We start from the raw sequence: 56,369 nt of genomic DNA on the forward strand, positions 1-56,369 counted from the left end.
GCAGTCGCTGTACGAAATTGCTCAGGCCCTGAATATTTCGGACGGGTTGCGGCTGGGCGAGGGCGAACTGCGCAGTGGCGGTTTCCGCCGCCCGTCGATCCTCGCGGACGCGTTCGAAGCCATCATCGGGGCCGTGTTCCTCGATGGCGGCTTCGAAGCCGCCCAAGGGGTCATCAAGCGCCTCTACATCCCGATTCTCGACCACATCGATCCGCGCACGCTCGGCAAGGACGCGAAGACGCTGCTGCAGGAATACCTGCAGGGGCACAAGATCGCGCTGCCGACCTACACGGTCGTCGCGACGCATGGTGCGGCGCACAATCAGCAATTCGAAGTCGAATGCACGGTGCCGAAGCTGGACGTGAAGGTGTCGGGCTCCGGTGCGAGCCGGCGCGCGGCCGAGCAGGCCGCAGCGAAGAAGGCGCTCGACGAGGTGATGGCGGCCGCACCGATGCTGACCACGAAGCCGAAGCGCTCGAAAAACGCGCGCGGGTCGAAGCATGTCGAACCCGAAATCGTGCCGGGCGTGAAGGGCGTGCAGGAAGCGCTCGACCTGCGCTCGCCGGAGCGGAAGGAACGTGCGGCGGCGCGCGAGGCCAAGGCGGCCGGTGCGGTGCCTGCGGCAACCGCTGCGACCGGCGCCGGCGTAGAGCCGGCTGCGGCGCCGATGGCCGCGATTCGAGCGGCGCATGTCGAGTCGGCTGCCGACAAGGGCGAACGGGCGACGAAGCCGGCGACCGACAAGGTTGCGGAAAAACCCGCGGAAGCCGCGCCGCGCGCAGCCGACAAACCGGCCGGCCACGCGGCCGATCCGGCATCGTCGTCCGCCGACAAGCCTTCCGCCGGCTCCGACCCCGCTTCGCGCGCGACCGTGCGTGCTCGCGATGCCGCGGCGCCCGATTCCGATACGCCGCCGGGCGGTGCGAGCCTTGCTGCCACGCAGGCGCGCGTGGCCGATGCCGACCACTGAATTGCCCATCGATCGCGCCGCGCGCCGCGCGGCCGTTTCCGAACCTGTCTCCCAAACGATATGAACACTCCCGCTCCTACCGGTTTCCGTTGCGGCATGATCGCGATCGTGGGCCGCCCGAACGTCGGCAAGTCGACGTTGATGAACGCACTCGTCGGCCAGAAGATCAGCATCACGTCGCGCAAGGCGCAGACGACCCGCCATCGCATCACCGGCATCAACACGTTCGACGACGCGCAGTTCGTGTTCGTCGACACGCCGGGTTTCCAGACCCGTCACAGCACCGCGCTGAACCGTTCGCTGAACCGCGCGGTCACGTCGACACTGACGTCGGTCGACGTGATCCTGTTCGTGATCGAAGCGGGCCGCTTCGGTCCCGACGACCAGAAGGTGCTCGACCTGATTCCGCCCGGCATGCCGACGCTGCTGATCGCGAACAAGATCGACCGCGTGGCCGACAAGGCGACGCTGTTCCCGTTCATGCAGCAGATGAGCGCGCTGCGCGAATTCACCGAACTCGTGCCGCTGTCGGCGCAGCGGCCGGAAGACATCAAGCGCCTGCTGGAGACGATCAAGCCGTACCTGCCGGAAGGCGAGCCGATCTACGGCGAGGACGAGCTGACCGATCGCAGCTCGCGCTTCCTCGCGGCCGAGATCCTGCGCGAGAAGGTGTTCCGCTGGACCGGCGACGAACTGCCGTACACGAGCACCGTCATCATCGACAAGTTCGAGGAGGAGGGGCGCCTGAAGCGCATCTTCGCGACGATCCTCGTCGAGCGCGATTCGCACAAGGCGATGGTGATCGGCAAGAAGGGCGAAAAGCTCAAGCAGATCAGCACCGAGGCGCGGATGGACATGGAGAAGCTGTTCGACGGCCCCGTGTACCTCGAGACCTTCGTGAAGGTGAAGAGCGGCTGGGCCGACAACGAGGCGGGGCTGCGCGCCTATGGGTACGAATGACGCGCTGACGTCGACTGAAGACGCGGTGACGGCCGGCGCGAACGACGCGCCGCTGCCGGCACCGCCTGAACCGCCGCGCAAGGCGCGGCGCGCGACGTCTCGCACGTCCGATTTCCGCGTCGCCGAGCAGCCGGCGTTCGTGCTGCACAGCTATCCGTACCGGGAAACGAGCCTGATCGTCGACGTGCTGACGCGCGATCATGGCCGGCTCGCGCTCGTCGCGAAGGGCGCGAAGCGCCCGCACTCCGCACTGCGCGGCGTGCTGCAGACATTCCAGCCGCTGCTGCTGTCCTGGTCGGGCAAATCCGAGGTGCGCACGCTGACGGGCGCCGAGTGGGTCGGCGGGATGCTGCCGCTCGTCGGCGACGGGCTGCTGTGCGGCTTCTACGCGAACGAGCTGCTCGTGAAGTTCTGCGCGCGCGAAGATCCCCAGCCGCCGCTGTTCAATCATTACGTGCTGACCCTCACGCGCCTCGCGCACGGCGAACCCGCGGTGCAGGTGCTGCGCTCGTTCGAGCGCGTGCTGCTGCGCGAGACCGGCTACGCGATGGCGCTGAACCGCACGGTCGCGCGCCGTGCGGTCGAACCCGAGCGCCGGTACGTGTTCGATCCCGAGCGCGGCGTGCGCAATGCGGACGACGATGTGCCGTCGCACTGGCCGGTCATCACCGGACAGACGTTGCTCGACATGGAGCAGGACGATTACCATCGAGCCCAGACGGTTGCGCAAAGCAAGACGCTGATGCGCTTCCTGCTGAACACCTATCTCGGCGGTACGCCGCTTGCCACGCGCCAGATCCTGATCGACCTGCAAAACCTATGAGCTTCTTCCTGACAACGCCCACCGCCATCGACCTCGGCGTGAATATCGACCACGTCGCGACGCTGCGCAATGCGCGCGGCACGGCCTATCCCGACCCGATCCGCGCGGCGCTCGCCGCCGAAGAGGCTGGTGCGGACGCGATCACGCTGCACCTGCGCGAGGATCGCCGCCACATCGTCGACGCGGACGTGCGCAAGCTGCGCCCGCTGCTGAAGACGCGCATGAATCTCGAATGCGCGGTGACGGCCGAGATGCTCGACATCGCGTGCGAAGTGCGTCCGCACGACGCGTGCCTCGTGCCCGAGAAGCGCGAGGAACTGACGACCGAAGGCGGCCTCGACGTCGCCGGCCACTTCGAGGCCGTGCGTGCGGCGTGCAAGCAGCTTGCCGACGTGGGCGCGCGCGTGTCGCTGTTCATCGACCCGGACGAAACGCAGATCCGCGCCGCGCACGAAGCGGGCGCGCCGGTGATCGAGCTGCATACGGGCCGCTACGCCGAGGCGCACGACGAAGCCGCGCAGCAGCGCGAATACGAGCGCATCGTCGCGGGCGTGCAGGCCGGCGCGAAGCTCGGCCTGAAGGTCAACGCGGGTCACGGCCTGCATTACACGAACGTGCAGCAGATCGCCGCGATCGATGGCATCGTCGAGCTGAACATCGGCCACGCAATCGTCGCACACGCGATCTTCGCGGGCTGGGACAACGCGGTGCGCGAGATGAAGGCGATCATGGTTGCCGCACGCGTCGCCGCGCTGCATGGCGGCGCGCGTTGAAGATGAAATTCCATCGCGCCGCGGGCGTCGTTTGCAACCCGGCCCCGCTGGGGCGTTCCGGCGCGTACTGACATGGCGATCTACGGTATCGGTACCGACATTGCCCAGGTGAGCCGCGTCGCGGCCGTGCTCGAACGCACGGGCGGCCGGTTTGCCGAGAAGGTGCTGGGCCCCGACGAGCTGCGCGTGTTCCATGCGCGTCGCGCACGTTCCGAGGCGCGCGGCATCGCGTTTCTCGCGACGCGCTTTTCCGCGAAGGAAGCGTTCTCGAAGGCGATCGGGCTCGGCATGCACTGGCCGATGACGTGGCGTGCATTGCAGACCCTCAACCACCCGAGCGGCGAGCCGTACGTGGTCGCGTCGGGCGAACTGGCCGATTGGCTTGCCGCACGCGGCATCACGGCGCGCGTGACGGTCAGCGACGAACGCGACTATGCGGTGTCGTTCGTGATCGCCGAGACGGACGCCGCGCCTGCACCTGTTTCCCGAACCTCCTCCTGACGGAATTTCCGATTCGATGAAAACGACTCCCGGCCCGGTCATGCTCGATGTCGTCGGCACGGCCCTGTCGCGCGACGATGCGCGGCGCCTCGCGCATCCGAACACCGGCGGCGTGATCCTGTTCGCGCGGCACTTCCAGAATCGTGCACAACTGACCGCGCTGACCGACTCGATCCGCGCGGTGCGCGAAGACGTCCTGATCGCCGTCGATCACGAAGGCGGGCGCGTGCAGCGTTTCCGCACCGACGGCTTCACGGTGCTGCCCGCGATGCGCCGCCTCGGCGAGCTGTGGGATCGCGACGTGCTGCTCGCGACGAAGGTCGCGACCGCCGTCGGCTACATCCTGGCCGCCGAGCTGCGCGCGTGCGGGATCGACATGAGCTTCACGCCCGTGCTCGATCTCGACTACGGGCACTCGAAAGTGATCGGCGATCGCGCGTTCCATCGCGACCCGCGCGTCGTCACGCTGCTCGCGAAGAGCCTGAACCACGGGTTGTCGCTTGCTGGCATGGCGAACTGCGGCAAGCATTTTCCGGGGCACGGCTTCGCGGAGGCCGATTCGCACGTCGCGCTGCCGACCGACGATCGCACGCTCGACGCGATCCTCAAGCAGGACGTCGCGCCGTACGACTGGCTCGGCTTGTCGCTGTCCGCGGTGATTCCCGCACACGTGATCTACACGCAGGTCGACCAGCGGCCGGCCGGTTTCTCGCGCGTGTGGCTGCAGGACATCCTGCGCGGCCGGCTCGGCTTCACGGGCGCGATCTTCAGCGACGACCTGTCGATGGAGGCCGCCCGCGAAGGCGGCACGCTCACGCAGGCGGCCGAAGCCGCGCTCGCCGCCGGTTGCGACATGGTGCTCGTCTGCAACCAGCCGGACGCAGCCGAGGTCGTGCTGAACGGGCTGAAGGCGCACGCATCGGCCGAGTCGGTGCGACGTCTCAAGCGGATGCGCGCGCGCGGCAAGGCGCTCAAGTGGGACAAGCTGATCGTGCAGCCCGAGTATCTGCAGGCGCAGGCGCTGTTGAGCAGCGCACTGGCGTAAGCGGGGAAGGGGCTGGCGCGGTACCGCGCCATTCCGGTCGCTGAAACAAAAAGCCGCGCTGTTGCGCGGCTTTTTACATGGGGTGCGGCAGGCGTGAACGGGACTGCGGCGGAAATCGGGCATGCCGGCGCGGCGACCTCATGGAGCAACTAACGATCAAATCCTGCCAGCGCCCGCATGCATCGCCGACCGCTCAGTTCACCTTCATCCGCTGCAGTTTGTTGTACAGCGTCTTGGGGCTGATGCCGAGCAGCGTCGCTGCGCGGTGGCGCGTGCCGCCGACCGCGTCGAGCGTCGCGCGGATCAGCAGATCCTCGACGTCGGCCAGCGGCGTGCCGACCTTGATCTGCACGCTGCTGCCGTTCAGCGCGGCGCCGGCGGCGAAGCTGGTCTCGCCGGCGCGCAGCGTCTCGATGAAGTCGCCCGATGCGTCGTACGCGAAGCGCACGCGCTCCTGCAGCTCACGCACGTTGCCGGGCCATTCGTAGGACACGCATTCGCGCACGAAGCCCGGCGCCGCGCGCTTGTCGGTCGTGTTGCGGCCGGTCGCGCGCGCTTCGCGGTTCAGTTCGTCGATCAGCGCGTCCGCGATCGCGAGTGCGTCGCCGTCGCGCTCGCGCAGCGGCGGCATCGTGACCGATGCCGCATCGAGGCGCAGCCACAGATCCTCGCGCAGCGTGCCGTTCGCGACCGCTTCGCGCGCCGGGCGGCGCGTGGTCGCGATCAGCCGGAAATCGCTCGTGATCGCGCTCGTGCCGCCGATCCGCATGAAGTTCTGCGAATCGAGCGCTTGCAGCAGCGCTTCCTGCAGCACGAGCGGCAGCGCGGTGATCTCGTCGAGGAACAGCGTGCCGCCACCGGCCTGCTCGAACAGGCCCGATTCGCGGCGCTCGGCGCCGTCGAACGCGCCGCGCTCATGGCCGAACAGCACGCTGTCGAGCGATGCGCCGTGCCGGCTGGCCTGCGTGATCGTCCGGCAGTCGAACGACACGAACGGCCCTTTGCGGCGGCGGCTCAGTTCATGCAGCGTGCGTGCGGCCAGCTTCTTGCCGGTGCCGGCTTCGCCCGCGAACAGCACGGCCGTTTCGGTGCGCGCGTTGTGCTCGATCATGTCGTACACGTGCTGCATCGCGTCGCTGCGGCCGACCAGTGCGCCGAAGCGGCCGAGATGGCGCAGCGATGCGCGCAGCGACTGCACTTCGTCGATCAGTTCGTACGGGCGGGGGATTCGCGCGAGCAGGCTGCGCAGGCGCGGAATGTTGATCGGCTTCAGCAGGTAGTCCCAAATACCGTGACGCAGGCCCTCGATTGCGCTTTCGACCGTCGCGTTGCCCGTCAGCACGATGACGGGCAGCGAGCCGTTCGGCTGTTGCTGCGGCAGGTGCTGGAGCAGGTCGAACCCGCTGCCGTCCGGCAGGTTCAGGTCGACGAGGACGACATCGGGAATCGAGCGGCCGAGCGCCGTGCGCGCTTCGGCGAGCGACGTGGCCGTGTCGACCGAGAAGCCGTCTGCGGCGAGCAGCGCGGTGAGGCCGGAGAGACTGTTGGGATCGTCTTCGACAATCAGGGCGTGTGGCATGGTGGACGCGGGTCGAGTCAAGAGAGGCGGGCTGTCGGCCATCGGGAGCCGCAGCCGCATGTCAGATTAAAAACTGATTTTATGCCCCGCCGAACGCGTAACGCGCATTATTTCTCCGGCGCTATAAAACAGTTACCGATGATACAAATTGAATATCTTTACCGGTGGATTTTGTGCTTGATATGGCACTGGTTTGCGGTCGCTGTTGGCGACAGGCAAACAAAAAGCGCCCCGAAGGGCGCTTTGTTCGACGCGGGAATCGCTGGCGATTACGCGCGGCTGCGGTATTCGTTCGTGCGCGTATCGATTTCGATCTTGTCGCCGGTGTTGCAGAAGAGCGGAACCTGCAGTTCGAAGCCCGTTGCGAGCTTCGCGTTCTTCAGCACCTTGCCCGACGACGTGTCGCCCTTGACGGCCGGCTCGGTGTAGGTGATCTCGCGAACGAGGATCGTCGGCAGTTCGACCGAGATCGCCTTCTCGTTGTAGAACACGACTTCGCATGCCATGCCGTCTTCGAGGTAGTTCAGCGCTTCGCCCATCATTTCGGCTTCGACTTCGAACTGGTTGTAGTCGGCGTCCATGAACACGTACATCGGGTCGGCGAAGTACGAGTACGTCACTTCCTTGCGGTCGAGCACGACGACGTCGAACTTGTCGTCGGCCTTGTAGACCGATTCCTGGCCTGCGTTGGTCAGCAGGTTCTTCATCTTCATCTTGACGACGGCGGCGTTACGGCCCGACTTGTTGTATTCCGTCTTCGAGATGACCCATGCGTCGCTGCCGATCTGCACGACGTTGCCTACGCGGAGTTCCTGTGCGGTCTTCATAAAAAAACTGTCCTGATCAAATCAAATAAATAGGTGCCTGAGCGTTGCGCAACAGCCGAGGTGCCAAGCGGTGCGTTCCGGTGGAAGCCAAAAGCGAGCGCTTGCATGGTCAGCCGTCGGATAACCGCTTATTTTAACTGAGATTTTGCGTATTCGGCCAGCTTTCCGGCGAGATCGCCGACGGCCGCGAGCGTATCGGCCCAGCGGGCCGCGTTGGCGGCCAATGCGGCCCGGTGTTGCAGGAAATCGGCCCAGTCGGGCGTGCCGGCGCCGTTCCACGCATGCCAGAAGCGCTCGAGCGCCGCGCGCGGCGCGTCGGCGAGGCCGGCAGACAGGTGCGCGAGCGCGGCGTCGAGCTTCGGCAGGTGCACATCGTCGGCCTGCGGGTAGATGTGCCACACGAACGGCTTGCGTGCCCACTGCGCACGGACGAACGAATCCTCGCCGCGTACGAAATTGATGTCGGCCACCCACAGCAGCGGGTCGTAGTCGGCCTGCGGAACGAACGCGAGCCCGTGAGCGACCAGGTTGCCGCTGCTCGCATGCGCGCCCGCGCCGAACGACTCGACCCCGAAAAAGCGCGCGACGGCGGGCGACACGCGGCCGGCCGGCACGAGCACGACGATCGGCGACGGGCCGTCGCGCCACTGCGCGAGCAGCGCGTCGACGGCCGGATTCTCGTACGCGAACAGGCTGACGACCGTCGTGCCGGGCGCAGGCGGCGCGCCGCCGGTCGCGCGCTGCCACCAAGCGGCGCGCGCGGCCGCGTCGGTTTCGAACGCGGTGCGGCGCGCATCGAGGTCGTGTTCCTTCAGGACGCCGCCCGTGCCGGCCGACAGGCCCGGGAAGAAGAATGTCTTCAGCAGCGGGTAGCGCGGATGCGGCGACGGCCGCAAATGGAAATCGGCGACCCAGTCCTCGGCGCTCAGGTATTCGAGGTTGATCCACACCGGGCGACGCGCACGGCGTGCCATCGCCGCCAGATACGCACCGGGCAGCTCGCATGCGAATGCCTCGATCACGACGTCGGCGATCTCGAGCGCGTCGCCGGCTTCCGCATGCCAGTGCTCGATCGCGATGCCGTCGACCGACTGCCGTCCCGCGTCGGGATCGACCCCCGGCAGCAGGCGCGCGAACGTGCGCAGGTCGTCGACGAACAGGCGAACCTGCCAGCCGTGCTCGTGTGCGAGCTGGCGCGCGACACGCCAGCACACGCCGATGTCGCCGAAATTGTCGATTACCGTGCAGAAGAGGTCGCAGGCGATCGGTTCGCCCGGCGCGAGCGGCGCAGCGGATTGGGGGGCAGCGGTGGTGCGTGGCATCGAAGCGGGCCGGTGAATGCTCTAAACTGGCGATTCTAATAGACCCGTCCCGCGTTACAAGGCGCCCGGATCACGCATGACAGCCCCAGAAGCCTCCGATACTCCGTTCGAACCGAAGAAGATCCTTGCGCAGTTGCCGCACATGCCGGGTGTCTATCGCTATTACGATACGGCAGGCGCCGTCCTCTACGTCGGCAAGGCGCGCGACCTGAAGAAGCGCGTGTCGAGCTATTTCACGAAGACACAACTGTCGCCGCGCATCGCGATGATGGTCACGCGCATCGCGCGCATCGAGACGACCGTCACGCGCTCGGAAGCCGAGGCGCTGCTGCTCGAGAACAATCTGATCAAGGCGCTCGCGCCGCGCTACAACATCCTGTTTCGCGACGACAAGTCGTATCCGTACCTGAAGCTCACCGCGCACCGTTTTCCGCGGATGGCCTACTACCGCGGCTCGGTCGACAAGCAGAACCAGTATTTCGGGCCGTTCCCGAGTGCGTGGGCCGTGCGCGAGAGCATCCAGATCCTGCAGCGCGTGTTCCAGTTGCGGACCTGCGAGGATTCGGTCTTCAACAACCGCACGCGGCCGTGCCTGCTGCACCAGATCGGACGCTGCACGGCGCCGTGCGTCGGTGCGATTTCCGACGAGGATTACGCGGTCGACGTGTCGAACGCCGCGCGTTTCCTGCTCGGCCGGCAGTCCGAAGTGATGAACGAGCTCGAGCAGAAGATGCACGCGTTCGCCGCCGAGCTCAAATTCGAGCAGGCGGCTGCGGTGCGCAACCAGATGAGCTCGCTTGCAACGGTGCTGCACCAGCAGGCGATCGAGGTCGGCGGCGACAGCGACGTCGACATCCTGGCGGTCGTCGCGCTGGGCGGGCGCGTGTGCGTGAACCTTGCGATGGTGCGCGGCGGCCGCCATCTCGGCGACAAGGCGTATTTCCCGACGCACGTCGAAAGCGCGCTGACGCTCGCCGAGGGCGGTCTCGGCGACGAGGCCGAGGTGGCGGAGGTTGCCGACGCGGCCGACGCGACCAACGGCGTACTGCCCGACCAGCCCGCGGAAGACGGCGGCAGCACGCGCGGCGACGCGGTGGCGTCGGTCGAGGCCGAAGTGCTCGATGCGTTCATCTCTCAGCACTATCTCGGCAACCGCGTGCCGCCGGTGCTTGTCGTGAGTCATGCGCCCGCGAGCCGCGACCTGCTCGAGCTGCTGTCCGAGCAGGCCGGCCACAAGGTGTCGCTGGTGCGGCAGCCGCAGGGGCAGCGGCGTGCGTGGCTGTCGATGGCCGAGCAGAACGCGCGGCTCGCGCTCGCGCGGCTGCTGTCCGAGCAGGGCTCGCAGCAGGCGCGTACGCGCGCGCTCGCGGAGACGCTCGGCTACGAAAGCGACGATCTCGCGACGCTGCGGATCGAATGCTTCGACATCAGCCATACGATGGGCGAGGCGACGCAGGCGTCGTGCGTCGTCTATCACCATCACAAGATGCAGTCGGGCGAGTATCGTCGCTACAACATCACGGGTATCACGCCGGGCGACGATTACGCGGCGATGCGGCAGGTGCTCACGCGCCGCTACGAGAAGATGGTCGAGCAGGCCGCGCAGGCGGCCGCCGCGGACGATGCGGCCGGTATCGACGGCGAGTCGACGCGCCAGGCCGAGGCGTCGAGCCTGCTGCCGAACATCGTGCTGATCGACGGCGGCAAGGGTCAGGTCGAAATCGCGCGCCAGGTGTTCACCGAGCTTGGGCTCGACACGTCGATGCTGGTCGGCGTCGCGAAAGGCGAGGGGCGCAAGGTGGGCCTCGAGACGCTCGTGTTCGCGGACGGCCGCACGCCGCTCGAACTCGGCAAGGAGAGCGCCGCGCTGATGCTCGTCGCGCAGATTCGCGACGAGGCGCACCGCTTCGCGATCACGGGCATGCGCGCGAAGCGGGCGAAGGCGCGCCAGACGTCGCGGCTCGAGGAACTCGAGGGCGTCGGCGCGAAGCGCCGGCAGCGGCTGCTCGCGCGCTTCGGCGGGTTGCGCGGCGTCGTTGCCGCGAGCGTCGAGGAACTCGCGAGCGTCGAGGGCATCTCGCACGCGCTCGCCGAGCAGATCTACAAGCAGCTTCACTGACGCGCCCGTGCGGCCGGCTGCCTTGCCCGCGTTTTCGCGTTCTTGTGGCAGGCCGGTCGACACGGCACAATTGCGAATCCTTTACTGTCCCGGATGCCATGCCGTTCAATTTCCCGATTTTCCTGACGTGGGTACGGATCGTGCTGATTCCGCTCGTCGTCGGCGTGTTCTATCTGCCGGACACGGTGATGGGCGGCGCGCACCGCAATCTCGCGGCGGCGGCGATCTTCATCCTCGCCGCGCTGACCGACTGGTTCGACGGGTTTCTCGCGCGCAAGTGGAACCAAACGTCGTCGTTCGGCGCGTTTCTCGATCCGGTGGCGGACAAGCTGATGGTGACGGCCGCGCTGCTGATCCTCGTGCAGATTTCGCGGGTCGACGCGGCGATCGCGCTCGTGATCGTCGGCCGCGAGATCGCGATCTCGGCGCTGCGCGAGTGGATGGCGCAGATCGGCGCGTCGAAGAGCGTCGCGGTGAACCAGCTCGGCAAGTTCAAGACCGCGTGCCAGATGGTCGCGATCCCGATGCTGCTGTTCTACGGGCCGCTGCCGCTCGGCGTCGCGACGATCGACACGCGCGTATGGGGCGAGTGGCTGATGTATCTCGCGGCGGTGCTGACGATCTGGTCGATGCTGTACTACATGAAGCTTGCGTGGCCGCAGATTCGCGAGCGCGGCGGCGCGTGACCCGCGCCACGCGTTCGGCGGCGCGGGTTTTTGGAAAAAGGGCTGGAAAAGCCCTTGACATACGAATGTGCCTTCGACATAATCTCGCTTCTCCGCTGCACGGCGAAGTAAGTGCGACGGGGAAGCAGTAGTGCAGCAATACGCGGGAGTAGCTCAGTTGGTAGAGCGCAACCTTGCCAAGGTTGAGGTCGCGAGTTCGAGACTCGTCTCCCGCTCCAGATTTTTCTGGCAGCGTGTTGGTCGGCAAAGCGCTGCACATGCAGGACAAATGCGGGAGTAGCTCAGTTGGTAGAGCGCAACCTTGCCAAGGTTGAGGTCGCGAGTTCGAGACTCGTCTCCCGCTCCAGGATTTTTCGGCAGCGTGTTGGTCGGCAAAGCGCTGCACATGCAGGACAATGCGGGAGTAGCTCAGTTGGTAGAGCGCAACCTTGCCAAGGTTGAGGTCGCGAGTTCGAGACTCGTCTCCCGCTCCAAGTAATGGGGAAGCCACGCTTCCCTTTTTATTTGATGGACTTACGGTCCTCGAATAAAAATCTGTCGCTTGCCTTCACGGCATCCGGACAGTCCGCTTTTGGCGCGATAGCAAAGCGGTTATGCAGCGGCCTGCAAAGCCGTTTAGGCCGGTTCGACTCCGGCTCGCGCCTCCAGGTAGTAAAAGAAAAGCCCCGCTTCGGCGGGGCTTTTCTTTTTCCGTCTCGCGTTCGACGGGTTTCGCATCGAGATGGTGTTCGATCATCGGCGGGGCCTGGTCCGTCGATTCACGTCAATCGAATCGGGTGACGCCTTGTCATGGATCGGACATAAGGTCACTTTGTTGCCCCGGTTTGCCGGCGGCTCCGACACCGTCACGCGAGGTTCGCCTTTCGATCAGTTTCGCTCTGCGCTTGCAAATGTGCCTGTCCGATTTAGTATGCGGAAACCACGCCCGGCGCGGGCGCACACTTATGCAGTGAGGAGACCCATGCACCCCCGGACGGCAGCCCCTTACTCCATTGTGGCAGTCGGCATCGTGATCGCCTGCGCGCTGATGGGCCTGTGCGTGCTGCAACTGTTCCAGAGCCGCCACGACGCACTGGAGCGCGCCAGCGAGACCTCGCGCAATCTCGGCCTGATTGCCGAGCGCGACATCGAGCGCAACTTCGAGCTCTACGACCTGTCCTTGCAGGCGTTGATCCATGGCCTGCAGCGGCCCGACGTGATGGCTGCTTCGCCGGCCCTGCGGCACGGCGTGCTGTTCGACAACTCGATGACCGCGCAATTTCTCGGTTCGCAACTGGTGCTCGATGCCGACGGCAACATCATTCTGGATTCGGCCAACGACGTTCCGCGCAAGGGCAATTTCGCCGATCGCAAGTACTTCACCGTTCACCGCGACAATCCAAACGTGGGGCTCTATGTCAGCGATCCGTTCGCGTCGCGCCTGCGCAGCGGCATGCTCAGCATTGCGCTGTCGCGGCGAATCTCGAACCCGGACGGCTCGTTTGCCGGCGTCGCGCTGATTGCGATCAACCTCGAATATTTCCACCAGCTGTTCGCGGGGCTGTCGCTGGGGCGGCATGGGTCGATGTCGCTGATCGGCAAGGATGGCGTCATGGTCATGCGCCAGCCATATGATGTCCGTACCATCGGCCGCGACATCAGCAAGGCGGCAACCTTTCGACGGTTCGGAGCCGCCCCGGAGGGCTCGTTCTCGGAAACGTCGTCGATCGACGGCGTGCGCCGTCTCTACTACTTCAAGCATCTACCGACGCTGCCGCTGATCATCATGGTTGCGGAAGCCGAGCAGGACATCTATGCGGCGTGGCGGCACCGCGCCGTGACGATCGGTGCGCTTGTGGTGACGTTCGGCGCCGCGTTTATTGCGCTGTCCGTCATGCTCGGCGCGCAACTGCGGCGCCGGATGCGTGCGGAGTCCGAGCTGGTGCTGCTAGCGCGCACCGACGGTCTCACCGGCCTGAACAATCGCCGCAGCTTTGGCGAAGTGCTGGACCGGGAATGGCGTCGCGCACGGCGGGCCAGTTCCATTTTCTCGCTGCTGTTCGTCGACGTTGACCGCTTCAAGGCCTACAACGACATCTATGGCCACCAGGCGGGCGACGACGCGTTGACCGCGGTCGCACGCTGCATCGGCGAAAACATCCGCCGGCCGGTAGATACCGCGGCCCGCTACGGCGGGGAGGAATTCGTGGTGTTGCTCCCCGATACCCCGCAGACGGGGGCAGCCCAGATTGCCGAGCGGATTCGCGCGGCAATCGACGAACTGGCACTCGAGCACGCCGGAAGCGAATACGGGCGCGTCACCGCCAGTATCGGACTGGCGAGTTGGGCGCCGGATCAGGAGGGTGAGCCGAGTGCCGTGATCAAGGCGGCCGACGAGGCGCTCTACTATGCAAAGGCAACCGGTCGGAACAAGGTCGCTACCTTCCAGCCCACGGCTTGATGGAAACCGGACTCGTCAGTGACCTATGGTTTGGTGGCTTCGATAACACAAAAGCCCCGCTTGGCCGTTGCGGATGCAACGGCCAAGCGGGCGATCAGCCATCCACCGGCTGCGCCGGCGTTTCGAGCTTCAACTGATAGAACGCCGCATCGAGCCAGCGGCCGAACTTGAATCCCGCCTCCGTGATCGTGCCCGAGTGCACGAATCCCAGTTTCGTATGCAGTGCGATGCTCCCGGCATTGGTCGCGTCGATACAGCCGACCAGCACGTGCACCTGCGCTTCGCGCGCGCGCCGGACCACTTCGCGCAGCAGCAGTTCGCCGAGCCCGCGGCCGCGCTGGTCGCGGTGCACGTAGACGCTGTGTTCCACCGTGTACTTGTACGCGGGGAACGCGCGGAACGTACCCCAGCTCGCGAAGCCAAGCAGCGTGCCCGATGCGTCCACTGCGCCGACGACCGGAAAACCGCCCGCGCGCTTCGTTGCAAACCACGTGACCATCGCTTCCGGCGGACGCGGCCGGTAGTCGTACAGCGCGGTCGAATTCACGATCGCGTCGTTCAGGATCTCGAGGATGGCCGCTGCGTGCTCGGCCTCGCTGCAATCGATCAGGCGCACGTCGTCGCGCTGTTTCGGGGAATTCATAACGGCTCCGGTTGGTTTTGAACGGGTTGCGCACACGGCGCGCGCATCACGCGCTCAGCGCGCCGGCCGCGGCCGCGTCGCAGATCACGACGACATAGCGCGCGGCATGCGACGACGGATTGCTGAAGATCAGCGGCCGATCGAGCCGCATGGCCAGGCAGTCGCCTTCGTGAAGTTCGTGAAGCTCGCTGCCGAACGTGACGTCGACGCGGCCGCTGATGATCCATATCTGCTGATGCAGCGCGCTTTCGCGTCCGCCGCTGTCGTACGCGACGCGCGCGCCGGGCGGGAAATCGACCTCGACGAGCTGGATCGGCGACGGCCAGCCGGGCGGGGACAGGTTGCGCCGCACATAGCCGGACGCCGGATCGCGCCATTCGGCCTGCTGCGCGCGCCGTGCCAGCGGCCGCGCGGGCGTGTCGTCCCGGTCGCCGCCGAACAGCCCGGCCAGCGACACGCCGAGACCTGCCGCGAGCTTGTCGAGCACGACGGCCGTCGGGCTGGCCGACGCGCGTTCGATGAGCGAGATCATCGAACGGCTGACGCCGGAGCGCGCGGCCAGCGCATCGAGCGTGTAGCCTCGAGCAGTACGCAGGTCGCGCACGCGCCGGGCGATGCGCTCGTTGATGCCGGTATCGTCGGCAGCGGTCGTCGCTGATTCTTGCATGATGGATTTATTCTCCAGCAAACTGGAATTCGGTGTCAACGACGCATTGGCAGCGGCCGACCGATGGCGCGTTGGCCTCCGAACGCCTTGCCCGGCAGTCACGCGCAGCGTAATATACGAATCGACTACGTTTCGTTTAATTGGGGATATATGGGCATCATCAAGATTTCCGAGCACATGCACGAACGGCTGCGCTCGACGAGCACGGCGTTGAGCCGGTCGATCAACGCACAGGCCGAACACTGGCTGCGTGTCGGGATGCTGGCGGAACTCAATCCGGCGCTGTCGTACGGCGACATCTGCCGGATGCTGATCGAGGCCGAAGCGCGGGGCGGCGATGTGGCTCCGGCAGAGCCGGTCGCGCATGGCATCGAGCAGGTGGCGTAATGGCGAAGCGCGAAATCCCGATCCGCGGCACCGCAGAAATCGCCAAGTCGCGCGAGGCCGCGAAGCTCGCGTCGCAAGTGCTGACGATGATCGCCGAGCATGTGAAGCCTGGCGTCTCCACCGATGAACTGGACGCGCGCTGCCGCGAATACATCGTCGACGTGCTCGGCGCGATACCGGCGAACATCGGCTACCACGGCTATCCGAAGACCCTGTGCGCGTCGGTCAACCATGTGGTCTGTCACGGCATTCCATCGTCACGCCCGATGCGTGACGGCGACATCGTGAACCTCGACATCGCGGTGATCAAGGATGGCTGGTACGGCGATACGAGCCGCATGTATTTCGTCGGCGAACCGGGCGAACTCGCGCGGCGTCTCGTCGCGGCAACCTACGAAGCGATGCACGCGGGTATCCGCGCGGTGCGTCCGGGCGCGACGCTGGGCGACGTCGGTTACGCGATCCAGCAGGTCGCGCATCGCGAAGGGTTCAGCGTGGTCCGCGAGTACTGCGGGCACGGCATCGGCGACGTCTATCACGACGAGCCGCAGGTGCTTCACTACGGCCGTCCGGGCACCGGCGTGCCGCTGCGGCCGGGGATGATCTTCACGATCGAGCCGATGCTCAACGCGGGCAAGCGCGACACGCGCGTGCTGCCGGACGGCTGGACGGTCGTCACGAAGGACCATTCGCTGTCCGCGCAATGGGAGCACATGGTCGTGGTGACGGAAACGGGCTTCGAGGTGCTGACCGACGATGCGAAGCCGCTGGCATTTACGGCGCTTTCCGGCACGCACGTGGCCTGACGCGTGCCGTGCGCCGCGTCCGGCGGCGCAGCGGCGCGGCGGCGCAAATGAACGGGCCCCGCAGCAGGGCCTGTTTCGTTCGAGGTCGCGCGGCACGATTCACCCGCGACTGCGGTTGCCTGTTGCGTGACGCGAGACCGCGGCTTAACCGCGCGTTTTCTGCCATGCGTGTTCGACGAACACGCGGCACAGCGCTTCCATCCCTTTGCGGTCTTCATCGTCGAAGCGTGCGGCGACCGGGCTGTCGACGTCCCACACGCCGATCAGCGTGCCGTCGCCGGCCACCAGCGGCACGACGATTTCCGATTCCGATGCCGCATCGCACGCGATATGGCCGGGGAAGTCATGCACGTCGCGCACGACCTGCGTCTCGCGCGTCTGCGCGGCCGTGCCGCACACGCCCTTGCCGAGCGCGATTCGCACGCACGCCGGCTTGCCCTGGAACGGCCCGACCACGAGTTCGGCCCCGTCGAAGAAGTAGAAGCCGGCCCAGTTGAGGCGGTCGAGCGAGTGGTAGACGAGCGCGGAGAAATTCGCCGCGTTCGCGGTCAGGTCGCGTTCGGACTCGACGAGCGCGCGTGCCTGCTCGACGAGCGTCGCATATTGATCGGCCTTGGAGGCGGTGGGGTCGTTGGACAGCGTGAACATGGCGGGAAAGCGATAGGGGTTGTGAACATGCGCGATGCGCAAAATGCGCGATGCGCGTCCCGCAGTCTACGGCACGCGCGTGCGGTCTGCAGCGTGCGGTTGCGTGTGACGCGGCGCGCTCAATCGGGCTCGAGCCCGGCAAACCGCTCCGCCAGAAAATCGAGCAGCGCCCGCACCGCGGGCAGCAGCCCGCGCCGCGACGCGAATACTGCGTGCACGATCTCGCGGCGCGGCGCCCAGTCCGGCAGCACGGTCGCCAGTTCGCCGCGCGCGACCTCGTCGCGCACCATCATCGTCGGCAATTGCACGACACCGACGCCCGCGACCGCCGCCGCGCGCAGCGCGAGCATGCCGCCCGTCACGAAGCGCGGCTGGTGATGGATTTCGGCCTGAGCGCCGTCGGGCCCGCGCAGCCGCCACACGTGCGCGGACTGCGGCACGCCGTGATCGAGGCTCGGCAGACGCGCGAGATCGGCGGGAACGGCCGGCACGCCATGTTCGCGCAGCAGCGCGGGGCTCGCGACGAGGCACTGGCCGCGCTCGGCCAGCACGCGCAGCGCGAGATCGCTGTCCTCGAGCGGCGGCGGGCGCACGCGGATCGCGACGTCGATCCCTTCGCCGACCACGTCGACGCGCCGGTTGGTCGCTTCCAGGTGGATCTCGACGCGCGGGCACTCGGCCATGAACGCGGCGATCATCGTGCCGACCAGGGAATCGAGCAGCACGATCGGGCAGCTGACGCGCACGATGCCGCGCGGCTCCTCGTGCAGCAGCGCGATCGCCTCGTCGGCCGCATCGGCCTCGACGAGCATCGCGCGGCAATGCGCGTAATAGGTCTGGCCGACGTCGGTAACCGTGAAGCGGCGCGTCGAGCGCTGGATCAGCCGCATCCCGAGCCGCGCCTCGAGCAGTGCGACGCGACGGCTCAGCTTCGATTTCGGCATGTCCAGCGCGCGCCCGGCCGGCGCGAAGCCGCCATGCTCGACGACCTGCACGAAGTAGTAGAGATCGTTCAGATCTCGTTCTTTATCGTTCATGAAATGGAACGCTGAGTGCGATTTTGGCAGTCTACCGGATCGATCGTTCCACCTCTATATTCATGCTCAGGATGCGAAACACGTGTTTCGCCGCAATTTGGAGAGGGCAATGAAGAAGATCCAGGGTGTGTACAGTGCACCGCGCGGCCATTGGGTCGGTGACGGTTTCCCGGTGCGTTCGATGTTCAGCTACCAGTCTCACGGCGCGCACCTGAGCCCGTTCCTGCTGCTCGACTACGCGGGCCCCGCGACGTTCGAGCCGACTTCGGCTCCGCGCGGTGTCGGCGAGCATCCGCATCGCGGGTTCGAAACGGTGACGATTGTCTATGACGGCGAAGTCGCGCACCGCGACTCGACCGGCGCGGGCGGCGTGATCGGCCCGGGCGACGTGCAGTGGATGACGGCCGCGAGCGGGATCCTGCACGAGGAATTCCACTCGGAGGCATTCACGAAGCGTGGCGGCCCGCTCGAGATGGTGCAGCTGTGGGTGAACCTGCCCGCCGCGGACAAGATGGGCGCACCCGGCTACCAGACGCTGCTGAACGCGGACATCCCCGTGGTCGAATTGCCGGACGGCGCGGGGCGTGCGCGGATCATCGCGGGCGAGCTCGACGGGCGGCGCGGCCCGGCCCGCACGCACACGCCGATCGACGTGTGGGACGTGCGGCTCGTGGCAGGCGGCCATGCGCGGTTCCCGGTCGCCGACGGGCGCACGCTCGCGGTGGTCGTGCTGAGCGGCACGGTGCAGGTGAACGGCGAGACGGTCGCCCGCGAAGCGCAGTTCGTGCAACTGGGTCGCGACGGCCGCGACGTCGAGATCGAAGCGAACGGCGACGCGAAGCTGCTGATCCTGAGCGGCGAGCCGATCGACGAGCCCGTCGTCGGTTACGGGCCGTTCGTGATGAACTCGCAAGCGGAGATTCGTACCGCGATCGAGGATTTCAACAGCGGCCGCTTCGGCAAGATGCCGGCATGACGGACCGGCCCCGCGCAATGCGGGGCCTTTTTTGCGCGCGGGCGTTACGCGCGGGCGGACGGTCGCGCGTCGCGCGTGCTTCGAGGCATAATCAGCGGTTGCCGCGCGCCGGCCGGCGCGCCCGAATCAGGACCGCACATGAACGCATCCGCACCCGCCGCATCCCCGAGCGCCGCCGATCTCGACTGGCGCTGGAAATCCTTCGACGCGCTGACAGCGCGCGAAATCTATTCGATCCTCGAAGCGCGCAGCGCGGTGTTCGTGGTCGAGCAGAACTGCGTGTATCGCGACATCGACGATGCGGACCAGGCCGCGTGGCACCTGGCCGCATACGATCCGGCCGGCCGCCTGGCTGGCTATCTGCGCGTGCTGCTGCCCGATGCGCAGAACACCGACGTGCGCATCGGCCGCGTGCTGACGACCGCCGCGTTTCGCGGCGCGGGCCTCGGCAACGGGCTGCTGTCGCGCGCGCTCGAGCATATCCGCGCGCAGTGGCCGGATACGCCCGTGAGCCTGCATGCGCAGGCCCACTTGCAGCGCTTTTACGGCGCATTCGGCTTCACGCCGAGTTCGGACGTGCACGACGAGGACGGCATCCCGCACGTGTGGATGAGCAGCACGCGCGCGTGATGCGCGCCGCGCCGCGCGGCAGTCAGTGCGCGGTGCGCGCCACCGATGGCTGGTCCGCGCGCTGCACGGCCCGTTCGCCGATCAGGCGCCCGCGCGCGGACAGCCGCAGCCAGTGCCGCAGCGCGATCAGCGCGCCGATCACGCTCATCATCGAGCCGGGAATCCACAGCAGCAGGCCGCCGATCTGCTGGTCGCGCAGCGGGCTCAGCCACGTGAACGCGCGGCCGCAGATCGAGTAGATCGGATACAGCTCGTGCGGCGTGAAGAAGATCAGCGCGCCGAGCGCGATCTGCGGCGGGATCGCCGCGACGACGATCAGGATCCGGCGGCCGGGCGACAGCCGCGCGGGCGGCGCGGGGCGCGGATCGACGACGAGCCACCAGAACAGCAGCCCGTCGATCACCATGCTCCAGTTCATCACGCGATAGAGGCGCCAGTCGAGCATCGCGATGAAGTGGATCGGCGACAGCAGCCAGAAATAGATCAGCCCGACGAACAGCACGACCGCGACGACGGGATGGAACACCACGTCGAGCGTCGCGCGCACGGGCGCCCACGCGAGCGCGGGGCGCACGAAGCGCTGCCGCCAGCGAAACGGGATGCCCGCGCGAATCGCCGCGCCCGGATAGGACAGCGCGATGAAGAACGGCCCGAGGTGGTGCAGCACGAGGTGCTGCGCGCGGTGCAGGAAGAACTCGTGCTCGAAGAAATAGTCGAGCCGCGTATGCAGCGCGATGTAGAGCGCCGTCAGCCCGAACCAGAACGAGAACTGCCGTAGCGGCGACACCTTCGCCTTCTTCACGCCGCGCGCGAACAGCACGGCGGCCGTCAGCACCGCGATGACGACGGTCGGCGACGGTTCCCACGGATCGAGCCAGTACAGGAGGTTCATCGCGCGCGCATCACTTCGCCTGGGCCGGCGACTTTACGGCGAACGGCGTGTCGACCGTTTCGCCGTCGGAGAATTTCAGGCGCAGGTGCACGGTGTCGCCCGGCTTGATCGCGTGTTTCGGCTCCTCGAGCATGAAGTGATAGCCGCCCGGCGCGATGTCGACCTTGCCGCGCGCGGGGATCGTCAGCTTGTCGACCATTTCCATCTTCTGCGTCGAGCCGTTCGAGACGGTCTGGTGCAGCATCGTCATCCCGTAGTCGGGGCTGTCGACATCGACGAGATCGACCGGCTTGTCGCTCGTATTCACGAGCGTCACGTAGCCGCCGGCCGGCAGCTTGTTCGGCAGCCACCGCACCCACGCGTTCTGCGCGGTGATCGTGCCGGCGGCATAGGCCTGGGCGCTGGCGCACAGCGCGGCGAGGAGAGCGAACGTCTTGAGGGTCGTCTTCGTCTTCATGTCGGAATGCATTCAGGTAGTGGAGGCGGTGTCGATGATCCGGCGCACATCGGCGGCGATGGCGTCGGGCGAGTCGCGGTCGGTCGCGAGCAGGCGCGCGCGGCCGCTCGCGTCGAAGATGTAGACGGCCGAGCTGTGCGTGACTTCGTAGCCGCCGGACGGATCGCGTTTTTCCATCTGGTACGCAACGCGATAGCGCTTTGCGAGCGATTCGATCTGGCGGTCGGTGCCGGTCAGGCCGCGCGCATGCGCGGGGTCGAACGCGGCGACATACGACTGCATCGCCTGCGGCGTGTCGCGCGCGGGATCGACCGAGACGAACAGGATGCGCGCGTCGTTCGCCTGCGGGCCGAGCTTCGCGAGCACTTCCATCAGCCGCGCCATCGTTTCGGGGCAGACATCGGGGCAGTGCGTGTAGCCGAAGTAGACGAGCGCGACGCGGCCGCGGAATGCATCGGCTTCGACGGGATGGCCGTCGCCGCCCGTCAGCGTGAACGACAGGTCGGGCAGGTGGCCGGTGACGTTGGTCAGGTTCCAGCGCGGCTCGTCGTGCGTGCACGCGGCGAGCGCCGCGGCGGCGGCGAGGGCCGCGGCCGTGCGGATGAAACGGGAGAAGCGCCGGCGCGGCGCGGGACGGGCAGACGGCATCCTGGGGCTCGATCGGACGGAATGGTGTGGCCGGCCGGCGCGGCGCCATGCGTCGCGCGGCAGGCGGTTGCGACTGTAGCGCAATTCGCGCGCCTGCGTCCTTTCGAAACCGGTACGGCGCGGGCGAGCGGGGCAATATGTCGCAGTTGACGCGGCTGGCGGCGCGCTGCTTGCGATGCGCCGGTTTCGCCCAACTCGATGCGCAGGCGCGGTAAGATGCGCACAATTCCATTCGCGCAGCGGCAGCCCGGCGTTTGCCGGCCGCCCCTCACATTATCGAATCGATGCAATCCGTTCCGGCTTCCCTGTCCCTGACCGATACCGCGTTCTTCTTCGACTTCGACGGCACGCTCGTCGAACTGGCGCCGACGCCCGACAGCATTCACGTTCCGCCGTCGCTGCTGACGCTGCTCGACGAGCTGCGCCGCCGCTCGCACGGCGCGGTCGCGATCGTGTCCGGGCGCGGCATCGACAACCTCGACACGTTCCTGAAGATGCCCGGCCTGCCGATCGCCGGCCTGCACGGCGCGGAGCGCCGCGATGCGAACGGCGACACGCAGCGCATCGGCTTCAACGACGAACGTCTGCTGCGCATCGAGCGCGAGCTCGCGGCCGTCGTCGACCGTCATTCGGGCATGCTGCTCGAAATCAAGGGCGCGGCCGTCGCGCTGCACTATCGCAACGCGCCCGAGCGCGAGGCGGTTGCGCGCGAAGCGGCCGAGCGCCTCGTCGCCGAATACGCGGATGCGTATGTGCTGCAGCCCGGCAAGATGGTGTTCGAGATCAAGCCGAAGGGTGTCGACAAGGGGCGCGCGCTGGCCGCGTTCCTCGACGAGCCGCCGTTCGCGGGCCGCATGCCGCTGTTCGCGGGCGACGACCTGACCGACGAGAAGGGCTTCGCGGTGGTCAACGCGCGCGGCGGCCTGTCGATCAAGGTCGGCGCGGGCGAGACGTCCGCCCGCATGCGGCTCGACTCGGTCGACGCGCTGCACGAGCAGATCGCGTGCTGGCTTGGCGCGGGGCTGCCGCACGCATGAGCCGGCTCATCATCGTTTCAAACCGCGTCGCCCCGATTTCGGAAGGCGAACCGGCGGCGGGCGGCCTCGCGATCGGCGTCTACGATGCGCTGAAGGAGACGGGCGGCATGTGGTTCGGCTGGAGCGGCGAGGTCGTCGCCTCCGGCGCGCCGCAGATCCGCATCGAGGAGCGCGGGCCCGTGACGTTCGCGACCGTTGGCCTGTCGCGCCGCGATTACGACCAGTATTACCGCGGCTTCTCGAATGCGACGCTGTGGCCCGCGTTCCATTACCGCGCGGACCTGATCCAGTACGACCGCCATGAATTCGACGGCTATCGCCGCGTCAACGTGTGGCTTGCGCAGCAGCTCGTGCCGCTGCTGCAGGACGACGACGTGATCTGGGTGCACGACTATCACCTGATCCCGTTCGCACGCGCGCTGCGCGAGGCCGGCGTGAAGAACCGCATCGGCTTCTTCCTGCACATCCCGTTTCCGGCCGCGCAGGTGCTCGTCAACGTGCCGCCGCACCGCGAGCTCGTCGAGTCGCTGTGCGCGTTCGACCTGCTCGGTTTCCAGACCGAGCCCGATCTGCGCGCGTTCTGCGACTACGTCGAATTCGAGGCGGGCGGCGAGGTCGAACGCGACGGCCGCACGGTGCGCGTGCGCGCGTTCGGCCAGACGCTGCGCGCGGCCGCCTATCCGATCGGCGTATATCCGGACGAGATCGCGACGCTCGCGCAAGCGGGCGAGCACGGCAAGGCCGTACGCACGCTCGCGACGTCGTTGCGCGGGCGGCAACTGATCATGAGCGTCGACCGGCTCGATTATTCGAAGGGGCTCGTCGAGCGGTTCCGCGCGTTCGAGAAACTGCTCGAACACCAGGCGTCGATCCGCAACCGCGTGTCGTTCCTGCAGATCGCACCGTCGACGCGCGCGGACCTGCGCGCATACCAGGACATCCGCCTGCAGCTCGAAGCGGAGTCGGGGCGCATCAACGGACGTTACGCGGAGCTCGACTGGGCGCCGATCCTCTACATTCACCGCCAGTACGACCGCCAGGTGCTGGCCGCGCTGTACCGGCTCGCACGCGTGGGTTTCGTGACGCCGCTGCGCGACGGGATGAACCTCGTCGCGAAGGAGTACGTTTCCGCGCAGAATCCGGACGATCCGGGCGTGCTCGTGCTGTCGCGCTTCGCGGGCGCCGCGCGCGAGCTGACGGGCGCGCTGATCGTCAATCCGATCGATATCGACGGGATGGCCGATGCGCTGTCGCAGGCGCTGACGATGCCGCTCGCCGAGCGGCGCGCGCGTTACGCGGACATGATCGCGCAGCTTCGCGAGAACAACGTGTCGGTGTGGCGCGACAACTTCCTGCGCGATCTGCAGCATGGCTAGCCGGTAGGTCCGACGCATCGCGCGGCGCATTCCGCGTCATGCCGTGCGGTCGTTCCCGATGCAATGAAAAAAGCCGCAGTGCGTGAAGCACTGCGGCTTTTTTTATCGGCTGCGCGCAAACGCGTCAGGCCACGCGTTCGCCGGTCGGCGTGCTGCCGTCGGGTGCCGCGTGATGGCGGCCGTGCTGCTTCGCGAGCAGGTCGCGATACAGGCCGGGGCGATTGCGCAGTACCTCGGGGCTGCCGTCGTCGATCACCTTGCCGTTGCTCATCACGATGATCCGGTCGAAGTTGCGCAGCGTCGACAGGCGGTGGGCGATCGCGATCACCGTGCGTCCGACCATCAGGCGGTCGAGCGCGCTCTGGATCGCTTCCTCGGATGCGCTGTCGAGCGCCGACGTCGCTTCGTCGAGCAGCAGGATCGGCGCATCCTTCAGGATCGCGCGCGCGATCGCGATGCGCTGGCGCTGGCCGCCCGACAGCTTGACGCCGCGGTCGCCGACGATCGTGTCATAGCCTTCCGGCATCGCCTCGATGAACTCCGCGCAGCGCGCGTCACGCGCGGCGGCGAGCACTTCGTCGCGGGTCGCGTCGGGGCGGCCGTACGCGATGTTGTCGTAGATCGTCCGGTGCAGCAGCGAGATGTCCTGCGGCACGAGCGCGATCGCGTGGCGCAGGCTGTCCTGCGTGATCGCCTTCACGTCCTGGCCGTCGACCTTCACGACGCCGTCCTGCGTGTCGTAGAAACGCTGCAGCAGCGCGAGCACGGTCGACTTGCCGGCGCCCGACTTGCCGATCAGGCCGACGCGCTGGCCCGGTTCGATATGGAGATCGAAGTGGTCGAGGATCGCACGGCGGTGCGGATACGCGAACGTCACGCGCTCGAAGGCGACGCGGCCGCCCTTGGCCGACAGCGGCTGCGCATCGGAGCGGTCCTGCATCCCGTGCGGCTCGAGCAGCGTCTTCACGGCTTCGGACAGCCGTGCGACGTGCTGCGTGACGTCGACGAGCGCAACCGCGAGATCGCGCGTGCCGTGCAGGATCGTGAAGCCGAGCGAGCTGACGAGCACGATGTCGCCCGACGTCGCGCGGCCCTGGTCCCACAGCCACAGTGCCCAGCCGAGCAGGCCGGCGGACAGCATCGCGGTGATCACCGCGTGCAGCAGGCGCAGTTTCTCGAGATAGAGCAGGCTCTGCTGGCGCGCGTCCATCTCGGCCTTGACCGTCGCGCCGAAACGTTTCTGCTCGCGCAGCGTCATCCCGAACGCACGCACGAGGCCCATGTTGCCGATCACGTCGACGAGTTCGCCGTCGACCGCCGCGGCCTTTGCCGCGAACGCATGGTGGCGGGCCGAGCCGCGCCCGGCAAGTTTGAACAGGATGACGGACAGCACGGCCGAGCAGCCGAGCAGGCCGGCGGCCATCAGCGGATTGACGACGATGATCATCAGGATCGCGCCCATCACCGCGATGCACGGCGGCAGCACGTTCCACGCCATCGTGTTCTCCGACGTGTAGACCGCGTTCGACGTGGCCGTGATGCGGCTCGCGAGCGTGCCGGGCTGTTTTTCCGAGTAGTAGGTCGGCGAATGGCCGATCAGGTACTGGAACAGGTCGCGCCGCAGGTCGCCGGTGACCGCGACGAACGTGTGCGCGGCGACCCAGCCGCCGACCCGCCACAGCAGGTTGTCGGCCGCGATCAGCCCGACGAGCAGCGCGAACGCGCTCCACAGCGGGCCCGGGTGATGGCGCCCGGTCGCCAGCACGTCGATCAGGTGCTTGATCGCGTATTGCGAGCCGAGCGCGCAGCCGACGGCGGCCAGCACGCTGCAGAGCACGATGAGGTGTGCGACGGGATGCAGGCGGATGTAGCGGAACAGGAACGCGATCGGCCGGTGCGCGTAGCTCGACAGCTTCGCGTTGTGGGCGTTGCGCTGGGCAGGGGTGAGAGATTCCAAAATATGCGTGCGGTGATTCGGTGGTTGAGCGTTGCGGCTGGATCGCATGCCGGCGTTCGCCCGGACTGAATAATCCGGCATTGTAAACAACGCATGCGCTGCGCTGCGCGAATCTTGCCTTGGCCAGGGGCTCGCGATCGATTTTGAGATAAAATCCGGCATCCCGTCCTGCCTCATCTGCCGGAATCACGCTGCCGGCAGTCACGGGTGACCAGGATCGCCAAAAGGGCCTTCCACTCTAGAACGGACACCCAAGTCCGCGGGTTGCAAAGTGTTGCGCCTTTGTAACAAAGTAAAGTGTTTGAAATGTTGTGCGCCGTATCGGGATTAACCCTAGATAATCGGCTCCGGGTTCGATTCCAGGTTTTTTTACGAACCCCTGTCAACGGGTCTTCGTTTCAAACGTTCTATGCCTGTCGCGTCGCCGACGCTCCTTGAGCAGCGCGGGTTCGACGCCCCCGGCAGGCTGATTCGTCCGATTTTTCGGACGAAATGCATCCAGCCCGGACCGCCGGCAGGTTGCCGACCCAACCTGGTTTTTAGCCGATTTTTTAGGAGTTACGCATGCGAATCGCCCAAATCGCTCCGTTGCACGAAGCAGTTCCCCCGAAGCTGTACGGCGGTACCGAGCGAGTGGTGTCCTACCTCACCGAAGCACTTGTCGAGATGGGGCATGACGTCACGCTCTTCGCGAGCGGCGATTCGCAAACCTCCGCGAAGCTCGAAGCGTGCTGGCCGCAGGCGCTGCGCCTCGACCCGACGATCCGCGACGTGATGGCACCGCACATGCTGCTCCTCGAGCAGGTGCGCCGCCGCGCGGAAGAGTTCGATGTCCTGCACTGCCACATCGACTACTACCCGTTCTCGCTGTTCTCGCGCCAGCCGGTTCCGCATCTGACGACGATGCACGGCCGTCTCGACCTGCCGGAACTGCAGCCGATCTTCAACGCATTCAGCGACGTGCCGGTCGTGTCGATCTCCGACAACCAGCGCATCCCGCTGCCGCAGGCGAACTGGCTGTCGACCGTTTATCACGGCCTGCCGGAAAACCTGCTGACGCCGATCCCGAACGTGAAGCCGAGCTATCTCGCGTTCCTCGGCCGCATCTCGCCGGAGAAGCGCGTCGACACGGCGATCCGCATCGCCGAGCAGGCCGGCCTGCCGATCAAGATCGCCGCGAAGCTCGACAAGGCCGACCGCGCGTACTACGAAGAGAAGATCAAGCCGCTGTTCGCGCTGCCGCACGTCGAGTATATCGGCGAAATCAGCGAGTCCGAAAAGACCGAATTCCTCGGCAACGCGCACGCGCTGCTGTTCCCGATCGACTGGCCGGAGCCCTTCGGCCTGGTGATGATCGAGGCGATGGCATGCGGCACGCCGGTGATCGCGTTCAAGCGCGGCTCGGTGCCGGAAGTGATCGACAACGGCGTGTCGGGCTTCGTCGTCGAAGACGAACTGTCGGCCGTCGCGGCGCTCAAGCGCCTCGATACGCTGCCGCGCGAGAAGGTCCGCGCCGCGTTCGAAGCACGTTTCTCGTCGAAGGTGATGGCGCAGAACTACGTGAAGGGCTACGAGGAACTGCTGCGCCAGAAGCGCCGCACCGTGCTCCGCGAAGTCAACGCAAGCTGATTCGCCGGCCGCCGCCGCGCGGCGGCGCGCGGCCGTCATCGACGCCCCGTCCGGGTTCCCGGCGGGGCGTTGTCACATCTGCGGCGCGGATCTGTTGTATTCTCGCCGCGCCCGACGCCGCGAACGGCCCATGAAGCGGCCGGGCACGCCATCCGGCCGTCTGTCCAGACGGTAATGTCCCTATAATGGCCGTGCCGTGAAATCCGGCCCCGCACGATCATCCAGAGGAGAGCAGTCTTGGCGAGAACGAAAACCACGCGCGCAGCGCCGGCTCCCGGCGCCGGTGTGATCTTCGCGTTGCGCGCGATCGGTCTCGTGCTGCTCGCGCGCTGGCTGTTCTCGATGTCCCAGATGGGCTATCGGGCGTCGCTGTCGGCGATGGTGTCGTCGCCGTGGGCGTTCGTCTACCTCGTGCTGATCTTCCTGCTGCTCGCGTTGCCGGGTGCCGTCGCGCGCGCCGAGCGGCCGTTTCATCCGCTGCCGCAATGGCTGCGCCAGGCGCTGCGCGTCTTCGCGCTGATCGGCTTCCTGTTCGCCGTCTGGTCGATCGGCGCGTTCGCATGGGCGGCCGGCTGGCGCCGCGCGTTGCATGCGGTGACGGCGACCAACGGCTGGCTCGTCGCCGCGCCGGCGCTCTATGCGGCGATCGTCTGGATCTGCCGTCCGCGGCCGCTGTGGCGAACCAACGTGGCGGCACGCCGCTTCGCGGTCGGCCGCTACGCGATTTCGCTCGACGTGCTGACGCGTACCGCGATCGTCTGGATGGAAAGTCGCAAGGTCGGCCAGTACGACGCGCGCGAGCTGTCGGTGCGCTGGCCCGGCCGGGCGGCGCCCGTCGCGGGCGATCAGGGCGCGCTGGACGCGCAGCCGGCGGCCGTGCCGCCACGCCGCGGCGGCCTGTTCCGGCGGCCGAAGGTGGAGTTGCTGTGGGATTCGCCGGCAGCCGTCGGCCATAACCGGCAGATCGTGATGCGCGCGCCGCTTGCGACCGAGGGCGACCGCGTCGCGGTGCTCGCGCTCGACGCGGCGCTCAAGCAGATCGTCTGACACGGCTCGCGCACCGGGCGCGGGCGACAAGGAGGTGCAATGATCGTCCGTTGGTTGCTGGCTGCCGTTCACCTGAGCGCGTTCGCCGTCGCGTTTGCCGCGATCGCGGGACGCAACCGCGCATTGCGCCGGCTCATCGCGTCGGCGCAGGCGGCCGACTTGCCCGCCGTATTCAAGGCCGATGCTGCCTGGGGGCTGTCGGCGCTCGTGCTGATCGTGACGGGGCTGATGCGCGCGTTCGGCGGTTTCGAGAAAGGCACCGCGTACTACCTGCACGAACCGCTCTTTCATCTGAAGATGACCGCGCTCGTGCTGATCCTGCTGCTCGAGGTCGTGCCGATGCTCGGGCTGATCCGCTGGCGTGTCGCCGCGCGGCAGCAGCAGATGCCCGATATCGGCCGCGCGCGCACCTATGTGCGGATCGGCCATTGGCAGGCCGTGCTGCTGGTCGTCATCGTGTTCGCCGCATCGGGGATGGCGCGGGGGATTGGGGCGGCCGGCTAGGGATGGCCGGGTAGCGGTAGCTGGATAGGTGCGGCCGGCCAGGTGCGGCCGGCGAGGTCTGGCTCGGCAGGTCCGGCATAGCCGCAAGCAACCGTCCGGATCTCGTTCCACCTGCACCGCCTCTCCAGCCCGACATCAGCCGGGCCGGCCTCGAACTGCACCATTCCTTCGGATTTCGTCCCGGCCGGGCGAGGCCGTCGCCCGGTCCGTCCACGCTCAGCGCACGAGGCAGGGGCGCTTGTTGTTGAACGTCCAGCCCGGAATCAGATACTGCATGGCCGCCGCGTCGTCGCGGGCGCCGAGTCCGTGCTGCTGGTACAGCTCGTGCGCGACCGCGACCGCATCCATGTCGATGTCGATGCCGAGCCCCGGCCGCTTCGGCACGTCCACCAGCCCGTTCTCGATCTTCAGCGGTTCGCGCGTCAGCCGTTCGCCGTCCTGCCAGATCCAGTGCGTGTCGATCGCGGTGACCTGGCCCGGCGCGGCGGCCGCGACATGTGTGAACATCGCGAGCGATACGTCGAAGTGGTTGTTCGAGTGCGAGCCCCACGTGAGACCCCAGTCGCGGCACATCTGCGCGACGCGCACCGAACCCTGCATCGTCCAGAAGTGCGGATCGGCGAGCGGGATGTCGACAGCCTGAAGCTGCACCGCGTGACCCATTTGCCGCCAGTCGGTCGCAATCATGTTGGTCGCCGTCGGCAATCCCGTTGCGCGACGGAATTCGGCCATCACCTCGCGGCCCGAGTAACCGTTCTCCGCACCGCACGGATCTTCCGCATAGGCGAGCACGTGATGCTGGTCGCGGCACAGCCGCACGGCCTCGTCGAGCGACCACGCGCCGTTCGGATCGAGCGTCACGCGCGCGTCGGGGAAGCGTTCGGCGAGCGCCGTCACGGCCTCGATCTCGCTCGCGCCTTCGAACACGCCGCCTTTCAGCTTGAAGTCGTTGAAGCCGTAGCGCGCATGCGCGGCCTCGGCGAGCCGCACGACCGTCTCGGGCGTCAGCGCCGGCTCGTCGCGCACGCGGGTCCAGTCGTCGGTCGCGCCGCTGCCGTCGCGATAGGGCAGCGCGGTCTTCGTGCGGTCGCCGACGTAGAACAGGTAGCCGAGCATTTCGACGCGCTCGCGCTGCTGGCCTTCGCCGAGCAGTGCGGCGACCGGCACGCCGAGATGCTGGCCGAGCAGGTCGAGCAGCGCGGCTTCGAGCGCGGTGACCGCGTGGATCGTCGTGCGCAGGTCGAAGGTCTGCAGCCCGCGGCCGCTCGCGTCGCGGTCGGCGAAGGTGCGCCGCACGTCGTTGAGCACCGCGTGGTAATTGCCGACCGGCTGGCCGACGACGAGCGCGCGCGCATCGTCGAGCGTGCGGCGGATGCTTTCGCCGCCCGGCACCTCGCCGACGCCGGTCCGGCCCGCGCTGTCCTTCAGGATCACGAGGTTGCGGGTGAAGAACGGGCCGTGCGCGCCGCTCAGGTTGAGCAGCATGCTGTCGTGCCCGGCGACCGGAATCGCTTGCAGGTCGACGATGCGCGGCGTGTCGTGGGAAGGCGAGGCTGTGACGGCGTTCATGGGCGGCGATGGCGAAAGGGTGGGCAATGCCGTGCGGCAAAAGCTTTGCCGCGCGCGGCGGGAGGTGCGATCATTCGACAACCGACGTGCGCGGCGCGCAAGGCCCGCATGTCGACAGCAAACCCGGAACGGGGTGGGAGCGACAACCGGACCAGCGAAGCGCAGAACGCGAACGCTGGCTGATCGAACGCATGGGATCGGGCAGGCGCCGGAACGCCGGCTTGAGTCGACAGGAGATCCATGCGCCAATCATCAGTCGTCGGATGACTTGTGACGCAGTATAATGAATCATCGGCTTTCGCTCAAACCCCGCGTAAACCCTCGGCTCACATTACGATCATTCTAAAAGGAACCGGCCTCATGTCCGTGCCTACGTTTCCCGCAGCGCCGCGCCGTCGCGCACGCAGCCTCGCACAAGATGTCGTCGACGCGCTGACCGCGCAGATCGAAAACGGCACGCTGCGTCCCGGCGACAAGCTGCCGACCGAAACCGAAGTCATGGCGGCGCAGGGTGTGAGCCGCACGGTCGTGCGCGAGGCGATCTCCCGGATGCAGGCGAGCGGCCTCGTCGAAACGCGCCACGGCATCGGCAGCTTCGTGCTGGAGCCGTCGCGCCGCCAGGCGCTCGGCATCGATCCCGCGACGATCACGACGCTGCGCGACGTGCTCGCGGTGCTCGAGTTGCGCATCAGCCTCGAGAGCGAGTGCGCGAGCCTCGCCGCGCAGCGCGCGAACGATACCGACCTCGCCGCGTTGCGGCGTGCGCTCGACGCGATCGCGACGGGCGCGGGCGGCGGCCGCGACACGGCGCAGCTCGACTACCAGTTCCACCTGCAGATCGCGCAGTCCACCGGCAACCGCTATTTCGTCGACATCATGACGCAGCTCGGCACGTCGATCATCCCGCGCACGCGCGTGAATTCGGCGCGCTTTGCCGGCGACGACCTCGAGCGCTACGTCGGCCGGCTGAATCACGAGCACGAGGATATCTACGAGGCGATCGCGCGCCACGACCCGGAGGCCGCCCGCGCCGCGATGCGCACGCACCTCACCAACAGCCGCGAGCGGCTGCGCCGCGCGCACGAGGCGGCCGAGGCCGAGCGCGACACACAAGCCAATTGATGCGTCGGGCAGTGCGGCCCGCGTTGCCGCGGGCCCGATTGCATCGTGCCAACATCAGTCGTCATACAAGGTCGGCGTAACTTCGCCGGTCTCCGGGGCCGGACGGCGTTTCCACCGCCGGCCGCCGACACCGCCGATCAGCCTCCCTTCGTCACGATCGTCTTCCACGCGCCGCTCTTCACCTGGTACAGCGTCGACATCCCGCTCTTCAGCGAGCCGTCGTTCGCGAACGAGATGCGGCCGGTGACGCCTTCGAAGTCGACCTTCTTGAGCACCGGGCGATAGACCTTCGGGTCGGTCGAGCCGGCCGCCTGCATCGCCTTGATCGCCGCCCAGGCCGCGTCGTAGCCGAACTGCGCGTACGACAGCACGTCGACGCCGAAGCGCTTCTTGAAGCGCTGTTCGAAATCCTTGCCTTGCGGCAGTTCGTCGAGCGGCCGGCCGTATTCCCACGCCATCGCGCCTTCGGCAGCCGGGCCCGCGATCTTGATGAACTCGTTGTCCTTCACACCGCCGCCGCCGACGAACTGCGCGTTCAGCCCGAGCTGGCGCATCTGCTTGACGAAGTTCGCGGCGAGCGAATCGAGGCCGCCGAAGAAGATCAGGTCGGGGTTCTTGCCCTTCAGGCTCGTGATCTGCGCGCGAAAGTCGACCGCCTGGTTGTTGGTGAACTCGCGGCCGATGATCGTGCCGCCGGCAGCCTTCACGGCCTTCTCGAACTCGTCGGCCTCGCCCTGGCCGAACGCGGTGCGGTCGTCGATGATCGCGATGCGCTTCGCCTTCGTCACGTCGACCGCGTACTTGCCCGCGTTGCCGGCGTTCTGGCCGTCGGTCGCGATCACCATGAACATGTTCGCGAGCCCGCGCGACGTGAGCGTCGGGTTGGTCGCGGCCGGATCGATCACCGGGATGCCGGCCTTGTCGTAGACGACCGACGCCGGAATCGTCGTCCCCGAGTTGAAGTGGCCGACCACGACCGACACGTTCTGGTCGACGAGCGCCTGCGCGGCCTGCACGCCGATGCGCGGGTCGGCCTGGTCGTCCTGCACGACGAGATTGAAGTGCACGGGTTTGCCGGCGATCTGCACCTTCTGCGCGGCGGCGTCGTCGAGCGCGAGCTGCACGCCGTTCTGCAGGTCCTTGCCGTAGCCGGCGTTCACGCCCGTGAGCGGCGCGGCGAAGCCGACCTTCACGTCGGTTGCGTCGGCGGCGCGGGCGGCCTGTTGCGAGAGGAGGGCAAGCGCGGATGCAATCGACACCGACAGCAGGGAATGACGGAATTTCATGTGGTTCCTCTTGTTCGATACCTGCGAGTGGGTACCGCACGCGCTCGGGCGGGCCGGGCGCGTGCGACGGGCGGGCGGTTCGACCGCTTCTCGGAATCGGGCGGGGAGGTCGGCATCGTGATTCTCGGAAGATTCTCCCGTCAGGCTCCGCAAAGAGCCCCGATCGCTTCGATATATAGGTCGCCGATATGCACGGGTCTTGGCAATTTGCCGCGCATTCGGTGAGGATTTGCGCACAGCTTCCGCGCGTGCGGTGGCGGCCGGTATCGGGAGTTTCCCGTCGCGAACGGAACGGGCGGGGAGGGGGGGAGCGGGGCAGGGCTAAGACGCGGCACGGCCCGCCGGGGCCGCGCCGCGTGTGGGACACCGTCAGTCGGACAGCGCGTCCGATGCGGCTTCCGCGTCGCTGTGCGACGACGTCGTGCGGATCGCCGGGTCGCTCGTGCTCGGGCGGCCCGTCTCGACGTGGCCGGCGAAGCGGCGCTGGAAGCCGAGCGGCTTGCCGTCGCTGACGGTCAGGTCGTACCAGCCGTGGCTGCCGCGCAGGTCCCAGTAGTCGTCGACCCGCGCGCCCGGTGCGAGGTCGAACGTGCGCGCGTGGCCGTGGCCGTAAGCGTTCGTGACCTTGAGCCGCACGGCCTTGTGGCCGCGGTTCATCAGGCGCAGCGTGATGTTGCCGTTCGCGACGTCGTAGCCGTAGATCACCTCGGGGTTGACGCTCGCGGGGCCGACCGCCGACGCGGCGGGGCTGCGGAAGTGGCAGTAGAAGCCGTTCGGGCCGTACACGTCGAGGTCATACAGGCCGAGCGACGGCGCGGGGCTCCACGTGTCGGAGATCCGCTTGCCGGCGTCGACCGTGTAGGCCCACGGGCCGTCGACGCGGTTGCGCGCCTGGACCTGGAACGCCGCGCCGGCGGCGCCGGTGTTCGCGAAGGTCAGCCGGAACTGGCCGCTCGCGTTGTCGATCCGCCCGTGCACGAACAGTTCGTACGGCAGCGCGCGCGCCGGACGCAGGCCGTGCTCCTGCTTAGGCAGATGCTGGACGACCGGCGGCACCGGGATATAGTCGGGGTGACGATTGCGGTCGGGCGGCGCGTAGCCGGTCGTGTCCGGGAGTTGCGGCCAGCTTGCGTCGGGCGTCGAGAAGTCGAACGCGGACGTCAGGTTGCCGCACACCGTGCGGCGCCACGGCGACACATTGGCCGCGGTGACCGCATACTGCGCGCCGAACCGCGCCTCGATGAATTGCAGCAGCGACGTGTGATCGAAGGTCTGCGAGCAGACCCAGCCGCCCTTGGTCCACGGCGACACGACGAGCATCGGCACGCGCGGCCCGAGCCCATACGGGCCAGCCATGTGCGACGCGTCGCCGGCGAACACCTCGTTGGTCGTCTCGACGGTCGACAGCCCGTTGTCGCGCGATTGCGGCGCGAACGGCGGCGGCACGTGGTCGAAGAAACCGTCGTTTTCGTCGTACGTGATGAACAGCGCGGTCTTGCTCCACACGTCGGGATTCGACACGAGCGCCTTCAGCACCTGCTCGATGTACCACGCGCCGTAGTTCGCGGGCCAGTTCGGGTGCTCGGAATACGCTTCCGGCGCGCAGATCCACGACACCTGCGGCAGCGTGCCGTTCTTCACGTCCTGCTGCAGCACGTCGAACAGCGTGCCGCCCGCGCTGATGTTGGTGCCGGTGCGCGCCTTCTCATACAGCGGCGTGCCGGGCAGCGCGGTGCGGTACTGGTTGAAGTAGAGCAGCGCGTTGTCGCCGTAGTTGCCGATGTACGGGTTTTGCGTCCAGCCCCACGAGCCGTTCGCGTCGAGCCCCGTGCCGACGTCCTGGTAGATCTTCCACGACACGCCGGCCTGTTCGAGCACTTCCGGATAGGTCTTCCAGCCGTAGCCCTTTTCCTCGTTGCCGAGCACCGGGCCGCCGCCCGTGCCGTCGTTGCCGACGTAGCCCGTCCACATGTAGTAGCGGTTCGGGTCGGTCGAGCTCGGGATCGCGCAGTGGTACGCATCGCAGATCGTGAACGCGTCGGCGAGCTGGTAATGGAACGGGATGTCGTCGCGCTTCAGGTAAGCCATCGTCGTGGTGCCCTTGTTCGGCACCCACTGATCGTAGCGGCCCTTGTTCCACGCGGCGTGCATGTCCTGCCAGCCGTGCGGCAGGTCCTGCAGGAACTGCAGGCCGAGCTTGTCCGCGCCGGGGTGGAACGGCAGCAGCTCGGCCGGGCCGACCGGCTGGTGGAACACCGACTTGCCGTTCGCGAGACGCAGCGCGCGCGGGTCGCCGAAGCCGCGGACACCGCGCATCGTGCCGAAGTAGTGGTCGAACGAACGGTTCTCCTGCATCAGGATCACGATGTGTTCGATGTCGCGGATCGTGCCGGTGCGGCGGTTTGCGGGAATCGCAAGCGCATCGCGGATCACGGGCGGAAACAGGTTCAGCGCGGCGGCGCCGGCGGTGCCGGCGGCGACGCGCAGGAAGTCACGACGGTTCGATCGGGTCATGGTCGTTATCGTGCGGTAAAGAGGGGAGCCGATTGGCGGGACCTACGGGAAGGGCGCGTCCGGGTCGCAGGATGCGGCTGCGCGGGGGCGTGCCGACGCGAGCATAGCGAGGAATCGGTGTCATTCATGTGAAGTCCGGAATCGTTTGCACATGCATCGGGCCGGCATCGGGATGCGTATCGCCGGCGGTTATGGTGCAGCATGGAAAGCAGGAAAGCAGGAAAGCAGGAAAGCAGGAAAGCAGGAAAGCAGGAAAGCAGGAAAGCAGGAAAGCAGGAAAGCAGGAAAGCAGGAAAGCAGGGCGGCGCGCATGCGCGCCGGCGAAGCGGAGGTCGGTGCGGGCGCGTCAGGCGTCCGTCACCCACGCGCCGAACCATTCGCTCGGGCGTGCGATCTCGTCCTGCGCGGCGACGAGTTCGAGTTCGTAGCGGCGCGCATCGTAGGTGGCCTTCACGACCGCGTGCACGGCCGCGAGCGTATGCTCGAACGCGGCGCGCACGGAGTCGCCGCGCAGCCGGCGCGCGACGAACACCGCGCTGGTGAGGTCGCCGACGCCGACCGGATGGCGAGGAAATGCGTATAACGGACGCTGGCCGATCCACGCTTCGGTTTCAGTGACCGCGAGCATGTTGAAGCGGTCGGCCGGGCTGTTGCGGTCGTGCAGGTGCTTGACGAGGATGATCTGCGGGCCGCGGCGGATCAGCGCGCGGCACGCGTCGACGGCTTCGGCGACGGTCTCGATGCGCCGCCCGACGAGCTTTTGCAGTTCGGTGTGGTTCGGCGACATGCCGTCCGCGAGCGCGGGCACCTCCTGGACCATGAATTCCTCGACGCCGGGCTCGGGCCGGATGCCGCCCGTCTGGCCCATCGCCGGATCGCAGAAGTACCACGCGTCCGGATTCATCGCCTTCACCGTGCGGACGATCTCGACTGCCGCGCGCGCCTGCGGCGGCGAGCCGAGGAAGCCGGACAGCACGGCGTCGCAGCGCTTGAGCGCGCCGATCGCGGCGATCCCGTCGACGAGCTGCTCCATCTTCGCGGCATCGATCGCGCTGCCGGCCCAGTGGCCGTACTGCATGTGGTTCGACAACTGGACGGTATTGAGCGGCCAGACGTTGACGCCGAGGCGCTGCATCGGGAACACGGCCGCACTGTTGCCGGCATGGCCGTAGATGACGTGCGACTGAATGCTGAGGACGTTTTTCATGGGAATCCGCCTGCAGGCGTTCCAGGGTCACGTCACACGATACCCGAGTTCGTCGCGCACGCGGAAGTCGCGCGGCCACCGAGTGTTGCGCGCCGTCGTCAGCCGACCGCGTAGAATCGCGGGGCGCGGCGCCGTCCGGCTGCCCGCGTGCGTTTCCAATCACCGTGACCGCCATGCCTTCGATTTGCAAGATGTTGTCCGTCGCGCGCGCCGCCCTGCTCGGCGCCGGCGTTGCCTTCGCATGCGCGACCGCCGCCGCCGAGGCCGCTCCGGTGCCCGCCGGCAACGACGGGCCGGCGTACGGCCCGCGCCTGGAAGGCTTCACCTACCCGGAACCCCTGCACCGCTACGCGTTCGCGTCGCAGCGTGAAACCCTCGAGATGATTTACATGGACGTGCAGCCGGCGCACCCGAACGGCCGCACCGTCGTGCTGCTGCACGGCAAGAACTTCTGCGCGGGGACCTGGGAAGACACGATCGGCGTGCTGAGCCGCGCCGGCTATCGCGTGATTGCGCCGGACCAGATCGGCTTCTGCAAGTCGTCGAAACCCGATCGCTACCAGTACAGCTTCCAGCAGCTCGCGCGCAACACGCACGCGCTGCTGGAATCGATCGGCGTGAAATCGGCGACGATCGTCGGCCACTCGACGGGCGGGATGCTCGCGATGCGCTACGCGCTGATGTACCCGAAGGCGACCGACCAGCTCGTGCTCGTGAATCCGATCGGCCTGGAGGACTGGAAGGCGCTCGGCGTGCCGCCGCTGTCGGTCGACTACTGGTATGCGCGCGAGCTGAAGACGACGGCCGACGGCATCCGCCGCTACGAGCAGAGCACGTACTACGCGGGCAAGTGGTCGCCGTCGTACGAGCGCTGGGTGCAGATGCTCGCCGGGATGTATCGCGGCGCCGGCCGCGACGCGGTCGCGTGGAACTCCGCGCTGATCTACGACATGATCCTCACGCAGCCGGTGGTCTACGAACTCGGCGCGATCCGCGTGCCGACGCTGCTCATGATCGGCGACAAGGACACGACCGCGATCGGCAAGGATGTCGCGCCGCCCGACGTGCACGCGAAGCTCGGCCGCTATCCGGAACTCGCGAAGCGCACGCAGGCGGCGATCCCCGGCGCGCAGCTCGTCGAATTCCCGGCGCTCGGTCACGCACCGCAGATCCAGGATCCGGACGCATTCCACAAGGCGCTGCTCGACGCTCTGGAGGCCGCGCACCCGCAGTGATGCGGGGCGGGCCGCCGGCGGCGCGCGTTCGCGCCGTCAGCGCGTTTCGTTCGCGAGTTCGTCGCGGATCTGCGCGGCCAGTTCGAACGAGTGCAGCCGCGCGGCGTGATCGTAGATCTGCGCGGTGACGATCAATTCGTCCGCCCCCGTCTGCGCGATGCGATCGCGCAGCTTGTCGCGCACCGTGTCGCGCGAGCCGACCGCCGCGAACGACAGCGAATGCGCGACGTTCGCGAGTTCGAGCTCGTTCGCCTCGAGCACGTCGACGGGCGGCGGCAGCTTGCCCGGCGTGCCGCGCCGCAGGTTGATGAACTGCTGCTGCAGCGACGTGAACAGGCGCCGCGCCTCGTCGTCGGTATCGGCCGCGAACACGTTGACGCCGACCATCGCGTGCGGCTTCGGCCATGCGGCCGACGGCCGGTACTGCGCGCGGTAGATCTCGAGCGCGCGCATCAGGTAGTCCGGCGCGAAGTGCGACGCGAACGCGAACGGCAGCCCGAGCATCGCGGCGAGCTGCGCGCTGAACAGGCTCGAACCGAGCAGCCACACGGGCACGTCGAGCCCCGCGCCGGGCACCGCGCGCACGCGCTGGCCGGGCACCGGCTCCGCGAAATAGCGCAGCAGCTCGGCGACGTCGTCCGGAAACGAGTCGGCGCTGCCGATCAGGTCGCGGCGCAGCGCGCGCGACGTGGTCTGGTCGGTGCCGGGCGCGCGGCCGAGGCCGAGATCGATGCGCCCCGGATACAGCGACGCGAGCGTGCCGAACTGCTCGGCGATCACGAGCGGCGCGTGGTTCGGCAGCATGATGCCGCCGGACCCGACGCGGATCGTCTGCGTGGCGCCCGCGACATGGCCGATCACGACAGCGGTCGCCGCGCTCGCGATGCCGGGCATGTTGTGATGCTCGGCGAGCCAGTAGCGCTGGTAGCCCCAGCGTTCCGCGTGCTGCGCGAGATCGACGGTGTTGCGGAAAGCCTGCGAGGCGTCGGCGCCGGCCGGAATGGGGGCGAGATCGAGTACGGAAAACGGAGTCATCGGGTGGCCTTCGAAAGGGGCGCGCGGTGATGCGCTTACGCAACAAATGCCAAGGATTTTGCCAAAGGGTTCCGGAACGTGCTGGGCGCGCGCCGATACCCATGCGCGTCGCAGGGATGCAGGGTCGTATTCGATGATTGTTGCAAAAATCAATCCAATCGTTGGTTAATTACCAATCTTTACGGCAATTGGACGTGAATCCGCATCGACCGACAAATTTGCACGAAACGTTTGATTTTCAAGACTGCAATACGCCTGCAAAGTGCTTACGCTAACGTAAACGCGGTTGCGCCTGAATGGTTCGCCGGCCGCCCAGCTTTGCTGAAATTGCACCAGTCCGTTTCTCGTAGTGCCGAGCGCGGGGTGCCGCAGGCTGATAAAATCCGGCGCCTGCCCATGTTGTGCCGACGGTAGCCATTCGAGTCTTCCCGCATGCCCGTCCGGGCGTCGCGCGGAGATGCGCCATACGAAGCCGGGCATGGCAACACCCGAAGGCGGGTCGTGCCTCCCCCATATACAGACGCTGCTGGAACAAGGAGTCGGGTCGTGCCCGCGTTCGTCGCTGTCCGAATACCGCATCACGCTCAATCACGCTCAAGCGTTCGCCGTGGCGTTCAGGTCTCCGGGAGGCGTCGCGCATGACGCCGACCGCAACGCTGCTCGACTGGCTCCTGATCGCGTTCACGCTGGCCGCGGCCGGTTATGCGCTCGTCGCCGCGTTCGCGCCGCAGCCGCGCATGCCGCGCACGGCCGCGCGCGACGGCTACGAGCCGGTCAGCGTGCTCAAGCCGCTGTGCGGCGCGGAGCCGCACCTGTACGAAAACCTCGCGACCTTCTGCGAGCAGCGCCATCCGCGCCATGAAGTGCTGTTCGGCGTCGCGTCGGCGGCCGATCCGGCCATTGCCGTCGTCGAGCGGCTGCGTGCCGACTATCCCGAGTGCGACATCACGCTGGTGGTCGACTCGCGCGTGCACGGCAAGAACCTGAAGGTCAGCAACCTGATCAATCTCGCCGAGCGCGCGAAGTACGGCCGCATCGTGATCGCGGACAGCGACATCGCGGTGAAGCCCGATTATCTGGAGCGCGTGACGGCGCCGCTCGCCGACGTATCGGTCGGCGTCGTCACGTGCTTGTATCATGCGCGCAGCGTCGGCGGGTTCTGGACGCGGATCGGCGCGCAGTTCGTCGACGCCTGGTTCGCGCCGTCGGTGCGGATCACGCACCTCGGCCGCTCGAGCCGCTTCGGCTTCGGCGCGACGCTCGCGCTGACGCGCGACACGCTCGACCGGATCGGCGGCTTTCTCGCGCTGAAGGACGAGCTGGCCGACGATTTCTGGCTCGCCGAGCTGCCGCGCCGCCTCGGGCGGCGCACCGTGCTGTCGGAGGTCGACGTCGCGACCGACGTGATCGAGCCGTCGTTCGGGCCGCTGTGGCACCGCGAGACGCGCTGGCTGCGTACGATCCGGTCGCTGAACCCGGCCGGCTTCGCGTTCCTGTTCATCACATTTACCGCGCCGTGGCTCGCGATTGGCGCGGCGCTCGCGCTGCGTCTCGACGGAACCTTCGCCGGCACGCTGGCGGGCGCGGCGGCCGCCGTCGGCGCATTCGGGCGGCTCGTGCTGCACGCGCGCGGCGAGGACGGCTGGCGCGCGTTCTGGCGCGACCTGCCGCTCGTCGCGGTGCGCGACACGCTGCTCGCGCTCGAGTGGCTCGCGGCGGTGTTCGGCACGCACGTCGTGTGGCGCGGCGCAAGGATGACGGTCGTCGGCGGCGAACGCGCGACGGCGGCCGTGGAAGGGGTGGACGGCCGCTAGGGCCGCTCCCGGACGAACCCGGCCCGAGGGCCGAGACGCGCTGTGCGGCGAAGCCGCGCGGCGCGACATGACAGAGAGGCGGGCGCCGGCAGGGCGGCCCGCGGTTTTTTGACTGAATCGTTGAATCGAATCGAACTATGCAGGCTACCGGAGCATTCATGAAAACGCTGTTCTTGCAGGCCCCTTCGTATGACGGCTTCGACGGCGGAGCCGGCTCGCGCTATCAGGCGAAGCGCGAAATTCGTTCCTTCTGGTATCCGACGTGGCTCGCACAGCCGGCCGCGCTCGTGCCGGGCAGCCGCGTCGTCGACGCGCCGGCCGACGGCCTGTCGGTCGAGGAGACGCTGAAGATCGCGAACGACTACGATCTCGTGATCATCCACACGAGCACGCCGTCGTTCCCGACCGATGCGATGTTCGCGCAGGATCTCAAGAAGATGAAGCCGTCGATGCTGGTCGGCATGGTGGGCGCGAAGGTGATGGTCGATCCGCACAACTCGCTCACGGCAAGCGAGGCAATCGACTTCGTGTGTCGCGAGGAATTCGACTACACGTGCAAGGAAATCGCCGAAGGCAAGCCGTTCCCCGAGATCAAGGGCTTGAGCTGGCGCGCGAAGGACGGCTCGATCGAGCACAACGAAGCGCGTCCGATCCTCGAGAACATGGACGAACTGCCGTTCGTCGCGCCCGTCTACAAGCGCGACCTGAAGATCGACAACTACTTCATCGGCTACCTGAACTACCCGTACGTGTCGATCTACACGGGCCGCGGCTGCAAGTCGCGCTGCACGTTCTGCCTGTGGCCGCAGACGGTCAGCGGCCATCGCTACCGCACGCGCTCGGTCGAGAACGTGCTCGCGGAAGCGAAGTGGATCCGCGACAACATGCCGGAAGTGAAGGAACTGATGTTCGACGACGACACCTTCACCGACGACCTGCCGCGCGCCGAAGCCATCGCCATCGGTCTGGGCAAGCTCGGCATGACGTGGTCGTGCAACGCGAAGGCGAACGTGCCGTACAAGACGCTGAAGGTCATGAAGGAAAACGGCCTGCGCCTGCTGCTGGTCGGCTTCGAATCCGGCGACGACCAGATCCTCGTGAACATCAAGAAGGGCGTGCGCACGGATTTCGCGCGCCGCTTCAGCGCGGACTGCAAGAAGCTCGGCATCAAGATCCACGGCACCTTCATTCTCGGCCTGCCGGGCGAGACGCAGGAGACCATCAAGAAGACGATCGAGTACGCGAAGGAAATCAATCCGCACACGATCCAGGTTTCGCTCGCCGCGCCGTACCCGGGCACGACGCTCTACAAGCAGGCCGTGGAAAACGGCTGGATGGAAGAGAACAAGACCATCAACCTGGTGAGCAAGGAAGGCGTGCAGCTCGCGGCGATCGGCTATGCGCACCTGTCGCGCGACGAGATCTATCACCACCTCGAGCAGTTCTATCGCGAGTTCTACTTCCGTCCGTCGAAGATCTGGGAGATCGTCCGCGAGATGCTGACGAGCTGGGACATGATGAAGCGCCGCCTGCGCGAAGGCGTCGAGTTCTTCCGCTTCCTGCGCGCGCACGAGGCCTGATTCGTGGCGACGCAGCGGGCGGCGCGGGCGCTGATCTTCACCGCGGACGACTTCGGGCTGCACCCGCGCGTCAATGCGGCGGTCGAGCGTGCGCATCGCGACGGCGTGCTGAACGCCGCGAGCCTGATGGTCGGTGCGCCCGCCGCGCAGGATGCGATCGAACGCGCGCGGCGGCTGCCGTCGCTCGCGGTCGGCCTGCACCTCGTCCTCGCGGACGGGCCGGCCACGCTGCCCGCGCATGACATTCCCGCGCTCGTCGGCCCCGACGGGCGGTTCGGCGACGCGATGGCGAGGGACGGCTGCCGCTTCTTCTTCCTGCCGCACGTGCGTGCGCAACTGCGTCGCGAGATCCGCGCGCAGTTCGACGCGTTCGCGGCGAGCGGCCTGCCGCTCGACCACGTGAACGCACACAAGCATTTCCACCTGCATCCGACCGTGCTGTCGATGATCATCGAGATCGGCCGCGACTACGGGTTGCATGCGGTGCGGCTGCCGTACGAGGCGAGTGCGCCCGCGCTGCTCAAGCCGTGGATCGCGCTCGTGCGCGCACGGCTCGACCGCGCGGGGCTCGCGCACAACGACTACGTGGTCGGGATCGAACACACGGGCGCGATGGACGAGGCCGTGCTGCTCGACGCGCTCGCGACGCTGCCGTCGGGCGTCGGCGAGATCTACTGCCATCCGGCCGAGGCCGGCGACGGCCCGATCACGCCGACGATGGCCGGCTACCGTCCGGTGGACGAACTCGATGCGCTGCTGTCGCCGCGCGTCGCCGCCGCGCTGAAGGCGGCGGGCGTCGCGACCGGAGGCTTTGCCGACGTGTTCGGCCAGCGTGCGGCCAAGCGCGGCGCATATGCACCGCGCGCACCGGGAGCGCGACCGTCATGACCAGGTGGATCAAGTGGCTCGGCTGGCCGATCGGCATCGGCATCCTGCTCGCGCTGGGGCTGCACGAAGGCGTCGGCGACGTGTCGCAGATGCTCGCGCGCGCCGGTTACGCGCTGTTGTGGCTCGTGCCGTTCCACGCGCTGCCGCTGCTGCTCGACGCGTATGCGTGGCACCTGCTGCTCGAGCGGCGCAGCTCGCTGCCGTTCCTGTGGTGGATCGCGACCGTGCGCGAGGCCGTGAACCGGCTGCTGCCCGTGGTCGGGATCGGCGGCGAGCTGGTCGGCATCCGGCTCGCGCGCTGGCAGGTGCCCGACGCGAGCCGCGTGACGGCGTCGGTGATCGTCGAGGTGCTCGTGACGATCGTCGTCCAGTATGCGTTCGCGGCGCTCGGCCTCGTGCTGCTGCTTTCGACGACGCACGACATGGGCGGCGGCGCGATCGGCCTCGCGCTGCTGCTGACGATGCCGTTGCCCGTGCTCGGCGTCGTGCTGATGCGGCGCGGCGGCATCTTCCACGCGATCGAGCGTTTCGCGGGCCGCCTGCTCGGCGATTCGCACCGGCTGCTGCAGGGCGTCGACGGCCGCCGGCTCGACGCCGACATCGACGGGCTGATGTCGCGCACGGGCCTGCTGTTCAGCGCATTCTTCTGGCAGCTGGCCGGCTACGTGCTCGGCGCGCTCGAGATCTACTGGGCGCTCGCGCTGCTCGGCCATCCGGTGTCGATCGGCGGTGCGATCGCGATCGAGGCGATGACGCAGGCCGTGCGGCATGCGGCGTTCATGGTGCCGGGTGGCCTCGGCGTGCAGGAGGCGACCGTCGTGCTGCTCGCGCAGATGTTCGGCGTCGATCGCGAGACGGCGCTGTCGCTCGCGCTGGTCAAGCGCGGCCGCGAGGTGCTGTTCGGCTGCATGGCGCTCGGTTCGTGGCAGCTCGCCGAACTCGTGCGCACGCGCCGCCGCATCAACGACGCGCCGCCGGCCGGGCCGCGCGGGCCGCATCCGGCGAGCCGCACGCCCGAAACCGAAGCTGAAACCGAAACGACGCATTGAACACGAGACGGGCCGCGCGCCCGTCTCGCGCTTTTGGCGTCGTGCGGGTATGCTTGCCGCGTGTTTTCTCGACGCGCATTTCTTCCGATGATTTTCCGTTTCCGGCTGCTTCCCGTGACGATGCTGGCCGCCGCGCTGGCGCTGACCGGCTGCGACGACAAGCAAGGTAACCTCGACGTGCAACGCATCAGGGACTTCTTCAACGCGATCAAGCCCGCGCCGCTGCTGCTGAAGGGGCTGAAGGTCGGCGAATCGACCGAGGCCGACGTGCGCGGCACGATGGGCAAGCCCGAGACCGAGCGCGTGTTCACCGACGGCTCGAAGCGTCTCGAATATCCGCGCGGCCCGATGGGCAACCAGACGTGGTTCGTCGATCTCGATGCGAGCGGCCGCTACACGGGCGCGACGCAGGTGCTGACCGCAGAGAATTTCGCGAAGGTGCGCCCCGGGATGAATGAGGACGAGGTGCGCCGCCTGCTCGGCAAGCCCGGCGACATCGCGCAGTATCCGCTGAAGCCCGAGACGGTCTGGAGCTGGCGCTGGCTCGAGGACGGCGTCAACACCGACGCATTCTTCAACGTCCATTTCGGCCCGGACGGGCTTGTCTATACGACTTCGCGCTCCGACATCCTGAAGGGGCGGTGAGCCGGCCCGCGTTCGGCGCTATATCGAAAAAGCGACCGGAAAATTGCAAAAAGTCCGCTTCCCTGCGTGTCATCCGACTGTCAGGAAGCGGCTTTTTTCCTTTTGAAACAGCGGTGTAGGCCGAGTTGCAAATGGCGGGACGGGTTGCTGCGGCGCAGCAATTGCGCACAAGGTGATTTGAGGCAAACAATTTCGCTTGCGACTATCCGCGTCAGCCCGGCGCGGGACAGGCATTCGCGTCGGCATCCATTCCAACTCTGGAGACGCGCGTGTTCCTTTACGGCTTTGGTCCTGTCCTCTGGGCCGGCACCGTGCAGACCATCGAGCTGTCGGTGCTGTCGCTCGCCACTGCGGTGGCGCTGGGGCTGATCGGCGCGGTGGCGAAGCTGTCGCACAACCGGGTGCTGCGAGCGATCGCGACCGGTTATACGACGCTGATCCGCTCGGTGCCCGATCTCGTGCTGATGCTGCTGCTGTTCTACAGCATCCAGATCTGGCTGAACCAGTTCACCGACCTCGTCGGCTGGAACCAGATCGACATCGATCCGTTCGTGGCCGGCGTGCTGACGCTCGGCTTCATCTACGGCGCGTACTTCACCGAGACCTTTCGCGGTGCGTTCCTGTCGGTGCCGCGCGGCCAGCTCGAAGCCGGCGCGGCGTACGGGATGAGCGGGATGCGCGTGTTCGTGCGGATCATGTTTCCGCAGATGATGCGCTTCGCGCTGCCGGGCATCGGCAACAACTGGCAGGTGCTCGTGAAGGCGACCGCGCTGGTGTCGATCATCGGCCTCGCGGACGTCGTGAAGGCCGCGCAGGACGCCGGCAAGAGCACGTTCAACATGTTCTTCTTCATCCTCATTGCGGCGCTGATCTACCTCGCGATCACGACCGTTTCCAACCTCGTGCTGATCCAGCTCGAGAAGCGTTATTCCATGGGCGTGCGGCACGCAGAACTATGATCGAGATCCTCCAGGAATTCGGCAAGGCGTTCCTTTTCTGGGACGGCCAGCGCCTCTCCGGCCTTGCGGTGACGCTGTGGCTGCTCGTCGCGTCGATTTCGCTCGGCTTCGTGTGCGCGGTGCCGCTCGCGGTCGCGCGCGTGTCGAAGAAGAAGTGGGTGTCGATGCCCGTGCGGTTCTACACGTATGTGTTCCGCGGCACGCCGCTCTACGTGCAGTTGCTGCTGATGTACACGGGCATGTACAGCCTCGAGTTCGTGCGATCGCATTCGCTGCTCGACGCGTTCTTCCGCAGCGGCTTCAACTGCGCGATTCTCGCGTTCGCGCTGAACACCTGCGCGTACACGACCGAGATCTTCGCGGGGGCGATCCGCGCGATTCCGCACGGCGAGGTCGAGGCTGCGCGGGCGTACGGGATGACGCCGTTCACGATGTACCGCCGCGTGATCCTGCCGTCGGCGCTGCGTCGCGCGCTGCCGCTGTACAGCAACGAGGTGATCCTGATGCTGCACGCGACGACCGTCGCGTTCACGGCGACCGTGCCGGACATCCTGAAGGTCGCGCGCGACGCGAATTCCGCGACCTACATGGCGTTCCAGTCGTTCGGAATCGCCGCGCTGATCTATCTTGCGGTATCTTTCGCACTCGTCGCGGCGTTTCGCCGCGCGGAGCGCCACTGGCTCGCGTATCTCGCGGCCGGCCGTCATTGATTTCACTTCGAGGAGAGCCAGATGGCCGAGATCACTCAAACGAGCGCTTCCGCTTCCACCAAGCTTGCGGCGGTCGACATCCACAAGCGCTATGGCGACAACGAGGTGCTCAAGGGCGTGTCGCTGAACGCGAAGGCCGGTGACGTCATCAGCATCATCGGCGCGAGCGGTTCGGGCAAGAGCACGTTCCTGCGCTGCATCAATTTCCTCGAGCGGCCGAATGCGGGGCAGATCGTCGTCGACGGCGAGACCGTCCGCACGAAGACCGACCGCACCGGTGCGCTCGAAGTCGCCGATCACAAGCAGCTTCAGCGTATCCGCACGAAGCTCGCGATGGTGTTCCAGCACTTCAATCTGTGGGCGCACATGAACGTGCTCGAGAACGTGATGGAAGCGCCCGTACATGTGCTCGGCATCCCGAAGAAGGAAGCCGAGGATCGCGCGCGCGCGTATCTCGAGAAGGTCGGCCTCGCACCGCGCGTCGAGAAGCAGTATCCGTCGCACCTGTCGGGCGGCCAGCAGCAGCGTGTCGCGATCGCGCGTGCGCTCGCGATGCATCCGGACGTGATGCTGTTCGACGAGCCGACGTCGGCGCTCGACCCGGAGCTGGTGGGCGAAGTGCTGAAGGTGATGCAGAAGCTTGCCGAGGAAGGCCGCACGATGATCGTCGTCACGCACGAGATGGGGTTCGCGCGCAACGTGTCGAATCATGTGATGTTCCTGCATCAGGGGCGGACCGAGGAAGAGGGCGATCCGAAGGAAGTGCTGGTGCGCCCGCAGAGCGAGCGTCTCAAGCAGTTCCTGTCGGGCAGCCTCAAGTAACGCGACAGGGCAGGTTTCATACGTGGTACCGGTGTCTCGTCCCGCAGGCGCCACCCGCACGACGCAGGTGGTGATCGTTGCATTGCCGCCCGTGTCGATGTCGGGCGTGGGCCCGATCGTCGATGCGCTGAATCTTGCGAACGAGATCGACGGGCGGCTGCTGTATCGCTGGCAGGTATGTTCGTGGGACGGGCGGCCCGTGCCGCTCGCGGGCGGCGCGCAATGGCATGCCGATGCGGCGTTCAACGATGCGATCGCGTGCGACTGGCTGATCGTCGTGACCGAGCGGTTTCAGCAGTTTGCCGATTACCGGCTGTTTCTCGCGAGTCTTGCGCGGGTCGGGCAGCGTACGCCGCTCGTGACCGGCATTCATCACGGTGTGTGGTGGCTTGCGATGGCCGGGCAGCTTTCCGGTTATCGCGTGAGCGTGAACTGGGAGACGTATCAACAGTTTGCCGAGCAGTTCGAGCGGTCGATCGTCACGCAGCAGATCTTCGAGATCGATCGGGACCGCGCGACGTGCGCGGGCGGGCAGGCTACCGTGGATTTCATGCTGGCGATGATCGGCCGGGAACATGGGCCCGATCTCGGCGAGCGGATTGCCGATGCGCTTGGTGCGGGGACGTTGAGGAGTGGCGAGGAACGTCAGCGGATTCCTTTCGTTACCGCGCCCGGCGAGCGGCATCCGCGGCTGAACGATGCGTTGCTGTTGATGGAAGCCAATGTCGAGGATCCTTTGACTACCGATGAGATCGCCGAACTCGTCGGCGTGTCGAGGCGGCAGCTCGAGCGGCTCTTTCGACAGTATCTCGGGGCGATGCCCTCGAAGTATTACCTCAATCTGCGGCTGCTCAAGGCAAGGACGCAGTTGCAGCGCACGAGCAAATCGGTCGTGCAGGTTAGTCTTGCCTGTGGGTTTTCTTCTGCCGCGCATTTTTCCAATGCCTATCGCGAGAGGTTCGGGGTGACGCCTCGGGAAGATCGGCGAGCGTGGCTCGAAAAGCAGACTGGCGGCGGTGCGGAGCCTCGGGGCGGCGCGCTTGTTGAGCGCGATGGGAAGGAGTGAGTTTTGGGTGGTTTGCTTGCGGTTTTCGTGAAGCACCTGTGATCGTGTCGGTCTATTAGCGTCGCCCCTGCGCGGGGCGGCGGTTACTTTTCTTTGTCTTGCCAAAGAAAAGTAACCAAAAGAAAGGCGCTCGGAAAACGCATGACTTCCCGGTGCCGTGGCCGTCAGAGTGGATCGCGCAAAAGTGTCCGCGCCAGTCAGGAGACCGGAGCGGTTCGAGCAATGGTTCTGACGCGCCACACCACCCCACAGAGCGGTATACCGCCCGCCAGCTCCATCCTCGCTTCGCTCGGCTGCAAGGTACTTCAGGTCGTGCGGCTTGCGCTCATGTGCTTCCAACCGCGAAGCGTTGCCGGGGCCGACATTCCGGTCACTCATACCATTCGTGCGACCGGGCCGGTTGCCTGCCATCAATGCCCAACTGCGGGGGCGCGCGTTTCCGCGTTCGTTGAGTGCGTCCCTTTTTCTGCAAGGGAGAGGTGCGCATCACGTGCGTAACGAGTTTGGGGCGTGGATTATTTCGATTGTTCTGCTCGAGGGATGTGTACCTGTCGGCCGAGCGAAGCGAGGGCGGAGCTTGCGGGCGGTATACCGCTCTGTTGGGTAGTGAGTGGTGTCAGAACCATTGCTCGAACCACTCCGGTCTCCTGACTGGCGCGGACACTTAGGCGAGGGCCACTCTGATGACCATGGCACCGGGAAGTCATGCGTTTTCCGAGCGCCTTTCTTTTGGTTACTTTTCTTTGGCAAGACAAAGAAAAGTAACCGCCGCCCCGCGCAGGGGCGACGCTAATAGACCGACACGATCACAGGTGCTTCACGAAAACCGCCGGCCGACCACCCAAAAGCCGCAACCAAAAACACCAACCCCCGCCGGGAGGGCAAAATAAAGCGAACTATCCGCTTCCGATAGAACCCGTCGCAATTCCGCAAGACGCTTGCGTCACCCTTACCTAAACTTGATCCTGTTGAACCCTCTTACGAAACCGAAAGGAACGACCATGACGACCTCGACCGTGACCCGCCAGACATTCGACGAAGTGATGGTGCCGGTATTTTCCCCCGCCCCGTTCGTGCCGGATCGCGCAGAGGGCTCCCGCGTGTGGGACACGGCCGGCCGCGAGTACATCGATTTCGCGTGCGGCATCGCGGTGACGTCGCTCGGCCACGGCCACCCGGAACTGCTGAAAGTCCTGGACGAACAAGGCCGCAAGCTCTGGCACATCGGCAACGGCTACACGAACGAGCCGGTGCTGCGCCTCGCGAAACGCCTCGAATCGCTGACCTTCGCCGATCGCGCATTCTTTGCGAACTCGGGCGCGGAAGCGAACGAAGCCGCACTGAAGCTCGCACGCCGCGTCGCGTTCGATCGCCACGGCGCCGACAAATTCGAAATCATCTCGTTCGTGCAGTCGTTCCACGGCCGCACGTTCTTCACGGTCAGCGTCGGCGGCCAGCCGAAGTACTCGGAAGGCTTCGGCCCCGTGCCGGCCGGCATCAAGCACCTGCCGTACAACGACATCGAAGCCGCGAAGGCGGCGATCGGCCCGCAAACCTGCGCGGTGATCGTCGAGCCCGTGCAGGGCGAAGGCGGCGTGATCCCGGCCGATCCGGCCTTCCTGAAGGCGCTGCGCGAAGCGTGCGACGCCAACAACGCACTGCTGATTTTCGATGAAGTGCAAACGGGCGTCGGCCGCACGGGCCAGTTCTACGCGTACATGGACACGGGCGTCACGCCGGACATCCTGACGACCGCCAAGGCGCTCGGCAACGGCTTCCCGATCGGCGCGATGCTGACGACGAACGAACTGGCCGCGCACTTCAAGGTCGGCGTGCACGGCACGACGTACGGCGGCAACCCGCTCGCATCGGCGATCGCCGACAAGGTCGTCGAACTAATCGGCGACCCGGCACTGCTCGAAGGCGTGCGCGAACGCAGCGTGCGCCTGAAGGGCGCACTCGAACGCATCAACGCACGCTTCGGCATCTTCAAGGACATCCGCGGCAAGGGCCTGCTCGTCGGCGCGGAACTCACCGCCGCGTTCGACGGCCGCGCGAAGGACTTCGTCACCGCCGCCGCCGAGAACGGCCTGATCATGCTGATCGCCGGCCCGAACGTGCTGCGCTTCGTCCCGTCGCTGGTGATCCCGTTCGATCTGCTCGACGAAGGCGTCAAGCGCTTCGAGAAGGCGGTCGAACAAGTGCTCGCCGCACAGGAAGCCACCGCGCGCTGATCGGCGCACCCATCGCAGACAGGAACGACGATGCTATTTGTTCGCCCCGGCAAACTCACGGATCTCGATGCGCTCGCGCACATGGCGCGCACCGCGCAGCCGGTCCTGCACTCGCTGCCGCACGACCGCGCGGCGCTCGAAGCGCGCGTGGCGCTCTCCGAGGATTCGTTTCGCGCGGACGTCGACTTCGCCGGCGAGGAGTTCTACCTCTTCGTGCTCGAGGATTCGTCGACGGGCAAGCTGCTCGGCACGGCGAGCATCGTGGCCGCGGCCGGCTACTCGGAGCCGTTCTACGCGTTCCGCAACGACGCACTGATCCACGCGTCGCGCGAGCTGCACGTGAACCGCAAGATCCACGCGCTCACGATGTCGCACGAGCTGACCGGCAAGAGCCGGCTCGCCGGCTTCTACGTCGATCCGTCGCTGCGCGGCGACGCGGCCGCGCACCTGATCTCGCGCGCCCGGATGATGTACATCGCCGCGAACCGCCGCCGCTTCACGCCCGAAGTGTTCACGCTGCTGCTCGGCGTGAGCGACGGCAACGGCGCATCGCCGTTCTGGGAAGCGGTGGGCCGCAAGTTCTTCGGCCGCGACTTCACCGACGTCGACATCGCGTCGGGCGGCCGCAGCCGCACGTTCATCGCGGAAGTGATGCCGGCCTATCCGATCTACGTGCCGCTGCTGCCGGAAGCCGCGCAGCGCGTGCTCGGCGAGCCGAACGAGACGGCATTGCTCGCGTACGACATCCATCTCGAGGAAGGCTTCGAGCCCGACCGCTTCGTCGACATCTTCGACGCGGGCCCGGTGCTGACCGCGCAGGTCGACCGCACCGCGTGCGTGAGGCACGGCACGGAGCGCGTCGTGCGCGAGGCCGCGCACCAGCAGGGCGACGTCGCGTACATGGTGTCGACGGGCAGCGACGAATCGTTCCGCTGCGTGCTGGCCGACCTGCCGGGCGATACGGCCGATGCACGGGGCCATGCACCGCTGGCCGGCGACGTGCGCGCGGCGCTCGATGTGAAGGATGGCGATGTCGTGCGCTGCGTGCCGCTGCACCGCCGCGACGATGAAGATTTGAAGGGGGACGCAGCATGATCGTCGTTCGGGTCGTACAAACGGGCGACGTCGACGCGCTCGTGTCGCTCGCGAAGGAAACCGGGCCGGGCCTGACCACGTTCAAGCCCGACCGCGACGCGCTCGCCGCGCGCATCGAGCGCACGCGCCGCACGCTGGCGGGCGAGGCCGCGCCGGGCGAAGCCGGCTACTTCTTCGTGATGGAAGAATCGAAGACGGGCGACATCGCGGGCGTGTGCGGGATCGAATCGCAGGTCGGCCTCGAACAGCCGTTCTACAACTATCGCGTAAGCACGGTCGTGCACGCGAGCCAGGAGCTCGGCGTGTGGACGCGGATGTCCGCGCTGAACATCTCGCACGACCTGACGGGCTATGCGGAAGTGTGCTCGCTGTTCCTGAGCCCGCGCTATCGCACGGGCGGTGTCGGCGGCCTGCTGTCGCGCTCGCGCTTCATGTTCATCGCGCAGTTCCGCGAGCGCTTCCCGGAACGCATCTGCGCGGAACTGCGCGGCCACTTCGACGAAGACGGCACGTCGCCGTTCTGGCGTGCAGTCGGTTCGCACTTCTACCAGATCGATTTCAACGCGGCCGACTACCTGAGCTCGCACGGCCGCAAGTCGTTCCTCGCGGAACTGATGCCGCGCTACCCGGTGTATGTCGACCTGCTGCCGCAGGACGCGCAGGACGCGGTCGGCCTCACGCACCGCGACACGCTGCCGGCCCGCAAGATGCTCGAAGCGGAAGGGCTGCGTTACCAGAACCACGTCGACATCTTCGACGCGGGCCCCGTGCTCGAATGCCACGTGAACGACTTGCGCACGGTGCGCGAGAGCGTCGTCGTGCCGGTCGCGATCGGTGTGCCCGACGCGCAGGGCGACCATCCGCCGACGTCGCTCGTATCGAATACGTCGCTCGCCGATTTCCGCGTCGGCGTCGCGCCGGGCGTGGTCGCGAACGGTTCGTTCGTGCTGTCGGCCGACGATGCCGTCGCGCTCGACGTGAAGGCCGGCGATCCGGTCCGCGTGCTGCCGCTCAAAGTCAAACAGGGATAAACGAATCATGACGGAACTCTTCATCGACGGCGCCTGGGTCGCAGGCTCGGGCCCCGTCTTCGCTTCGCGCAACCCGGGTACCGACGAGATCGCATGGCAGGGCGACAGCGCGTCGGCGGCCGACGTCGACCGCGCGGTCGCGAGCGCGCGCCGCGCGTTCGCCGGCTGGTCGGCGCTCGACTTCGAATCGCGCTGCGCGATCGTGAAGCGCTTCGCGGCCTTGCTCAACGAACGCAAGGAAGCGATCGCGACCGCGATCGGCCGCGAGACGGGCAAGCCGCTGTGGGAAGCGCGCACCGAAGTCGCGTCGATGGCCGCGAAGGTCGGCATCTCGATCCAGGCATACCAGGAACGCACGGGCGAGAAGCGCCAGGACATGGCCGACGGCGTCGCGGTGCTGCGCCACCGCCCGCACGGCGTCGTCGCGGTGTTCGGCCCGTACAACTTCCCCGGCCACTTGCCGAACGGCCATATCGTGCCCGCGCTGATTGCCGGCAACACGGTCGTGTTCAAGCCGTCGGAGCTTGCACCGGGCGTCGCGCGCGCGACGGTCGAGGTGTGGAAGGAAGCCGGGCTGCCGGCCGGCGTGCTGAACCTCGTGCAGGGCGAGAAGGATACGGGCATCGCGCTCGCGAATCATCGGCAGATCGACGGGCTGTTCTTCACGGGCAGCTCGGACACAGGCACGCTGCTGCACCGGCAGTTCGGCGGCCGTCCGGAAATCGTGCTCGCGCTCGAGATGGGCGGCAACAACCCGCTCGTGATCGGCGAAGTCGAGGACATCGATGCGGCCGTGCATCACACGATCCAGTCGGCATTCCTGTCGGCCGGCCAGCGCTGCACGTGCGCGCGCCGCATCTTCGTGCCGCAGGGCGCGTTCGGCGAGCGCTTCCTCGCGCGCTTCGCCGACGTCACGTCGAAGATCACGGCCGACGTGTTCGATGCCGATCCGCAGCCGTTCATGGGCGCGGTGATCTCGGCGCGCGCGGCGGCGAAGCTCGTCGACGCGCAGTCGCGCCTGATCGGGCAGGGCGCGAAGCCGATCGTCGCGATGACGCAGCGCGATCCGCGTCTCGGTTTCGTGAACGCGGCGATCGTCGACGTGACGGGCGTGGCGAACCTGCCCGACGAAGAGCATTTCGGCCCGCTCGCGCAGATCGTCCGCTACGCGACGTTCGACGAAGCGATCGAGCGCGCGAACGACACGGCGTTCGGCCTGTCCGCCGGCCTGCTTGCCGACGACGTGCGTGCCTGGGAGCACTTCCGCCGCACGATCCGCGCCGGGATCGTCAACTGGAACCGGCCGACCAACGGCGCATCGTCCGCCGCGCCGTTCGGCGGCACGGGCCGCTCGGGCAACCATCGCCCGAGCGCGTACTACGCGGCCGACTATTGCGCGTATCCGATGGCGTCGGTGGAAAGCACGCAACTGACTTTGCCCGCGAGCCTGTCGCCGGGCCTGCATTTCTGATCGAGGGAACGACGATGAACGCACAAGAAGCCAATTTCGACGGGCTCGTCGGCCCGACCCACAACTACGCCGGGCTGTCGTTCGGCAACGTGGCGTCGCTCAACAACGAGAAGTCGGCCGCGAACCCGAAGGCCGCCGCGAAGCAGGGGCTGCGCAAGATGAAGCAGCTCGCGGATCTCGGTTTCGCGCAGGGCGTGCTGCCGCCGCAGGAGCGGCCGTCGCTGCGCCTGCTGCGCGAGCTCGGCTTCTCGGGCAAGGACGCGGACGTGATCGCGAAGGCCGCGAAGCAGGCGCCCGAGCTGCTCGCGGCGGCGAGTTCGGCGTCGGCGATGTGGACCGCGAACGCGGCCACCGTCAGCCCGTCGGCCGACACGAGCGACGGCCGCGTGCACTTCACGCCGGCGAACCTGTGCAGCAAGCTGCATCGCGCGATCGAGCACGAAGCGACGCGCCGCACGCTGTCGACGTTGTTCGCCGATCCCGCGCACTTCGCGGTGCACGAAGCGCTGACGGGCACGCCGGCGCTCGGCGACGAAGGCGCGGCGAACCACACGCGCTTTTGCGCCGAATACGGCAAGCCGGGCATCGAGTTCTTCGTATACGGCCGTGCGGAATACCGCCGCGGCCCCGAGCCGAAGCGTTTCCCGGCACGCCAGACCTTCGAGGCGAGCCGCGCGGTCGCGCATCGCCACGGGCTCGCCGAAGAAGCGACGGTCTACGCGCAGCAGGATCCGGACGTGATCGACGCCGGCGTGTTCCACAACGACGTGATCTCGGTCGGCAACCGCGACACGCTGTTCACGCACGAGCGCGCATTCGTCAACAAGCAGGCGATCTACGACACGCTGACCGCCGCGCTCGACGCACGCGGCGCGCGCCTGAACGTGATCGAGGTGCCCGACGCGGCCGTGAGCGTGAACGACGCGGTGACGTCGTATCTGTTCAACAGCCAGCTGCTGTCGCGCGCGGACGGCTCGCAAGTGCTCGTCGTGCCGCAGGAATGCCGCGAGAACGCGAACGTCGCGGCCTATCTCGACCGTCTCGCGGCCGGCAACGGCCCGATCCATGACGTGCTCGTGTTCGACCTGCGCGAAAGCATGAAGAACGGCGGCGGCCCCGCGTGCCTGCGCCTGCGCGTCGTGCTGAACGAGGCGGAGCGCGCGGCGGTCACGTCGAACGTGTGGATCGACGACACGCTGTTCGCGTCGCTCGACGCGTGGATCGACAAGCACTATCGCGATCGCCTCGCACCGGAAGACCTCGCCGATCCGGCGCTGCTCGACGAATCGCGCACGGCGCTCGACGAGCTCACGCAGATCCTGCGCGTCGGGTCGCTGTATGACTTCCAGCGCTGACGCACCGATGTCCGCCGCCGCGCCGCTCGACGACTTTCTCGCGTTCACGCTGGCCGGCGGCACGCCGGACGTGACCGACGGCGCCTGCGCGGGCGGGGCAGTCCGCTGGCAATGGCTCGGCGACGGGCTGCTCGCGCTCGAACCGGCCGCGGCTGACGGTGCGGCGCGCGCGAGCGTGCTCGTATCGGCGGGCGTGCACGGCGACGAGACGGCGCCGATCGAGCTGCTGTCGATGCTCGTGCGCGATCTCGCATCGGGCGCGCTGCCGCTCGCGTGCCGGCTGCTGGTCGTGCTCG

The 56,369-nt window shown here is 67.1% G+C and carries 51 protein-coding genes and 4 tRNA genes (2 of these 55 running past the window's edge); 39 read left to right on the forward strand and 16 right to left on the reverse strand.

The window, feature by feature from the left end; translation table 11 throughout:
- The 6 genes from rnc to nagZ all read left to right on the forward strand — a co-directional run.
- Positions 1 to 970, forward strand: partial view of a ribonuclease III gene (rnc, locus tag ACPUER_RS02815; protein ID WP_425130305.1) — the 3' portion only. It extends 224 nt beyond the left edge of the window; the window shows 970 of its 1,194 coding nt (coding positions 225–1,194); its start codon lies beyond the left edge, outside the window; its stop codon occupies positions 968 to 970.
- Between the two features lie 60 nt (positions 971 to 1,030).
- Positions 1,031 to 1,930, forward strand: coding sequence for a GTPase Era (era, locus tag ACPUER_RS02820; protein ID WP_072435993.1), 900 nt, complete (start codon positions 1,031 to 1,033; stop codon positions 1,928 to 1,930).
- Positions 1,917 to 2,753 carry a DNA repair protein RecO gene (gene recO / locus ACPUER_RS02825; RefSeq protein WP_175929620.1) on the forward strand — a complete coding sequence of 279 codons (837 nt, stop codon included), beginning with the start codon at positions 1,917 to 1,919 and terminating at the stop codon, positions 2,751 to 2,753. Before era ends, recO begins: the two co-directional genes overlap by 14 nt.
- The gene (gene pdxJ / locus ACPUER_RS02830; protein WP_175962309.1) at positions 2,750 to 3,526 is read left to right on the forward strand and encodes a pyridoxine 5'-phosphate synthase; all 777 of its coding nucleotides are present in this window, start codon (positions 2,750 to 2,752) and stop codon (positions 3,524 to 3,526) included. The genes recO and pdxJ overlap by 4 nt, the downstream gene beginning before the upstream one ends.
- Positions 3,527 to 3,598: 72 nt before the next feature.
- Entirely contained in the window at positions 3,599 to 4,027 is a 429-nt protein-coding gene (gene acpS, locus ACPUER_RS02835) for a holo-ACP synthase (RefSeq protein WP_021159685.1), read from the forward strand.
- A 16-nt stretch (positions 4,028 to 4,043) separates the two neighbouring features.
- On the forward strand, positions 4,044 to 5,072 hold the full coding sequence (gene nagZ, locus ACPUER_RS02840) for a beta-N-acetylhexosaminidase (protein WP_204426032.1): 1,029 nt from the start codon (positions 4,044 to 4,046) through the stop codon (positions 5,070 to 5,072).
- 193 nt (positions 5,073 to 5,265) lie between these two features.
- On the opposite strand, the gene ACPUER_RS02845 is transcribed toward nagZ, so the two are convergent.
- The 3 genes from ACPUER_RS02845 to earP form a co-directional block, all read right to left on the reverse strand.
- Positions 5,266 to 6,651 (reverse strand): sigma-54-dependent transcriptional regulator, encoded by a 1,386-nt coding sequence (locus ACPUER_RS02845; protein ID WP_425130306.1) that lies wholly within the window; start codon positions 6,649 to 6,651, stop codon positions 5,266 to 5,268.
- Between the two features lie 269 nt (positions 6,652 to 6,920).
- Positions 6,921 to 7,478: an elongation factor P gene (gene efp / locus ACPUER_RS02850; protein ID WP_034186515.1), complete on the reverse strand. Its 558-nt coding sequence runs from the start codon at positions 7,476 to 7,478 to the stop codon at positions 6,921 to 6,923.
- 128 nt (positions 7,479 to 7,606) lie between these two features.
- Positions 7,607 to 8,800 (reverse strand): elongation factor P maturation arginine rhamnosyltransferase EarP, encoded by a 1,194-nt coding sequence (gene earP / locus ACPUER_RS02855; protein ID WP_310137001.1) that lies wholly within the window; start codon positions 8,798 to 8,800, stop codon positions 7,607 to 7,609.
- Between the two features lie 76 nt (positions 8,801 to 8,876).
- On the opposite strand from earP, the gene uvrC reads away from it, so the two are divergent.
- The 7 genes from uvrC to ACPUER_RS02890 all read left to right on the forward strand — a co-directional run bounded on the left by uvrC (position 8,877) and on the right by ACPUER_RS02890 (position 14,045).
- Positions 8,877 to 10,919 carry an excinuclease ABC subunit UvrC gene (gene uvrC, locus ACPUER_RS02860; RefSeq protein ID WP_425130307.1) on the forward strand — a complete coding sequence of 681 codons (2,043 nt, stop codon included), beginning with the start codon at positions 8,877 to 8,879 and terminating at the stop codon, positions 10,917 to 10,919.
- A 98-nt stretch (positions 10,920 to 11,017) separates the two neighbouring features.
- Entirely contained in the window at positions 11,018 to 11,605 is a 588-nt protein-coding gene (pgsA, locus tag ACPUER_RS02865) for a CDP-diacylglycerol--glycerol-3-phosphate 3-phosphatidyltransferase (protein WP_034183114.1), read from the forward strand.
- A 142-nt stretch (positions 11,606 to 11,747) separates the two neighbouring features.
- Positions 11,748 to 11,823 (forward strand) — tRNA-Gly (locus ACPUER_RS02870).
- Between the two features lie 52 nt (positions 11,824 to 11,875).
- Positions 11,876 to 11,951: transfer RNA gene (locus tag ACPUER_RS02875), tRNA-Gly, on the forward strand.
- Between the two features lie 51 nt (positions 11,952 to 12,002).
- Positions 12,003 to 12,078 (forward strand) — tRNA-Gly (locus ACPUER_RS02880).
- A gap of 100 nt (positions 12,079 to 12,178) precedes the next feature.
- Positions 12,179 to 12,252: transfer RNA gene (locus tag ACPUER_RS02885), tRNA-Cys, on the forward strand.
- A 314-nt stretch (positions 12,253 to 12,566) separates the two neighbouring features.
- Positions 12,567 to 14,045: a sensor domain-containing diguanylate cyclase gene (locus ACPUER_RS02890; RefSeq protein WP_425130308.1), complete on the forward strand. Its 1,479-nt coding sequence runs from the start codon at positions 12,567 to 12,569 to the stop codon at positions 14,043 to 14,045.
- A gap of 94 nt (positions 14,046 to 14,139) precedes the next feature.
- Here the strand turns inward: ACPUER_RS02890 and ACPUER_RS02895 are convergent, their stop codons facing one another.
- Both ACPUER_RS02895 and ACPUER_RS02900 read right to left on the reverse strand, forming a co-directional pair.
- On the reverse strand, positions 14,140 to 14,688 hold the full coding sequence (locus ACPUER_RS02895; RefSeq protein ID WP_034183116.1) for a GNAT family N-acetyltransferase: 549 nt from the start codon (positions 14,686 to 14,688) through the stop codon (positions 14,140 to 14,142).
- Positions 14,689 to 14,734: 46 nt separating this feature from the next.
- Complete coding sequence (locus ACPUER_RS02900) at positions 14,735 to 15,355, reverse strand: helix-turn-helix domain-containing protein (protein WP_425130309.1); 621 nt, start codon at positions 15,353 to 15,355, stop codon at positions 14,735 to 14,737.
- A gap of 150 nt (positions 15,356 to 15,505) precedes the next feature.
- On the opposite strand from ACPUER_RS02900, the gene ACPUER_RS02905 reads away from it, so the two are divergent.
- Positions 15,506 to 15,742, forward strand: coding sequence for a ParD-like family protein (locus ACPUER_RS02905; protein ID WP_034183118.1), 237 nt, complete (start codon positions 15,506 to 15,508; stop codon positions 15,740 to 15,742).
- Complete coding sequence (gene map, locus ACPUER_RS02910) at positions 15,742 to 16,548, forward strand: type I methionyl aminopeptidase (protein WP_310136918.1); 807 nt, start codon at positions 15,742 to 15,744, stop codon at positions 16,546 to 16,548. Before ACPUER_RS02905 ends, map begins: the two co-directional genes overlap by 1 nt.
- Before the next feature lie 144 nt (positions 16,549 to 16,692).
- Here the strand turns inward: map and ACPUER_RS02915 are convergent, their stop codons facing one another.
- Together ACPUER_RS02915 and ACPUER_RS02920 are read right to left on the reverse strand one after the other, a co-directional pair.
- A complete protein-coding gene (locus ACPUER_RS02915) occupies positions 16,693 to 17,196 on the reverse strand; it encodes a GAF domain-containing protein (RefSeq protein ID WP_425130310.1) in 504 nt (167 codons plus the stop codon).
- Positions 17,197 to 17,315: 119 nt separating this feature from the next.
- A complete protein-coding gene (locus tag ACPUER_RS02920; RefSeq protein ID WP_310136914.1) occupies positions 17,316 to 18,233 on the reverse strand; it encodes a LysR family transcriptional regulator in 918 nt (305 codons plus the stop codon).
- A gap of 109 nt (positions 18,234 to 18,342) precedes the next feature.
- Between ACPUER_RS02920 and ACPUER_RS02925 the strand changes: the two genes are divergently transcribed.
- A complete protein-coding gene (locus ACPUER_RS02925; protein WP_425130311.1) occupies positions 18,343 to 19,209 on the forward strand; it encodes a pirin family protein in 867 nt (288 codons plus the stop codon).
- A gap of 138 nt (positions 19,210 to 19,347) precedes the next feature.
- Entirely contained in the window at positions 19,348 to 19,839 is a 492-nt protein-coding gene (locus ACPUER_RS02930; RefSeq protein ID WP_034183122.1) for a GNAT family N-acetyltransferase, read from the forward strand.
- Positions 19,840 to 19,861: 22 nt separating this feature from the next.
- On the opposite strand, the gene ACPUER_RS02935 is transcribed toward ACPUER_RS02930, so the two are convergent.
- From ACPUER_RS02935 to ACPUER_RS02945, 3 genes are read right to left on the reverse strand one after another with little or no spacing between them, the layout of a single operon-like run.
- The gene (locus ACPUER_RS02935; RefSeq protein ID WP_111017504.1) at positions 19,862 to 20,731 is read right to left on the reverse strand and encodes a cytochrome c oxidase assembly protein; all 870 of its coding nucleotides are present in this window, start codon (positions 20,729 to 20,731) and stop codon (positions 19,862 to 19,864) included.
- 10 nt (positions 20,732 to 20,741) lie between these two features.
- Positions 20,742 to 21,188 (reverse strand): copper chaperone PCu(A)C, encoded by a 447-nt coding sequence (locus ACPUER_RS02940; RefSeq protein WP_425130312.1) that lies wholly within the window; start codon positions 21,186 to 21,188, stop codon positions 20,742 to 20,744.
- A 12-nt stretch (positions 21,189 to 21,200) separates the two neighbouring features.
- Entirely contained in the window at positions 21,201 to 21,836 is a 636-nt protein-coding gene (locus tag ACPUER_RS02945) for an SCO family protein (protein WP_425130313.1), read from the reverse strand.
- 284 nt (positions 21,837 to 22,120) lie between these two features.
- On the opposite strand from ACPUER_RS02945, the gene otsB reads away from it, so the two are divergent.
- Both otsB and otsA read left to right on the forward strand, forming a co-directional pair.
- Positions 22,121 to 22,873, forward strand: a complete 753-nt coding sequence (gene otsB / locus ACPUER_RS02950; protein ID WP_175962321.1) for a trehalose-phosphatase — start codon at positions 22,121 to 22,123, stop codon at positions 22,871 to 22,873.
- Positions 22,870 to 24,249 (forward strand): alpha,alpha-trehalose-phosphate synthase (UDP-forming), encoded by a 1,380-nt coding sequence (gene otsA, locus ACPUER_RS02955; RefSeq protein WP_175962322.1) that lies wholly within the window; start codon positions 22,870 to 22,872, stop codon positions 24,247 to 24,249. Before otsB ends, otsA begins: the two co-directional genes overlap by 4 nt.
- A gap of 124 nt (positions 24,250 to 24,373) precedes the next feature.
- On the opposite strand, the gene ACPUER_RS02960 is transcribed toward otsA, so the two are convergent.
- Entirely contained in the window at positions 24,374 to 26,206 is a 1,833-nt protein-coding gene (locus tag ACPUER_RS02960; RefSeq protein WP_175962323.1) for an ABC transporter ATP-binding protein, read from the reverse strand.
- Between the two features lie 564 nt (positions 26,207 to 26,770).
- On the opposite strand from ACPUER_RS02960, the gene ACPUER_RS02965 reads away from it, so the two are divergent.
- The 3 genes from ACPUER_RS02965 to ACPUER_RS02975 all read left to right on the forward strand — a co-directional run bounded on the left by ACPUER_RS02965 (position 26,771) and on the right by ACPUER_RS02975 (position 29,386).
- Positions 26,771 to 27,835: a glycosyltransferase family 4 protein gene (locus ACPUER_RS02965; RefSeq protein ID WP_006476459.1), complete on the forward strand. Its 1,065-nt coding sequence runs from the start codon at positions 26,771 to 26,773 to the stop codon at positions 27,833 to 27,835.
- Between the two features lie 237 nt (positions 27,836 to 28,072).
- A complete protein-coding gene (locus ACPUER_RS02970) occupies positions 28,073 to 28,882 on the forward strand; it encodes a hypothetical protein (protein WP_425130314.1) in 810 nt (269 codons plus the stop codon).
- 39 nt (positions 28,883 to 28,921) lie between these two features.
- Entirely contained in the window at positions 28,922 to 29,386 is a 465-nt protein-coding gene (locus ACPUER_RS02975; RefSeq protein ID WP_310136907.1) for a DUF2214 family protein, read from the forward strand.
- A gap of 216 nt (positions 29,387 to 29,602) precedes the next feature.
- On the opposite strand, the gene gudD is transcribed toward ACPUER_RS02975, so the two are convergent.
- Entirely contained in the window at positions 29,603 to 30,955 is a 1,353-nt protein-coding gene (gene gudD, locus ACPUER_RS02980; RefSeq protein WP_425130315.1) for a glucarate dehydratase, read from the reverse strand.
- Positions 30,956 to 31,315: 360 nt separating this feature from the next.
- On the opposite strand from gudD, the gene ACPUER_RS02985 reads away from it, so the two are divergent.
- Positions 31,316 to 32,077 (forward strand): FadR/GntR family transcriptional regulator, encoded by a 762-nt coding sequence (locus tag ACPUER_RS02985; RefSeq protein ID WP_034183131.1) that lies wholly within the window; start codon positions 31,316 to 31,318, stop codon positions 32,075 to 32,077.
- A 137-nt stretch (positions 32,078 to 32,214) separates the two neighbouring features.
- Here ACPUER_RS02985 and ACPUER_RS02990 read toward each other — a convergent pair whose 3' ends face one another.
- The 3 genes from ACPUER_RS02990 to pdxY all read right to left on the reverse strand — a co-directional run bounded on the left by ACPUER_RS02990 (position 32,215) and on the right by pdxY (position 37,084).
- Positions 32,215 to 33,363 carry a branched-chain amino acid ABC transporter substrate-binding protein gene (locus ACPUER_RS02990; protein WP_175962327.1) on the reverse strand — a complete coding sequence of 383 codons (1,149 nt, stop codon included), beginning with the start codon at positions 33,361 to 33,363 and terminating at the stop codon, positions 32,215 to 32,217.
- A gap of 369 nt (positions 33,364 to 33,732) precedes the next feature.
- Complete coding sequence (locus ACPUER_RS02995; RefSeq protein ID WP_105390741.1) at positions 33,733 to 35,877, reverse strand: phosphocholine-specific phospholipase C; 2,145 nt, start codon at positions 35,875 to 35,877, stop codon at positions 33,733 to 33,735.
- 346 nt (positions 35,878 to 36,223) lie between these two features.
- Positions 36,224 to 37,084 carry a pyridoxal kinase PdxY gene (pdxY, locus tag ACPUER_RS03000; RefSeq protein WP_034183134.1) on the reverse strand — a complete coding sequence of 287 codons (861 nt, stop codon included), beginning with the start codon at positions 37,082 to 37,084 and terminating at the stop codon, positions 36,224 to 36,226.
- Between the two features lie 173 nt (positions 37,085 to 37,257).
- Between pdxY and ACPUER_RS03005 the strand changes: the two genes are divergently transcribed.
- A complete protein-coding gene (locus ACPUER_RS03005) occupies positions 37,258 to 38,319 on the forward strand; it encodes an alpha/beta fold hydrolase (protein ID WP_175962328.1) in 1,062 nt (353 codons plus the stop codon).
- Positions 38,320 to 38,355: 36 nt separating this feature from the next.
- Here the strand turns inward: ACPUER_RS03005 and ACPUER_RS03010 are convergent, their stop codons facing one another.
- Positions 38,356 to 39,354: an LLM class flavin-dependent oxidoreductase gene (locus ACPUER_RS03010; RefSeq protein ID WP_310136902.1), complete on the reverse strand. Its 999-nt coding sequence runs from the start codon at positions 39,352 to 39,354 to the stop codon at positions 38,356 to 38,358.
- Positions 39,355 to 39,992: 638 nt separating this feature from the next.
- Between ACPUER_RS03010 and hpnI the strand changes: the two genes are divergently transcribed.
- The 15 genes from hpnI to astE form a co-directional block, all read left to right on the forward strand.
- The gene (gene hpnI, locus ACPUER_RS03015; protein WP_310136901.1) at positions 39,993 to 41,168 is read left to right on the forward strand and encodes a bacteriohopanetetrol glucosamine biosynthesis glycosyltransferase HpnI; all 1,176 of its coding nucleotides are present in this window, start codon (positions 39,993 to 39,995) and stop codon (positions 41,166 to 41,168) included.
- 137 nt (positions 41,169 to 41,305) lie between these two features.
- The gene (gene hpnJ, locus ACPUER_RS03020; protein WP_310136899.1) at positions 41,306 to 42,748 is read left to right on the forward strand and encodes a hopanoid biosynthesis associated radical SAM protein HpnJ; all 1,443 of its coding nucleotides are present in this window, start codon (positions 41,306 to 41,308) and stop codon (positions 42,746 to 42,748) included.
- A 3-nt stretch (positions 42,749 to 42,751) separates the two neighbouring features.
- Entirely contained in the window at positions 42,752 to 43,636 is an 885-nt protein-coding gene (gene hpnK, locus ACPUER_RS03025; protein ID WP_425130316.1) for a hopanoid biosynthesis-associated protein HpnK, read from the forward strand.
- A complete protein-coding gene (locus ACPUER_RS03030) occupies positions 43,633 to 44,685 on the forward strand; it encodes an HpnL family protein (RefSeq protein ID WP_425130317.1) in 1,053 nt (350 codons plus the stop codon). The genes hpnK and ACPUER_RS03030 overlap by 4 nt, the downstream gene beginning before the upstream one ends.
- An 87-nt stretch (positions 44,686 to 44,772) precedes the next feature.
- Positions 44,773 to 45,330 (forward strand): lipoprotein, encoded by a 558-nt coding sequence (locus tag ACPUER_RS03035; RefSeq protein WP_034183140.1) that lies wholly within the window; start codon positions 44,773 to 44,775, stop codon positions 45,328 to 45,330.
- A 269-nt stretch (positions 45,331 to 45,599) separates the two neighbouring features.
- On the forward strand, positions 45,600 to 46,289 hold the full coding sequence (locus ACPUER_RS03040; protein WP_175962333.1) for an ABC transporter permease: 690 nt from the start codon (positions 45,600 to 45,602) through the stop codon (positions 46,287 to 46,289).
- Positions 46,286 to 46,999: an ABC transporter permease gene (locus tag ACPUER_RS03045; protein WP_204426048.1), complete on the forward strand. Its 714-nt coding sequence runs from the start codon at positions 46,286 to 46,288 to the stop codon at positions 46,997 to 46,999. The genes ACPUER_RS03040 and ACPUER_RS03045 overlap by 4 nt, the downstream gene beginning before the upstream one ends.
- Before the next feature lie 21 nt (positions 47,000 to 47,020).
- Positions 47,021 to 47,821: an ABC transporter ATP-binding protein gene (locus ACPUER_RS03050; RefSeq protein ID WP_175962334.1), complete on the forward strand. Its 801-nt coding sequence runs from the start codon at positions 47,021 to 47,023 to the stop codon at positions 47,819 to 47,821.
- A gap of 22 nt (positions 47,822 to 47,843) precedes the next feature.
- Positions 47,844 to 48,887, forward strand: coding sequence for a GlxA family transcriptional regulator (locus ACPUER_RS03055; RefSeq protein WP_175962335.1), 1,044 nt, complete (start codon positions 47,844 to 47,846; stop codon positions 48,885 to 48,887).
- A gap of 1,001 nt (positions 48,888 to 49,888) precedes the next feature.
- On the forward strand, positions 49,889 to 51,121 hold the full coding sequence (locus tag ACPUER_RS03060) for an aspartate aminotransferase family protein (RefSeq protein ID WP_310136892.1): 1,233 nt from the start codon (positions 49,889 to 49,891) through the stop codon (positions 51,119 to 51,121).
- 30 nt (positions 51,122 to 51,151) lie between these two features.
- Positions 51,152 to 52,216: an arginine/ornithine succinyltransferase subunit alpha gene (aruF, locus tag ACPUER_RS03065; protein WP_425130318.1), complete on the forward strand. Its 1,065-nt coding sequence runs from the start codon at positions 51,152 to 51,154 to the stop codon at positions 52,214 to 52,216.
- The gene (gene astA / locus ACPUER_RS03070) at positions 52,213 to 53,247 is read left to right on the forward strand and encodes an arginine N-succinyltransferase (RefSeq protein WP_175962338.1); all 1,035 of its coding nucleotides are present in this window, start codon (positions 52,213 to 52,215) and stop codon (positions 53,245 to 53,247) included. The genes aruF and astA overlap by 4 nt, the downstream gene beginning before the upstream one ends.
- 7 nt (positions 53,248 to 53,254) lie before the next feature.
- A complete protein-coding gene (astD, locus tag ACPUER_RS03075) occupies positions 53,255 to 54,718 on the forward strand; it encodes a succinylglutamate-semialdehyde dehydrogenase (RefSeq protein ID WP_425130319.1) in 1,464 nt (487 codons plus the stop codon).
- 14 nt (positions 54,719 to 54,732) lie between these two features.
- A complete protein-coding gene (gene astB / locus ACPUER_RS03080; RefSeq protein ID WP_175962340.1) occupies positions 54,733 to 56,073 on the forward strand; it encodes an N-succinylarginine dihydrolase in 1,341 nt (446 codons plus the stop codon).
- A gap of 7 nt (positions 56,074 to 56,080) precedes the next feature.
- Positions 56,081 to 56,369, forward strand: the 5' portion of a protein-coding gene (gene astE, locus ACPUER_RS03085) for a succinylglutamate desuccinylase (RefSeq protein ID WP_425130335.1). Its footprint extends 740 nt past the window's final position; the window shows 289 of its 1,029 coding nt (coding positions 1–289); it begins with the start codon at positions 56,081 to 56,083; its stop codon lies off the right edge, out of view.

The sequence above is a fragment of the Burkholderia sp. DN3021 genome, assembly GCF_049805555.1.
In the GTDB taxonomy this organism is placed as follows: Bacteria; Pseudomonadota; Gammaproteobacteria; order Burkholderiales; family Burkholderiaceae; genus Burkholderia; species Burkholderia pyrrocinia_C.

Coding starts and splice junctions, on each gene's coding strand:
- ACPUER_RS03030 (WP_425130317.1), top strand. CDS start 43,633: ATGACCAGGTGGATCAAGTGGCTCGGCTGGCCGATCGGCATCGGCATC.
- aruF (WP_425130318.1), top strand. CDS start 51,152: ATGCTATTTGTTCGCCCCGGCAAACTCACGGATCTCGATGCGCTCGCG.
- ACPUER_RS03060 (WP_310136892.1), top strand. CDS start 49,889: ATGACGACCTCGACCGTGACCCGCCAGACATTCGACGAAGTGATGGTG.
- hpnJ (WP_310136899.1), top strand. CDS start 41,306: ATGCAGGCTACCGGAGCATTCATGAAAACGCTGTTCTTGCAGGCCCCT.
- ACPUER_RS03035 (WP_034183140.1), top strand. CDS start 44,773: ATGATTTTCCGTTTCCGGCTGCTTCCCGTGACGATGCTGGCCGCCGCG.
- pgsA (WP_034183114.1), top strand. CDS start 11,018: ATGCCGTTCAATTTCCCGATTTTCCTGACGTGGGTACGGATCGTGCTG.
- earP (WP_310137001.1), bottom strand. CDS start 8,800: ATGCCACGCACCACCGCTGCCCCCCAATCCGCTGCGCCGCTCGCGCCG.
- ACPUER_RS03045 (WP_204426048.1), top strand. CDS start 46,286: ATGATCGAGATCCTCCAGGAATTCGGCAAGGCGTTCCTTTTCTGGGAC.
- recO (WP_175929620.1), top strand. CDS start 1,917: ATGGGTACGAATGACGCGCTGACGTCGACTGAAGACGCGGTGACGGCC.
- gudD (WP_425130315.1), bottom strand. CDS start 30,955: ATGAACGCCGTCACAGCCTCGCCTTCCCACGACACGCCGCGCATCGTC.
- ACPUER_RS02895 (WP_034183116.1), bottom strand. CDS start 14,688: ATGAATTCCCCGAAACAGCGCGACGACGTGCGCCTGATCGATTGCAGC.
- ACPUER_RS02990 (WP_175962327.1), bottom strand. CDS start 33,363: ATGAAATTCCGTCATTCCCTGCTGTCGGTGTCGATTGCATCCGCGCTT.
- ACPUER_RS02920 (WP_310136914.1), bottom strand. CDS start 18,233: ATGAACGATAAAGAACGAGATCTGAACGATCTCTACTACTTCGTGCAG.
- pdxY (WP_034183134.1), bottom strand. CDS start 37,084: ATGAAAAACGTCCTCAGCATTCAGTCGCACGTCATCTACGGCCATGCC.
- ACPUER_RS02900 (WP_425130309.1), bottom strand. CDS start 15,355: ATGCAAGAATCAGCGACGACCGCTGCCGACGATACCGGCATCAACGAG.
- ACPUER_RS03005 (WP_175962328.1), top strand. CDS start 37,258: ATGCCTTCGATTTGCAAGATGTTGTCCGTCGCGCGCGCCGCCCTGCTC.
- ACPUER_RS02965 (WP_006476459.1), top strand. CDS start 26,771: ATGCGAATCGCCCAAATCGCTCCGTTGCACGAAGCAGTTCCCCCGAAG.
- astB (WP_175962340.1), top strand. CDS start 54,733: ATGAACGCACAAGAAGCCAATTTCGACGGGCTCGTCGGCCCGACCCAC.
- acpS (WP_021159685.1), top strand. CDS start 3,599: ATGGCGATCTACGGTATCGGTACCGACATTGCCCAGGTGAGCCGCGTC.
- otsB (WP_175962321.1), top strand. CDS start 22,121: ATGCAATCCGTTCCGGCTTCCCTGTCCCTGACCGATACCGCGTTCTTC.
- hpnI (WP_310136901.1), top strand. CDS start 39,993: ATGACGCCGACCGCAACGCTGCTCGACTGGCTCCTGATCGCGTTCACG.
- pdxJ (WP_175962309.1), top strand. CDS start 2,750: ATGAGCTTCTTCCTGACAACGCCCACCGCCATCGACCTCGGCGTGAAT.
- ACPUER_RS02940 (WP_425130312.1), bottom strand. CDS start 21,188: ATGAAGACGAAGACGACCCTCAAGACGTTCGCTCTCCTCGCCGCGCTG.
- ACPUER_RS02935 (WP_111017504.1), bottom strand. CDS start 20,731: ATGAACCTCCTGTACTGGCTCGATCCGTGGGAACCGTCGCCGACCGTC.
- ACPUER_RS02930 (WP_034183122.1), top strand. CDS start 19,348: ATGAACGCATCCGCACCCGCCGCATCCCCGAGCGCCGCCGATCTCGAC.
- map (WP_310136918.1), top strand. CDS start 15,742: ATGGCGAAGCGCGAAATCCCGATCCGCGGCACCGCAGAAATCGCCAAG.
- era (WP_072435993.1), top strand. CDS start 1,031: ATGAACACTCCCGCTCCTACCGGTTTCCGTTGCGGCATGATCGCGATC.
- astD (WP_425130319.1), top strand. CDS start 53,255: ATGACGGAACTCTTCATCGACGGCGCCTGGGTCGCAGGCTCGGGCCCC.
- ACPUER_RS02915 (WP_425130310.1), bottom strand. CDS start 17,196: ATGTTCACGCTGTCCAACGACCCCACCGCCTCCAAGGCCGATCAATAT.
- efp (WP_034186515.1), bottom strand. CDS start 7,478: ATGAAGACCGCACAGGAACTCCGCGTAGGCAACGTCGTGCAGATCGGC.
- ACPUER_RS02905 (WP_034183118.1), top strand. CDS start 15,506: ATGGGCATCATCAAGATTTCCGAGCACATGCACGAACGGCTGCGCTCG.
- ACPUER_RS02925 (WP_425130311.1), top strand. CDS start 18,343: ATGAAGAAGATCCAGGGTGTGTACAGTGCACCGCGCGGCCATTGGGTC.
- uvrC (WP_425130307.1), top strand. CDS start 8,877: ATGACAGCCCCAGAAGCCTCCGATACTCCGTTCGAACCGAAGAAGATC.
- nagZ (WP_204426032.1), top strand. CDS start 4,044: ATGAAAACGACTCCCGGCCCGGTCATGCTCGATGTCGTCGGCACGGCC.
- ACPUER_RS02945 (WP_425130313.1), bottom strand. CDS start 21,836: ATGCCGTCTGCCCGTCCCGCGCCGCGCCGGCGCTTCTCCCGTTTCATC.
- otsA (WP_175962322.1), top strand. CDS start 22,870: ATGAGCCGGCTCATCATCGTTTCAAACCGCGTCGCCCCGATTTCGGAA.
- ACPUER_RS03010 (WP_310136902.1), bottom strand. CDS start 39,354: ATGACTCCGTTTTCCGTACTCGATCTCGCCCCCATTCCGGCCGGCGCC.
- ACPUER_RS02985 (WP_034183131.1), top strand. CDS start 31,316: ATGTCCGTGCCTACGTTTCCCGCAGCGCCGCGCCGTCGCGCACGCAGC.
- astA (WP_175962338.1), top strand. CDS start 52,213: ATGATCGTCGTTCGGGTCGTACAAACGGGCGACGTCGACGCGCTCGTG.
- ACPUER_RS02975 (WP_310136907.1), top strand. CDS start 28,922: ATGATCGTCCGTTGGTTGCTGGCTGCCGTTCACCTGAGCGCGTTCGCC.
- ACPUER_RS02845 (WP_425130306.1), bottom strand. CDS start 6,651: ATGCCACACGCCCTGATTGTCGAAGACGATCCCAACAGTCTCTCCGGC.
- ACPUER_RS03050 (WP_175962334.1), top strand. CDS start 47,021: ATGGCCGAGATCACTCAAACGAGCGCTTCCGCTTCCACCAAGCTTGCG.
- ACPUER_RS02995 (WP_105390741.1), bottom strand. CDS start 35,877: ATGACCCGATCGAACCGTCGTGACTTCCTGCGCGTCGCCGCCGGCACC.
- ACPUER_RS02890 (WP_425130308.1), top strand. CDS start 12,567: ATGCACCCCCGGACGGCAGCCCCTTACTCCATTGTGGCAGTCGGCATC.